Origin of the sequence: Rufibacter sediminis (genome assembly GCF_014269285.1) — a bacterium.
In the GTDB taxonomy this organism is placed as follows: Bacteria; Bacteroidota; Bacteroidia; order Cytophagales; family Hymenobacteraceae; genus Nibribacter; species Nibribacter sediminis.
Genome location: NZ_JACOAF010000014.1, coordinates 1 through 57,671, shown reverse-complemented (window position 1 = coordinate 57,671; position 57,671 = coordinate 1). Strand labels below are relative to the sequence as shown.

The 57,671-nt window shown below is 49.9% G+C and carries 32 protein-coding genes (1 of these 32 running past the window's edge); 31 read left to right on the top strand and 1 reads right to left on the bottom strand.

Annotated elements, in window-relative coordinates; all coding sequences use genetic code 11:
- The 13 genes from H7U12_RS05595 to H7U12_RS05535 all read left to right on the top strand — a co-directional run.
- A protein-coding gene (locus H7U12_RS05595) for a SusC/RagA family TonB-linked outer membrane protein (RefSeq protein ID WP_241749170.1) crosses the window boundary here: on the top strand, positions 1–1,600 show its 3' portion. Its footprint begins 1,460 nt before the window's first position; only the last 1,600 of its 3,060 coding nucleotides appear in the window; its start codon lies off the left edge, out of view; its stop codon occupies positions 1,598–1,600.
- A gap of 49 nt (positions 1,601–1,649) precedes the next feature.
- Positions 1,650–3,299 (top strand): RagB/SusD family nutrient uptake outer membrane protein, encoded by a 1,650-nt coding sequence (locus H7U12_RS05590; protein ID WP_241749168.1) that lies wholly within the window; start codon positions 1,650–1,652, stop codon positions 3,297–3,299.
- Positions 3,300–3,381: 82 nt separating this feature from the next.
- Entirely contained in the window at positions 3,382–4,995 is a 1,614-nt protein-coding gene (locus tag H7U12_RS05585) for a glycoside hydrolase (RefSeq protein WP_186634234.1), read from the top strand.
- 136 nt (positions 4,996–5,131) lie between these two features.
- Positions 5,132–7,609: a sugar-binding domain-containing protein gene (locus H7U12_RS05580; protein WP_186634231.1), complete on the top strand. Its 2,478-nt coding sequence runs from the start codon at positions 5,132–5,134 to the stop codon at positions 7,607–7,609.
- 116 nt (positions 7,610–7,725) lie between these two features.
- Positions 7,726–10,881 carry a glycoside hydrolase family 2 TIM barrel-domain containing protein gene (locus tag H7U12_RS05575; protein WP_186634228.1) on the top strand — a complete coding sequence of 1,052 codons (3,156 nt, stop codon included), beginning with the start codon at positions 7,726–7,728 and terminating at the stop codon, positions 10,879–10,881.
- A complete protein-coding gene (locus tag H7U12_RS05570; RefSeq protein WP_186634225.1) occupies positions 10,878–12,074 on the top strand; it encodes a glycoside hydrolase family 43 protein in 1,197 nt (398 codons plus the stop codon). Before H7U12_RS05575 ends, H7U12_RS05570 begins: the two co-directional genes overlap by 4 nt.
- 60 nt (positions 12,075–12,134) lie before the next feature.
- A complete protein-coding gene (locus tag H7U12_RS05565; RefSeq protein ID WP_186634222.1) occupies positions 12,135–13,496 on the top strand; it encodes a BNR repeat-containing protein in 1,362 nt (453 codons plus the stop codon).
- Positions 13,497–13,563: 67 nt separating this feature from the next.
- Positions 13,564–14,712, top strand: coding sequence for a glycoside hydrolase family 88/105 protein (locus H7U12_RS05560; RefSeq protein WP_186634218.1), 1,149 nt, complete (start codon positions 13,564–13,566; stop codon positions 14,710–14,712).
- A 155-nt stretch (positions 14,713–14,867) separates the two neighbouring features.
- Positions 14,868–16,910 (top strand): DUF2264 domain-containing protein, encoded by a 2,043-nt coding sequence (locus tag H7U12_RS05555; RefSeq protein WP_186634214.1) that lies wholly within the window; start codon positions 14,868–14,870, stop codon positions 16,908–16,910.
- A gap of 120 nt (positions 16,911–17,030) precedes the next feature.
- The gene (locus H7U12_RS05550) at positions 17,031–17,906 is read left to right on the top strand and encodes a glycoside hydrolase family 16 protein (protein WP_186634211.1); all 876 of its coding nucleotides are present in this window, start codon (positions 17,031–17,033) and stop codon (positions 17,904–17,906) included.
- Between the two features lie 63 nt (positions 17,907–17,969).
- Complete coding sequence (locus H7U12_RS05545; RefSeq protein WP_241749166.1) at positions 17,970–18,791, top strand: 3-keto-disaccharide hydrolase; 822 nt, start codon at positions 17,970–17,972, stop codon at positions 18,789–18,791.
- Positions 18,792–19,052: 261 nt separating this feature from the next.
- Positions 19,053–21,368 (top strand): beta-galactosidase, encoded by a 2,316-nt coding sequence (locus H7U12_RS05540; RefSeq protein WP_206683878.1) that lies wholly within the window; start codon positions 19,053–19,055, stop codon positions 21,366–21,368.
- Between the two features lie 187 nt (positions 21,369–21,555).
- Positions 21,556–23,775, top strand: a complete 2,220-nt coding sequence (locus H7U12_RS05535) for a family 43 glycosylhydrolase (protein WP_241749165.1) — start codon at positions 21,556–21,558, stop codon at positions 23,773–23,775.
- 376 nt (positions 23,776–24,151) lie between these two features.
- Here the strand turns inward: H7U12_RS05535 and H7U12_RS22965 are convergent, their stop codons facing one another.
- The gene (locus tag H7U12_RS22965; RefSeq protein WP_186634208.1) at positions 24,152–24,598 is read right to left on the bottom strand and encodes an IS1/IS1595 family N-terminal zinc-binding domain-containing protein; all 447 of its coding nucleotides are present in this window, start codon (positions 24,596–24,598) and stop codon (positions 24,152–24,154) included.
- 495 nt (positions 24,599–25,093) lie between these two features.
- Between H7U12_RS22965 and H7U12_RS05525 the strand changes: the two genes are divergently transcribed.
- The 18 genes from H7U12_RS05525 to H7U12_RS05440 all read left to right on the top strand — a co-directional run bounded on the left by H7U12_RS05525 (position 25,094) and on the right by H7U12_RS05440 (position 57,176).
- A complete protein-coding gene (locus H7U12_RS05525) occupies positions 25,094–27,289 on the top strand; it encodes a GDSL-type esterase/lipase family protein (protein ID WP_186634205.1) in 2,196 nt (731 codons plus the stop codon).
- Between the two features lie 142 nt (positions 27,290–27,431).
- Positions 27,432–27,770, top strand: coding sequence for an MFS transporter (locus tag H7U12_RS05520; protein WP_255896766.1), 339 nt, complete (start codon positions 27,432–27,434; stop codon positions 27,768–27,770).
- Between the two features lie 241 nt (positions 27,771–28,011).
- Positions 28,012–30,408, top strand: a complete 2,397-nt coding sequence (locus tag H7U12_RS05515; RefSeq protein WP_186634202.1) for a GH92 family glycosyl hydrolase — start codon at positions 28,012–28,014, stop codon at positions 30,406–30,408.
- Positions 30,409–31,958: 1,550 nt separating this feature from the next.
- Positions 31,959–32,657, top strand: coding sequence for an RNA polymerase sigma factor (locus tag H7U12_RS05510; RefSeq protein WP_186634198.1), 699 nt, complete (start codon positions 31,959–31,961; stop codon positions 32,655–32,657).
- A 244-nt stretch (positions 32,658–32,901) separates the two neighbouring features.
- Complete coding sequence (locus H7U12_RS05505; RefSeq protein WP_186634195.1) at positions 32,902–33,963, top strand: FecR family protein; 1,062 nt, start codon at positions 32,902–32,904, stop codon at positions 33,961–33,963.
- Positions 33,964–34,034: 71 nt separating this feature from the next.
- The gene (locus H7U12_RS05500; RefSeq protein WP_186634192.1) at positions 34,035–37,418 is read left to right on the top strand and encodes a SusC/RagA family TonB-linked outer membrane protein; all 3,384 of its coding nucleotides are present in this window, start codon (positions 34,035–34,037) and stop codon (positions 37,416–37,418) included.
- Between the two features lie 13 nt (positions 37,419–37,431).
- Positions 37,432–39,057, top strand: a complete 1,626-nt coding sequence (locus H7U12_RS05495; RefSeq protein ID WP_186634189.1) for a RagB/SusD family nutrient uptake outer membrane protein — start codon at positions 37,432–37,434, stop codon at positions 39,055–39,057.
- Positions 39,058–39,092: 35 nt separating this feature from the next.
- On the top strand, positions 39,093–40,232 hold the full coding sequence (locus H7U12_RS05490; RefSeq protein ID WP_186634186.1) for a SusE domain-containing protein: 1,140 nt from the start codon (positions 39,093–39,095) through the stop codon (positions 40,230–40,232).
- Between the two features lie 79 nt (positions 40,233–40,311).
- A complete protein-coding gene (locus H7U12_RS05485; RefSeq protein ID WP_186634183.1) occupies positions 40,312–41,472 on the top strand; it encodes a glycoside hydrolase family 76 protein in 1,161 nt (386 codons plus the stop codon).
- A gap of 96 nt (positions 41,473–41,568) precedes the next feature.
- Positions 41,569–42,984 carry a glycoside hydrolase family 125 protein gene (locus H7U12_RS05480; RefSeq protein WP_186634180.1) on the top strand — a complete coding sequence of 472 codons (1,416 nt, stop codon included), beginning with the start codon at positions 41,569–41,571 and terminating at the stop codon, positions 42,982–42,984.
- 249 nt (positions 42,985–43,233) lie between these two features.
- A complete protein-coding gene (locus H7U12_RS05475) occupies positions 43,234–45,426 on the top strand; it encodes a GH92 family glycosyl hydrolase (protein WP_186634177.1) in 2,193 nt (730 codons plus the stop codon).
- A 280-nt stretch (positions 45,427–45,706) separates the two neighbouring features.
- Positions 45,707–47,650 carry a glycoside hydrolase family 97 protein gene (locus H7U12_RS05470; RefSeq protein ID WP_186634174.1) on the top strand — a complete coding sequence of 648 codons (1,944 nt, stop codon included), beginning with the start codon at positions 45,707–45,709 and terminating at the stop codon, positions 47,648–47,650.
- Positions 47,651–47,715: 65 nt separating this feature from the next.
- Positions 47,716–48,624: an ROK family protein gene (locus H7U12_RS05465; RefSeq protein WP_186634171.1), complete on the top strand. Its 909-nt coding sequence runs from the start codon at positions 47,716–47,718 to the stop codon at positions 48,622–48,624.
- Positions 48,625–48,851: 227 nt separating this feature from the next.
- Entirely contained in the window at positions 48,852–51,344 is a 2,493-nt protein-coding gene (locus H7U12_RS05460; protein WP_186634168.1) for a glutaminase family protein, read from the top strand.
- A gap of 291 nt (positions 51,345–51,635) precedes the next feature.
- The gene (locus H7U12_RS05455; RefSeq protein WP_186634165.1) at positions 51,636–53,486 is read left to right on the top strand and encodes a family 16 glycoside hydrolase; all 1,851 of its coding nucleotides are present in this window, start codon (positions 51,636–51,638) and stop codon (positions 53,484–53,486) included.
- Between the two features lie 19 nt (positions 53,487–53,505).
- Positions 53,506–55,479, top strand: a complete 1,974-nt coding sequence (locus H7U12_RS05450) for a c-type cytochrome (RefSeq protein ID WP_377163575.1) — start codon at positions 53,506–53,508, stop codon at positions 55,477–55,479.
- Positions 55,480–55,703: 224 nt separating this feature from the next.
- Positions 55,704–56,468 carry a 3-keto-disaccharide hydrolase gene (locus H7U12_RS05445; protein WP_186634162.1) on the top strand — a complete coding sequence of 255 codons (765 nt, stop codon included), beginning with the start codon at positions 55,704–55,706 and terminating at the stop codon, positions 56,466–56,468.
- Between the two features lie 207 nt (positions 56,469–56,675).
- Positions 56,676–57,176 carry a cupin domain-containing protein gene (locus H7U12_RS05440; RefSeq protein ID WP_186634159.1) on the top strand — a complete coding sequence of 167 codons (501 nt, stop codon included), beginning with the start codon at positions 56,676–56,678 and terminating at the stop codon, positions 57,174–57,176.
- The last annotated feature ends 495 nt before the right edge of the window (positions 57,177–57,671 follow it).

Genomic DNA, 57,671 nt, shown 5'->3' with positions numbered 1-57,671 from the left:
TGTTACTGTAGGAGAACCCAAAGCTTCCCTGTCCCAGATCCAGGAGAATACTGGGCTGCTCACCGCCAACATCAAATTGAACTTTGAGCGTCATTTTGGTGACCACGGCATCAATGCCTTTGTGGGGTATGAGCAGAGTGAAAACAATCTGGAGCATCTGGAAGCCGGAAGAAGAAACTTTCCTACTATCCTGACACCGGAATTATCCCAAGGGGGTACCGGCCCTAATGACAGGAGCAACGCAGGCTGGAGCTGGATCTTCACCAGAAGAAGCTACCTGGGCCGGGTTGCCTACAATTACAAAGAAAAGTACCTGGCAGAGTTGCAGATGCGGGCCGATGGCTCCGCTAACTTCCCTAAAAACAGCCGTTGGGGATATTTTCCAGGTCTTTCCCTGGGCTGGAGAATCTCTGAAGAAGGTTGGTTCAAGAACAGCTTGCCGTTCATGAATGAATTGAAACTTCGGGCTTCTTACGGTGAGCTAGGCAACGATAACGTAGGCTCTAACCAGTTCATGAATAACTATACCTTTGGTAACCAGTATGTGATTGGCGGGGAAGTGTACCCGGGCCTGAACCTGGTGAAGCTAGCCAACCCGAACATTACTTGGGAGGTAGCCCAGAAAACAGATGTAGGGGTAAGCGGTATCTTCCTGAACAACTTCAATTTCGAGTTCATCTATTTCCAGCAGAAGCGGAAAGATATCCTGGCCAACAGAAACGCTTCAGTGCCCAACACAACCGGGATTGTCAATCCGCATGGATCTGATGCACTGGTGCCTTCTGAGAACATTGGCCGGGTAGATAACAATGGGATTGAGGCCACCCTGGGCTTTGACAAAAACGCGGGTGATTTTAGATACAACATCTCCGGGAACATCACTTATGCCAAAAACAAGATCGTATTCATAGACGAGGCACCTAGCATCCTTGACTATCAAAGACAGACCGGTGGCCCGATGAATACTTCCTTGCTGTACCGTTCCATTGGCATCTTCCGGACGCAGGAAGACCTGGACAGATACCCTCATCCATCCGGGGCCAAGCTGGGTGATCTGATCTACGAAGATTTCAACAAAGACGGCAAAATCACCGCCGATGACCAGGTAAGAACCGACTTAGGGAATATTCCGCAAATCATGTACGGGTTAAACCTTGGGGCTGAGTACAAAGGCTTTGATCTATCCATCCTTTTCCAAGGACAGGCGAAGGTGAGACAGTATGTGTTGCCAGATGTAGGATTAAGCGGAAATTACTTCAGCACCTGGGCCGACAACAGATGGAGTCCTTCCAACCCTAACGGATCTTACCCACGTGTAGACACCCGTACCGGATCTGCGGTGAGCGGGGGGCTATTCCCAAGTGACTTCTGGTTCTATAACACGGCTTTCTTAAGATTGAAGAACGTGGAGTTAGGCTACAACCTGCCGTCCCAGCTTTTGTCAAGAATCAAGATTGAGAATGTACGGGTGTTTGCCAATGCCTTTAACCTGGCCACTTTCACCAAGGTGAAAGATTTTGACCCGGAAACCAGTTCAGGAAACGCTCAATTCTACCCGCAGCAAAGAATCATCAACCTGGGGGTAAATGTCAAATTCTAATACCAAGCACATCATGAAACTGAAAATATTTACTGCATTTGCCCTAGGAATGGCAATGTGCATAAGCTCCTGTAAAGAAGATTTCCTAGAAGTGACGCCTACCGATAGGGTATCAGATGAAGCTATTGTGGGAGATTCAGTGCTCTTTGAGGCATTTGTAATCAACCGTTACCTTGGTGCCCGGCTTCAGGACAAAGAAGCAGACGGTGTGCCACCCGGGTTTGGGAGAGGCTGGGAATATGCCTTATGGTCTTCCCTGACCGATGAATCCATTTATAGAAGTGATGACAATACCTGGCTTATCCAGCGTGGGCAGCTGGCCCCGGAGAACACAGGCATTGCCGGGTCGCTGTGGGGAAGAAGCTACCGGAGCATCCGGGAGGTGAATTATGCCTTAACTAACAGTGAGAAGGTGGTGATGAGCCAGGCTCATAAGGATCTGCTGATGGCAGAACTGAAGTTTATCAGAGCTTTCCGGTACCATGACTTGATCCGGAACTACGGACGAGTAGTGTTGGTGGGAGACAGAGTAACCCAGTTGAATGAAGATTTAACAGATCCTGCCCTCTTTACCCGTGCCAGCATGCAGGAGAGCATTGCGTATGTCATTGCTCAATTGGATGAAGCCGTTGCCGGATTACCTACTGATAACAGCAACACTTGGCAAAAGGGGAGAGCTACCAAAGGAGCAGCCCTGGCGTTAAAGTCAAGGTTATTGCTGTATGCTGCCAGCCCGCTGTACAAACAGAACGGAAGTCAGGTTACCTGGCAAGACGCAGCTACTGCGGCTAAAGAGGTGATGGCGTTAAACAAGTATAGAATTGACCCGCAATACGCCAACATGTTTATTGCGGAGGAAGGCAATAGCCCCGAGATCATCTTTGCCCGGTACTACAACCTGAACTCCCGGCACACGGCCCTGGAGATTGCCAACGGACCTAACGGGTACGATGGCTGGGGAGGAAACGCCCCTTTGCAGAACATGGTAGATGCCTATGAAATGTCCAATGGCAAAATGATCTCAGATCAAACGTCAGGCTATAATCCGCAGAACCCTTATGCAGACAGAGATCCCCGTTTCTACGCCACCATCCTGTACAATGGTGCCCCGTACCGCGGAAGAGCGGTTGAAACGTTCACGCCCGGCGGGAAAGACAGCAAAGACGGTCCATCTAACTGGAACACTTCCCAGACGGGCTATTACCTGCGTAAGTTCATGGATGAAACCAACCCCATCCAGAACCCTTGGAACGTGGCCGGTCGCCAGCCCTGGATTTATTTCCGCTATGCTGAAATTCTGCTAAACTACGCAGAGGCGCAAAATGAGGCTGTGGGGCCAGATGCCACGGTGTACGAAGCCATCAATCTGATCAGACAACGTCCTGAGGTAAGTATGCCGGCATTGCCAGCCGGGCTCTCCCAGGCTGAGATGCGCGAGCGGATACGGCACGAACGTCAGGTGGAACTGGCTTATGAGGAGCACCGCTTCTACGATGTCCGTCGGTGGCTGATCGCGGAGCAAACTGAGAACGTGCCTGCTTATGGCATGGAGATCACCAAACAGGGCACCAACTTCGTGTTCAACCGCAAGGTAGCGCTGGAAGGACGTAGCTTCCAGAACAAGCATTACTGGCTACCCATTCCTAGAGCAGAGATACAGGCATCCGGAGGAAAGTTAGAGCAGAACCCAGGATACTAGTCTTTAAGTCATTGATCTCCCATGGTGTACAAAGCGCCATGGGAGTTTTTTCGCTCCTAGTCAAACCAACAGGAACTTACTTATGCTAAGACCAATTCTTCGGGGCAAAAATAAATTTTCCCTACCGCTTTCCCATTTCCTGGTGGTTCTCTTGGCACTCGTTGGGTGTTCTGAGGAGGGTTCCAGTGCGGTAAAGGGAGATGCCCCGTCTACCACGCCTGCCGTGAGAGTGACAGCCACCATTGACATCTCCCGGAAATTCCAGCGGATAGACAACTTTGCGGCCTCAGACGCCTGGTCATGCCAGTTTGTGGGAAATTGGCCTGAAAACAAGAAGAATGCCATCGCGGACCTGCTTTTTAGTACTCAGCTAGACGCCAATGGGCAACCCAAAGGCATCGGGTTGTCTTTGTGGCGGTTTAACATAGGGGCGGGAAGCAGCCAACAGGGAGAACAGAGCGGCATCAAAGATGAGTGGCGGCGGGCTGAGTCGTTCCTGGACAATGACGGGAGCTACAATTGGCAGCGGCAAGCCGGGCAGGTTTGGTTTCTGAAAGCCGCCCAGGCGCGGGGAGTCAGCAAGTTTCTGGCTTTTCCCAACAGCCCTACGGTGAATCTAACCCGCAACGGGAAAGCATTTGCCTCCAACGGAACTCCTAATCTGGCCCCAGCCAGGTACGAGGCTTTTTCTGATTACCTGGCTGATGTCATCCAGGGAGTAGAGAGAGTGCACGGGGTCACGTTCAACTACATCAGTCCGGTGAACGAGCCGCAGTGGGACTGGAGCGATGGCGGGCAGGAGGGAACCCCCTTCATGAATGCGGAGGTGGCCGGGATTGTACGGGCCCTCAATACCTCATTGGCCAGAAGAAACCTGACCACCAAAATAGACATCGCTGAGGCGGGCAAAATTGACTATCTCTACCAGGAAGCGGATAAACCCAACCGGGGAAACCAGATTGATGCTTTCTTCTCCAAAAACTCCCCCCATTACGTGGCAGATTTGCCCCATGTCAGCAAGGTGATCTCCGGGCACAGCTATTTCACCACGTCCCCTGCGGGCCAAGCCGTAGCCAGCCGGAAACAACTGGCCAGCAAAGTGGCCACGGTACCCGGTCTGGAGTTCTGGCAATCGGAGTACTGCATTTTGGGCGATAACGCCGGCGAAATAGACGGGAATAAGCGTGTCCTGGGCATTGATCCGGCCATTTACCTGGCCCGCGTTATCCATAACGACCTGGTGGTGGCCAATGCCACGGCCTGGCAATGGTGGCTAGCCATCTCGCCCTACAACTACAAAGACGGCCTCATTTACATCGACCAGAATAAGACCGATGGTAATTTCTATGAAAGCAAGATGCTCTGGGCCTTGGGGAACTACAGCCGCTTCATCCGTCCCGGGGCAGAGCGCGTGGATTTGCAGGTAGCAGGTGACCGCAAAGACGAAAATGACGCTTTGCTAGCCTCGGCTTACCTGGATACCCAGCAAAAGAAACTCATCATGGTGGCGGTTAACCCCAGCATTCTTCCTGTTCAGATGAACATGGAGGTGAAGGGAGCCACAATACGCAACATCATCCCCTATGTAACCTCAGACAAAGAGAATCTCACGCCGGGCAGTCCCCTGCAAGGAAATAAGGAAATAACAGTGGCTCCCCGTTCCGTAATCACCTTTGTGGCAGACCTTCAGCTTTAATGGAACAGAATCGTTTTAAAGGCCTTTTTTCAAAAATACCCTCAAAACGCTAACAGGAGATAAGTGAAACCGGCGAGGAGAAGAGAGAGAAACCAAAGAAGTAAATTCATTAGTTGAATCGCATAATTTGATCTGGATGAAAAATAGATTTTTACTTTTCTTACTGACAACCCTGTTGATCAGCTACGCGCAACCCGGCGTGGCGCAACAGGCCCGCACGAAGGCGCTTTTCAATGACAACTGGAAGTTCTACAAAGGCGACGCAGCCAATGCGGAGAAAGCCGATTTTGCGGATGCCAATTGGCGAAGCCTGGACTTGCCGCATGACTGGAGCATTGAAGGGCCTTTCAGCCAGGAATGGGCGAGTGCCACCGGGTACTTGCCGGGCGGTATTGGGTGGTACAGAAAGACGTTTACCGTAGCCCCGGAACAGCAGAACAAAAAACTCTTCTTGTATTTTGACGGCGTGTACAAAAACAGCGAGGTCTGGATCAATGGGCACCACTTGGGCAAAAGACCCAATGGCTTTACGCCTTTCCAGTACGAGATTACCAATTACCTGAATAAAACTGGGAAGAACGTTGTCTCGGTGAAAGTAGATCACCGGCAGTTTGCGGATTCTAGGTGGTATACGGGTTCTGGCATCAACCGGAATGTCTATCTGGTGGCGGTGCAGCCGGTGCATGTCAGTTTATGGGGAGTAGCGTTCACCACGCCAGAAGTGTCTGCGGCCAGCGCCTTGTCCCAGGTGACGGTTTCCGTGACCAATACGTCCCCCAAAGCGGTAGAGGTTCAGGTGAAAACCGAGCTCCTGGACAAGCAGGGCAAAGTAGTAAATCAGGCCCAGAAACAAGTAAACGTAGGGCAGGGAAAAGAAGCAGAGGCGGCCTTGTCCTTCCAGGTGAAAAACCCTAAACTCTGGTCAGTGGAGCAGCCCAACTTATATCAGTTGAGAGTTTCTTTGCTGGTGAATGGCAAGAAAACCGATGAGGTAACAGAATCCGTTGGTTTTAGAAGTTTTGCTTTCGATGCTAACAAAGGTTTCTCCTTAAACGGCAAAAGCATGAAGCTGAAAGGTGTCTGCATCCATGACGATGCCGGTGCCCTGGGAACAGCCGTGCCCGAGGAAGTGTGGGAAAGAAGACTGATCACGCTCAAAGAAGGTGGCGTTAATTCCCTGCGCATGAGCCACAACCCACACGCCGATTACATTTATGACCTTTGTGACAAACTGGGCTTCCTAGTGCAGGATGAGGCCTTTGACGAGTGGGAAACCGGTAAAAACAAATGGATTGCCGGCTGGAACGTAGGCACTCCCGGCAAAGACGGCTACCACGAGCACTTCAAAGAATGGGCTGACCGGGACCTAGCCGATATGATCCTGCGGAACCGCAACCGGCCCTCCATTTTCATGTGGAGCATCGGTAATGAGATTGATTACCCCAATGACCCGTACTCCCATGAGGTGCTGAATACCGGCAATAACCCGCAGATCTACGGCAAAGGCTACCAGCCCAACAACCCACCGGCCAGCCGTTTGAGTGAGTTGTCCAGGCACTTGGTGGAGGTCGCGAAGAAGTATGATACCTCGCGGCCCATCACCGCCGCTTTGGCCGGGGTAGTGATGTCTAACTTCACCGATTACCCCAAAGTACTGGACATTGTAGGCTACAATTACCAGGAGCACCGCTACCCCGAGGACCACGCCAAATACCCGGATAGAGTCATTTACGGCAGTGAAAACGGCATGCGCCTGAATGCCTGGGCCGCCGTGGATACCAACGCCTACATTTCGGCGCAGTACCTATGGACTGGCATTGACTACATGGGCGAGGCTGGTAAATGGCCCAGCCGCAGCAACGGCGCCGGTCTGCTGGACCTGGCCGGGTTCAAGAAACCCGAGTATTTCTTCCGGCAAAGCCTCTGGTCAGACAAACCGATGGTGTACATAGGCACTTCGGCCGTGCCCAAGACGGAAGACAAAGGCATCTGGAGCCACAGAAGGGCAGACCCCACCTGGAACTGGAAGGCGAATGACAGCGTGCGGGTGAGTTGTTTCACCAACGCCGACGAAGCAGAGCTTTTCCTGAACGGCAAATCGCTGGGCAGGAAGTCCCTGGCCCAAAGTGCCCAACGCGTGCTCTACTGGGACATGGTGTATGCGCCCGGCGAACTGATGGCCAAAGCCTATAAAAACGGAAAAGAGGTAAGCCGCCACGAGTTAATCACCGCCGGTGCGCCAGTTGCCATCAAAGCGAACCTGGACAAAAAAGCCCTGGCCCGGAAAGGAGTAGCCCATGTAGAAATCAACGTGGTAGACAAAAACGGCAACCTGGTGTACGGCGCTGACAATGAAATGACGGTCACCATAGAAGGGCCAGCCCAACTTCTAGGCATGGAAAACGGAAGCCATACCGCCCACGAGAACTACAAATCTGAGAAACGAAAAGTCTTGCACGGCAAACTGTTGGCCTACTTGCAGGCCACGCAGAAACCCGGCAAAGTCAAAGTGACCATCCAGTCGCCGGGGCTGACTCCCCAAATAGTGGAGCTTTCGGTAAAACAGGCCCAAAACGGAATGTCAGGCGGAGCCGGTTCGGCATCAGTTAAATGAAAAAGCCTCCGAAATAAAGCCCGGGGAAACTGTCCATTCGGCACTTACTGAGGCTCTATACAAAGGAGAAATCCTTAGATTGAAGTACCTTTTTATTATTTATTTATAAAGTTTACATGATACGCACGCGAAAGTTACTCACCCTATGTTGCTTCTTGCTGTCACAGTTGGTGGTGGCACGGCAAGGAGTCAATGAATGGGAAAACCCCAAGGTGTACGAGCGCAACAAAGAAAAGCCCCACGTGGATTTCATGCTCTACGCCAATGCGGCAGACGCTCGTAAAAACGACTATAACACCTCGCCTTATCACCAGTCCCTCAACGGAACCTGGAAATTCAGCCTGGTGAAATCAGTGGCTGAACGCCCCATGGATTTCTACAAACCGGGGTTCGATGACAGCAAATGGGCCAACATCCAGGTGCCCTCCAACTGGGAACTGCAGGGGTTTGACATTCCTATCTATACCAATGTGCGCTACCCTTTCCCGGCCAAGCCGCCTTACATTGACCAAAAGTACAATCCCGTAGGCACGTATCGCCGGAGCTTCACCGTGCCTGCCGCCTGGAACGGCCAGGAAGTGATGTTGAACTTCGGTTCCATCTCTGGGTATGGGCGGGTGTTTGTGAATGGCCAGGAAGTGGGCATGACCAAAGCCTCCAAATCACCGGCCGAGTTTAACGTGACCCGTTTCCTGAAAGCAGGCGAAAACCAGCTGGCGGTGCAGGTGTTCCGCTGGCACGATGGCAGCTACCTGGAAGACCAGGATTTCTGGCGTTTGAGCGGTTTGGAGCGCAACGTGTACCTGCAGGCGCTGCCCAAAGTAACCGTGTGGGATTTCTTCCTGAAGCCTGATCTGGACAATACCTACAAGAATGGGGTGTTCTCGGCTGAGGTAGATCTGCGTAAGTTCTCCGGCAAAACCATGGAGAAAGCTTCCGTGCTTTTGGAGTTGTTTGACAAAAACAACGCGAAAACGTTCTCCCAGGAAAAGAGCATCAGCACCAAAGGAACCGGTAAACTGCAGCTCAAATTCAACGGCACCATCAACAACGTACTCACCTGGAACGCCGAGCACCCCAACCTGTATGATGCCGTGATCACCTTAAAAGATGCCAACGGAAAACCCATTGGTGTGACTGGAAGCAAAGTAGGGTTCCGGAAAGTGGAGCTGAAAAACTCCCAGATGTTGGTGAACGGCGTGCCGATTCTGATCAAAGGCGTGAACCGCCATGAGCACGACGATGTGCACGGCCGCGCGGTAACCCGCGAATCCATGGTGAAAGACATTGAGCTGATGAAGCTCTACAACATCAACGCCGTGCGCACCAGCCATTACCCCAATGATCCGCTGTGGTACAAACTATGCGATGAGTACGGCCTGTACCTGGTAGACGAAGCCAACATCGAGACGCACGGCATGGGCGCGGAGTGGCAAGGAAGATTCGATAAAAGCAAGCACCCGGCTTATCTGCCGGAGTGGGCTCCCGCGCACCTAGATCGCATTGAGCGCCTATTGGAACGTGACAAAAACCACGCCTCGGTGATCATCTGGAGCATGGGCAATGAGTGCGGCAACGGGCCTGTTTTCCATGACGCCTACAAGTGGATCAAAGGTCGTGACGCCTCGCGCCTGGTGATGTTTGAGCAAGCCGGCGAAGACTGGAACACCGATATCGTGGGACCTATGTACCCGGGCATCAAAGACATGAAATCTTACGCCGCGGCCAAGAAAGAGCGTCCGTACATCATGTGCGAGTATTCGCACGCCATGGGCAACAGCAACGGGAACTTCCAGGAGTACTGGGACATCATCAACAGCAGCAAGCACATGCAGGGTGGTTTCATCTGGGACTGGGTAGACCAGGGCATCAAAACCAAGAACGACAAAGGAGAGGTGTTCTGGGCCTACGGCGGAGACCTGGGCAGCGATCATTTATACAACGATGAGAACTTCTGCGCCAACGGCGTGGTATCTGCCAACCGCACGCCTAAACCCGGTCTCAACGAGGTGAAGAAAGTGTACTCCGGCGTGCAGTTTAGCGCCAAAGACGCGCAGAAAGGCATCCTGAACGTAACAAACCAATACGGCTTTACTGATCTGAACCAAATCACTTTCAAGTGGCAGCTCATCAAAAATGGCGTGGTGCAGAAAGAAGGTGATTTCGCCGTGACGGCCGCTCCGCTGCAACAGAAAGAAGTGACCTTGCCATTGCCGGCGTTTACCGCCCAACCCGGCGAGGAATACTTCGTGAACGTATTTGCTTACACCAAAAACGCCAACGCGTTTGTGCCAGCCGGCCATGAAGTAGCCCGTGACCAGTTCGCGGTAAATCAGAATGGTTACTTCACCAAAGTATCATCGGAAGGAAAACTCAAAATCAAGACGAAGAAAGACAAGCTGAACTTCACTTCTGGCAGCATCTCCGGGGAGTTTGACCTGACCACCGGGAAATTGACCTCTTTTAGCAAAAACGGCCAGAAAGCGGTAGAGAAATTCCCGGAGCCTTACTTCTGGCGCGCCGCCACAGACAATGACTTCGGGAACAACATGCCGGAAAAACTAGGGGCCTGGCGCAATGCCCACCAGGAGATGAAACTGGTGAACGTGGAAGTTGGAAAGAAGTCGGCCACCGGCCAGCCCATCAAAGTGACCTATGAGCTGACTGACAAGAAGATCCCGTACACGGTTGATTACCTTATCCAGAACGACGGGGCCGTACAGGTGACCGCCTCTATGGACTTGACCGGGAAGGAAATGCCGGAGCTGCCGCGTTTCGGGATGCGGATGGAACTGGAGAAAAAGTACGACAACCTGCAGTACTACGGCCGTGGCCCATGGGAAAACTACAGTGACCGCAAAGCCTCTTCTCTGGTGGGTGTGTACTCAGACAAAGTGGAAAACCAGTACTACCAGCTGTACATCCGTCCGCAGGAAAGCGGAAACAAAACCGATGTGCGCTGGGTGGAACTCACCAACAACGCCGGCAACGGAATCATGGTGGAAGGAATCCAGCCCATCAACTTCACGGCCCTGAACTACCGCGCCGAGGACATTGATGAAGGTCCTAAGAAGATCAACCGCCACCCGGTAGATCTGAAAGAAAGCGATGTGGTGAACCTGCACATCGACCTGAAGCAGCGCGGGCTGGGCGGCGATGACAGCTGGGGCCGCTTGCCGCATGAACCGTACCGCCTGACCGAGAAAAAATACACCTACAGCTACCTGATCAGGCCCATCACCAAAGAAACCTCTAAACTGTCTAAGAAATGAGAAGGTTGGAAGGATTCCTTCTCCTTTTACTGCTGCTGGCGGGGTGTATTTCCCTGCCAGCGCAGCAAAAGGAGGGAAGCGCTGCCCTTATCAAGCCGGGTGAAATCTGGCCCGATACGGATGGCAAACACATCAATGCGCACGGCGGCGGAATCCTTTTCCACAAAGGCATTTACTACTGGTTCGGGGAACACAAGACCGCGGGCCGAGGGGGAAATAGTACCCTGTTTGGGGTAGGGGCCTACTCTTCCAAAGACCTCACTTCCTGGAAAAATGAAGACATTGTCTTGAAAGTAGAGGAAAACGACAGCACTTCTGAGATCATCAAAGGTTGCGTGATTGAACGGCCCAAAGTGGTCTACAACGCCAAGACCAAAAAGTTTGTGATGTGGTTTCACCTGGAGCTGAAAGGCAAAGGCTACGAAGCCGCCCGTACCGGCGTAGCCACCAGTGATAGCCCCACCGGACCTTTCACGTACCTTAAATCTTATCGGCCGAATGCCGGGGTGTGGCCTATCAATGTGCCGTCAAGTCTCCAAGCCAAGAAAGTAGACGAGACCAACCTGAAATGGTGGACCCCGGAATGGACCAAAGAAGTACAGGACGGCCTTTTTATCCGGCGCGATTTCCAGCAAGGGCAGATGGCCCGCGATATGACCGTGTTTGTGGACGATTACGGAAAAGCCTATCACATCCATTCCTCGGAGGAAAACCTGACGCTGCACATCTCAGAACTGTCAGACGATTACCTGTCTTTTACCGGAAAGTGGAGCGTGCTGGCACCAGCCGGGCACAATGAGGCCCCAGCTATCTGCAAGCGCAACGGCAAGTATTACATGATCACCTCGGGCTGCACCGGCTGGGACCCCAACGCGGCGCGGTCCTTCGTGGCAGAGTCCATCATGGGGCCTTGGAAATCCCTGGGAAATCCGTGCGTGGGCGAGGGAGCCGACCTGACGTTTGAATCGCAGAGTACCTACATTTTGCCGGTGCAAGGCAAGAAAAACGCCTTCATCTTCATGGCCGACCGTTGGCGACCCAAGAACCCCATTGACGGCCGCTACGTGTGGCTACCGCTTCTGTTTGAAGACGAGAAACCAATTTTAAGGTGGCAGGATGCGTGGGATTTGAGCGTGTTTGACAAACAGGGCAAAGAAACGAAAGCATCCACTAAAAAGACAAAGCAGCCTTGAGGTAGTTAACTGGCTTCCGCCCGGCCAATTATTTCTGATTTACAAGTTCATCAGCGTAACATGGTTTATCCCCCTTCAACCTTCAGCAAGCTCGCGTATGGCATACTCGCCTTCGCCTTGTCGCTGAGTTCCCTTTCCTGTAGCACTTCCAGAACCGGAGGTGCTTCTTCGGCTTCTGAACCCACCATCACCCACGTCGCAGATGGCTGGGCGAACAACTCGGTGAACGTGGTGGCCTTCCGGAAAAATTCGCTGGTGACGTTTAAAGGAACTCAATACACGGCCTGGTACGGGGCCGACCGTTCGGTGATGCTGGCCAAGCGCAAAAGCGGGGCCGCTACCTGGGAAATCCAGAAGACCAACTTCACTGGAAACGCCGCCGATGCCCACAATACCATCAGTCTCATGGTAGACGGCAACGGTTTCCTGCATCTTTCTTGGGATCACCACAATAACCCCTTGAACTACGCCCGCAGCGTGAGCCCCGGCTCCCTGCAGATGACGGAGAAAATGCCCATGACAGGCCAGCGCGAAAAAGTAATCTCGTACCCCGAGTTCTACCGGCTACCCAGCGGCAACCTCATGTTCTTCTACCGCGATGGCGGCTCGGGCCAGGGCAATCTGGTCATCAATTCCTATGACACCGGCACCCAGCAATGGACGCAACTGCACAGCAACCTCATCAACGGCGAAGGGAAACGCAACGCCTATTGGCAGGCTTACCTGGACAAGAACGGCACCCTGCACGTGTCCTGGGTGTGGCGCGAGAGCCCTGATGTAGCCAGTAACCATGACCTGGCTTACGCCCGATCTCTGGACGGCGGAAAGACCTGGGAGAAATCTACCGGCGAAAAGTACACCCTGCCTATCACCGAAGCCACCGCCGAGAAAGCCCTGGCCATTCCGCAGAACAGCGAGCTGATCAACCAGACCTCCATGGCCGCCGATGAGCAAGGGAATCCCTTTATTGCCACGTACTGGCGGGAGGCGGGCTCCACCATTCCGCAGTACCACCTGGTGTACCATGACGGCAAAACCTGGCAAAAGCTGGAGCTGGATTTCCGGAAGACGCCTTTCAGTCTGAGCGGGGTAGGCACCAAACGCATTCCCATCGCCCGGCCCCAGATCATGGTGAAAAATGCCGGTGCCAAGGCCTCGGTGCTGATGATCTTCCGGGATGAGGAAAGAGGCAGCAAAGCCTCGGCACTCATCATCAACAAACTGTCCGACCCCAAATGGACTATCCTGGATTTAACGCCTGGTTCGCTGGGTTCCTGGGAGCCCACCTATGACACCGAGCTTTGGAAGGAAAAGCAGATCCTGAACCTGTTTGTGCAGAAAGTGGAACAGGTTGACGGCGAAGGCCGGGCCACCATCCCGCCGCAGCCCATTCAGGTGATAGAATGGAAGCCGAAATTCTAATGAGCCGTTTTCGGCCTGTTTTCCGAAAAGAACCTATAAACTGGGGCCTCCCCGCATTGACGTAAACATGATTCAGAAGAAAGCCTATTGTACCTTCCTGCTGCTGCTCAGTTTCTGGGCAACAAGTGCCGTCGCCAAACCAAAACACCCGCTGTTGCCTAAATCTGAAAAGGAGGTGTTGGAACACCTGAACAAAGCAAACACCTACTGGCAAAACTCCAACCCCACGCTAGGTTGGGCCTTCTGGGATGTGGCCGCTTACCACACTGGCAACATGGAAGCCTACAAAGTCACTAAAAACGAAGCCTACCGCCAGTACTCAGAGGCCTGGGCCGAGAAAAACCAGTGGATGGGCGCTAAGTCCACGAACAAAGCCGACTGGAAATACAGCTACGGAGAGAAAGACGACTACGTGCTCTTCGGAGACTGGCAGATCTGCTTCCAGACCTATATTGACCTGTACTGCCTGGATGGCGCGAAGGACGACCGCAAAATCGCCCGGGCCCGCGAGGTCATGGAGTACCAGATGAGCACGCCCAGAAACGATTACTGGTGGTGGGCCGATGGCCTCTATATGGTGATGCCCGTCATGACCAAACTGTACCGTGTAACCGGCAACAAACAGTATCTGGAGAAGCTGCACGAGTACCTGACCTACGCCAACTCCATCATGTATGACGCCGAGGAAAAACTCTACTACCGCGATGCCAAGTACGTCTACCCCAAACACAAAAGCGCCAACGGCAAAAAAGATTTCTGGGCCCGCGGCGATGGCTGGGTGTTTGCCGGTTTAGCCAAGGTATTGCAGGATCTGCCCAAAAAAGACCCGCACCGCAAAGAATACGAGCAGCGCTTCAAAGACATGGCCACCGCCATCGCCCGCTCGCAGCAGCCCGAAGGCTACTGGACCAGAAGTATTTTAGACCCGGCGCACGCGCCCGGACCGGAGACCAGCGGTACTGCCTTCTTTACCTACGGCTTTCTGTGGGGCATCAACAACGGCCTGCTGGACAAAAAGGAATACCTGCCCGTGGCGGCCAAAGGTTACCATTATCTGACTAACACCGCGCTTCAGCCCAACGGAAAACTTGGCTACGTGCAGCCCATTGGGGAGAGAGCCATTCCGGGGCAGGTAGTGGACGTGAACTCCACCACCGGTTTCGGGGTAGGGGCGTTCCTGCTGGCCGCTTCTGAGATGTACCGTCTGCTGGATTAAGAACAACCTAAGAAGGCGGTTTTAGAAGCGTTTTTGCGAAATCGGCTTAAAACCAGTTTAGGGGCAGTTTTGCTATTTTAGTGCATAAACGGGAAAGGTGTTGCCGGAGCCTCCGGCGCGGTCTTCCCTCAATTTCTAACGTTTCTTTCGCTCCCATGAAGTATCGTGTACGTGTTCTTTTGCTGGTGGTGTTCTTGTTTTCCGGTTCCCTGTTGCGGGCCCAAACGCAGCCAAATGCCCCAGCAGAAACTGGCAAGAACGTCTTTCAGGTGGTCAACCCAGATTTCAAGGTGAGCCCCCACACGGGCATGACCCGCCAGCACTGGCTGGACGCGGCGCAGTATCTGTTGACGGGCGCTTTCCAGTACGTGAAGACGGTGGAAGACCCCATGGTGTTCCCCAAACAGCCGGGCAAAAGCTATCCGCGCGACGGCGTACACACGCCCACCGAAATGCTGGAAGGCCTCTGCCGCACCCTGTTTGTGGCCGTTCCGCTGCTCAAGGAAAACCCCAACCTGGAAATCAACGGCATCAAAGTCGCCGATTATTACCGCCGCCAGCTGGTGAAACTGACGGAACCCAGCAGCCCCACTTACGTGAAACCGCGCGCGAAGGACGGCGGCCCGAGCCAGATTCTGGTGGAGTTCGGCGGCTTGGCCGTGTCGCTTTTCTACGCGCCCGATGTGCTCTGGAAACCGCTGACCGCCCCGCAGAAAGAAGCGCTCTCCAAGACCATGCTCAGCTACGGCGATGGTCCCACCATTGGCTCTAACTGGCGCTTCTTCAACATTTTCGTGCTGAGTTTCTTCAAGGAGCAGGGCTATCAGGTGAACGAGAAGCTGATGCTGGAGTACCTGGACAAGTCGCTGGAGCAGTACCGGGGCCAGGGCTGGTACAATGACAGCCCCGCCTATGACTACTACAGCATGTGGGCCTTCCAGATGTATGGACCCCTGTGGTCAGAGTTCTTCGGGAAGAAGCATTACCCCGCGTACGCCGCCAAGTTCCAGGCCAACTTCAACGACCTCCGCGACAATTACCCGTACCTGTTCAGCCGCGACGGGCAGATGATCATGTGGGGCCGCAGCATCGCCTACCGCTTTGCCGCCGTGGTGCCGTTCCCGCTCATGGGCTTGGCCCAGAAACCAGATACCAACTACGGCTGGATGCGCCGGATCGCCTCCGGTGCCATGCTCCAGTTCCTGCAAAATCCAGATTTTATGGCTTCAGACCAAATCCCCACCCTGGGTTTTTACGGGGCCTTTGAACCAGCCGTGCAGATCTACAGCGCCCGCGCCAGCGTGTTCTGGATGGGCAAAGCGTTCCTGGGTTTGCTGGTGCCGGAGGGCAATCCGTTCTGGACCGCCGAAGAGAACGAAGGTGCCTGGGAGAAAGAATTGGCCAAAGGCAACGTGTACCACAAATTTCAGGAAGGCTCCAAGATTCTCATCACCGATTACCCCAACATTGGCGCCGCCGAGGTACGGGCCTGGTGTCATGAAACAGTCGCTAAAGACTGGCAACTGTTCCGGTCCACCGAGAACTACAATCGCCTTTCCTACAACAGCGCTTTCCCGTGGCAAGCTGATGGTCCTAACGGCGAGGTAGCCATGAACTACGTGATCAAAAACCAGAAAAACGAGTGGGAAGCCCTGCGGCTCTTCACCTTCAAGAAGTTTGAAAACGGCATCTACTACCGCGATGCGGTGCTGGAAACCAACGATCAAATCAAACTGAACCTCGCCGACATTCCGCTGCCTAACGGCATCCTGCGCCTTGACCTGAACACCAGCACGCAGGCCGCTCCGCTGCGGCTGGGCCATTACGCCTTGCCCCGGTTGAAATCTGCGATCAGAAAAGAAACCAAGAAAGTGAAAGGCCACCAAGTGCAGATCATTGACAACGGTGAGTACCAACTGGCCATGGTGACCCTCAGCGGCTGGGACGGGCTGGAGACCGTCAACGCCACCGGGCTGCACCCCGTGAGCAAGGAAAGCACCGTTATCAACGCCACTGATCAGTTCCGGCCAGAGCAGAAGAAAGAAGCGTACGCCACCCTCATGCTCTGGAAGAAATCTGGGGAGAAATGGACCGATGACGAGTTGGTGCCCGTGAAGAAAATAGCTTCGGCGGCTGACGGAAAGACGTTTACGGTCTCTTTTCGGAAAGGAGCCGCCAAAACGGTTCGCTTTGAGTAGGAAGAGGCAGTGTAAACAGAATAGTTTGGCAAGTGCGTTTTAGGGCCGAAATTCCCAAAACACCTTCAAAACAGGAAGAGGCTCAATCGGTCTTATCAGGAAATTAGAACTCGGGAGCAGATGAACAAATGGTGCGGACTTCTTTTAAGTATATTGGCGCTGGGGCAGTTTGCCTGCAGCCAGCGGCAATTTGCCTATCGGCCAGATGTTCAGCCGCCGGCTGGGATGCCCGGTTATACGCTGGTCTGGCACGATGAATTCAACGGGAAAGGCCAGCCGGACAGCACCAGTTGGGGCTATGAACTCGGGTTTGTGCGCAACCGGGAACTGCAGTGGTACCAGCCCCAGAATGCCACCTGTTCCAAAGGAGTGCTCGTGATAGAAGGAAGACGCGAGAAGCTGGCGAACCCCAGGTTTGAGGCGGGTCACCAGGACTGGCGGCACCACCGCGAATTCGCGGAATACACCTCGGCCAGTCTCCACACCTTGAACAAGAAATCGTTTCAGTACGGAGTTTTTGAAATCAGGGCCAAAATAGACACCGCTCTGGGCATGTGGCCCGCCATCTGGACCTTGGGCGTTTCCAGGAACTGGCCCGCCAATGGCGAGATTGACCTAATGGAATTTTACCGCGTGGATCATCAGCCCACCATTCTGGCCAATGCGGCCTGGTCCGATGCAAACCGGCGCGCCGTGTGGGACGGTGCCAAGGTTCCGTTTTCGCACTTTCTGGCCAAAGACCCGGAGTGGGCGCAGAAGTTCCACCTCTGGAAAATGGACTGGATCGAGGCTTCCATCAAACTCTACCTGGACGGTGAGTTGCTGAACGAAATCGACCTCACCAAAACCCTGAACCCAGACGGTTTCAACCCATTTCACCAGCCGCATTACCTTTTGTTGAACCTGGCCATTGGCGAGAACGGCGGAGACCCGGCCCGCACGGCTTTCCCCCGAAAATATGAGGTAGACTACGTGCGGGTGTACCAGAAAAAGTAAGAAGGCTCTAAAATTTGAAAGCTACCCGATTGGGGCTTTGATCGTGTTTTTAGTAAAATAGGCATGAACCAGACAAAAGAGGTACGAGTGATTTGCAAGGCCATGTTCGTGGCAATTTTGTTGCTGGCCGTGGTTTCCTGTTCACCCGCTTCCCAGCACAAAACAGGCAAGCAGGAAAGCGGCTGGAAACAACTCTTCAACGGCAAAGACCTCAAGGACTGGATCGTGAAAATTCACCACCATGAAGTGGGAGACAATTACGCCCAGACGTTCCGGGTGAAGGACGGCGTGTTGCAGGTGAACTATGATGATTATCAAACTTTTAATGAGCGCTATGGACACCTGTTTTACAAAACCCCGTTTTCCTCTTTCCACTTGAAATGGGAGTACCGCTTCACAAACCAGTGGCTGAAAGATGCGCCTTCCTACACCTACCGCAACAGCGGCATCATGTTCCATTCCCAGAGTCCGCAGTCCATCCTGAAAGAGCAGGATTGGCCTATCTCCGTGGAGTTTCAGTTGCTAGCCGATGCGGGAGACGGAAAACCCCGCCCCACCGGCAACATGTGCTCCCCGGGTACCGATGTGGTGTACGCGGGCAAAATAGATGACCGGCACTGCATCAACTCAACCTCGGCTACTTACCCGTGGGATCAGTGGGTGAAGGCCGAGCTGATTGTGCTGGGCGATTCCCTGGTGACTCACCTCATCAACGGCGACACGGTGCTGCAATACACCCGTCCGCAGATTGGCGGCGGAGTAGCCAACAACTATGACCCGGCCGTGAAGCAAGATGGCAAGCCCCTGACAGAGGGGTACATCGGGTTGCAGAGCGAGGGCCAGGGAATTGAGTTTAAAGACATTATGATCAAAAGATTAGACTAGCACTTTCCCGGAAGACGAGGCCCTCCCGTTTTAAGGGTGTTTTCCAGAAAAGAGACCTAAAACCGGCGAGACAAGTTGTGGGCTGTACCAGCAAAATGGACCCGAAGTAGCAGTGAAGTACCCCGGAAGTGCCTGCAGGATGCGCCAGACACTTCTGATAAAAGAACGAGCATTGACACCCGCATCAGAAGTTTACCCTTTACCCTAGTAGTTTACGTGAAAATGAAGCAACCCAGGCCCAGAATTTTATTTTTGATTTTTATGCTACTGCTCAGCTTAACCGGGCAAGCGCAGCAGCTCACCGGAAAGCCCGGCACCTTTACCGTTGGCAACAAGGAGTTCCTGCTCAACGGCAAACCCTTCGTGATCAGAGCCGCCGAGTTGCATTATCCCCGCATTCCGCGCGAGTACTGGGAGCACCGCATTAAGCTCAGCAAGGCCATGGGCATGAACACCATCTGCATCTACCTGTTCTGGAACCTGCACGAGCAGCAGCCGGGCCAGTATGATTTCAAAGGCCAGAACGATGTAGCCGAGTTTGTGAAACTGGCCCAGAAAAACGGCATGTACTGCATTGTGCGGCCCGGCCCCTACGTGTGTGCCGAGTGGGACATGGGCGGCCTGCCCTGGTGGCTCCTCAAGAAACAGGACGCCCAGGTACGCACCCTGCAAGACCCGTACTTCATGGACCGCACCAAACTGTTCCTGAAAGAGGCGGCCAAACAACTGGCCCCGCTGCAGATCCAGAACGGCGGCAATATCCTGATGGTGCAGGTAGAAAACGAGTACGCTACCTTCGGGGATGAGCAGGCCTACATGGAAGCCACCCGCGATGCCGTGCGCGAGGCCGGTTTTGACAAAGCGCAGCTTTTCCGGTGTGACTGGCCTTCCAACTTCAACAAATACAAACTGGACGGCGTGGCCACCACGCTCAACTTTGGGGCGGGTACCAACGTTGACGAGGCCTTCAAGAAATTCCAGGAACTGAACCCCACCGCGCCCTTGATGTGCAGCGAGTACTGGTCCGGTTGGTTTGACCATTGGGGCCGTCCGCACGAGACCCGCTCGGTGAGCAGCTTCATCGGGAGTTTGAAAGACATGATGGACCGCCGGATTTCCTTCAGTCTGTACATGGCCCACGGCGGCACCACCTTCGGGCAGTGGGGCGGGGCCAACGCGCCACCCTACTCGGCCATGGCTACTTCCTATGACTACAACGCGCCGGTAGGCGAGCAGGGCAACACCACCGAAAAGTTCTTTGCCGTGCGCGATCTGCTCAAAAACTACCTGCAGGAAGGCGAAACGCTGGGCGAGATCCCGGCCGCCAAGTCCATCATCGAAATCCCCGCGTTCAACCTGACCGAGAGTGCGGCTTTGTTCGCCAACCTGCCCGCGGCTAAAAAGACCGAGCGCATTCAGCCCATGGAGAACTTTGACCAGGGCTGGGGCCGCATCCTGTACCGCACCACATTGCCCGCCTCGGCCTCCGGCCGAAAACTACTGATCACCGAGGTGCATGACTGGGCCAACGTGTTCCTGAACGGCAAATCCATTGGCAAGCTGGACCGCCGCCGCGGCGATAACACCGTCACGCTGCCGGCCTTTAAAGGAAACGCGCAGCTGGATATTCTGATAGAAGCGACCGGCCGCGTGAATTACGGGAAAGCCATCATCGACCGCAAAGGCATCACCGAGAAAGTGGAGTTCACCGATGGCAAGCAGACCACCGAGCTCAAAAACTGGCTGGTCTACAATTTTCCGGTGGATTATGAATTCCAGAAGAAAGCGAAGTTCACGAAGGGAGACGCGAACGGCCCGGCCTGGTACCGCGGTTCGTTTGACCTGAAGGAAACCGGCGATTCGTTCCTGGATGTGAGCAAATGGGGCAAAGGCATGGTGTGGGTAAATGGGAAGAATCTGGGCCGTTTCTGGAAAATCGGGCCGCAACAGACCTTGTTCGTGCCGGGCGTCTGGCTCAAGAAAGGCCGCAACGAGGTGATTGTGCTGGACGTGGACAAACCCGAGGGCACCACCATTGCCGGGTTGAAGGAACCGATTCTGGACCAGCTTCGGGCCGATGAGTCGCTGCTGCACCGGGCCAAAGGGCAGGAGCTGAGCCTAACCGGGGAGAAGCCGGTAGCCACGGGATCGTTCCCGGCGGGCAGCGCCTGGCAGGAGGTGAAATTCGACAAAGCCGTGCAGGGCCGCTACCTCTGTTTTGAGGCGCTGAGCTCGCAGAAATCCGATGACCCGTACACCTCCATCGCGGAGCTGGAACTGGTGGATGAGAAAGGAAACCCGGTGTCGCGCCTCAAATGGAAAGCCATCTACGCCGACAGTGAAGAGGTGACCGCCTCCAACAACGCCGCCGACAAGGTGTACGACCAGCAGGAATCCACGTTCTGGCACACGCAGTACTCCGGAGACAAGCCCAAACATCCGCACCACCTGGTGCTTGACCTGGGCGAAAACGTGACCGTGAAAGGCCTGCGTTACCTGCCCCGCTCAGACAAGAACACCGGCGGCATGGTGAAAGAGTACCGCATTTACCTCAAGAGCAGCCCGTTCAAGCTGTAAGGCAGAATGAACAGTTCTCAAATCCCTGGAAAGGAGGCGTGTCAGTCTCCTTGCCAGGGATATAGCATAAAAAGCAAACTGTGCTGTTTTGGGAGTCTTTTCCTGAAAACGGCTTAAAAACCGCGCTGCCCCGGCAGAGGTACTTCTGACCCAACTGCGCCGCTACGTTAGATTTCAATCATCAGCTATGAACAAACCACTTTCCAGAAACCTGCCTATGAAATGCGCCGCTTTCTGCCTTGCCTTGGGACTGTTTTCCTCGGCCTGCTCCCCGCAGGTGGGCACCACTTCTGAATCGGGCCGAAAAAGCACCCGTACCGAGGAAAAAGCTCCTCAGGAGAAATTCAGCGCGTATCTTTTCACCTACTTCACCGGCAACAGCAAAGCCGAGGAGTCCATCCGGTTCGCCATCAGCCAGGACGGCTACAATTTCCGGGCGCTCAACGGGAACCAGCCTATCCTCAATTCGGCCCAGATCAGCTCCACCGGCGGCGTGCGCGATCCGCATATCCTGCGCGGTGCCGATGGCAAAACCTTCTACATGGTGGTGACGGACATGGTATCGGCGAACGGCTGGAGTTCCAACCGGGCCATGGTGCTGCTCAAATCCACGGACCTCATCAACTGGACTTCCAGCGTGGTGAACATCCAGAAAAGGTTCGCAGGGAACGAGAAACTGCTGCGCGTGTGGGCTCCGCAGACCATCTATGACCCCGAGGCCAAAAAGTACATGGTTTACTTTTCCATGAAGCACGGCGATGACCCGGATAAGATCTACTACGCCTACGCCAATCCGGATTTCACCGATCTGGAGTCTGAGCCCAAGCAACTGTACTTCAGCCCCACCAACGGGGCGGCCATTGACGGTGATATTGTGCTGAAAGACGGTAAGTACCACCTGTTCTTCAAAACCGAGGGCGAGGGTTCGGGCATCAAGATCGCCGTGTCTGATAAGCTGACTGGCGGCTACGTTTTGCAGGACCGCTACGTGCAGCAGACCAAAGACCCGGTAGAGGGAGCGGGCGTGTTCAAGCTGATAGACGAAGAAGGGTATATCCTGATGTACGACGTGTACACCAAAGGCAAGTACCAGTTCACCAAAACCACAGACCTGCAGAACTTCACGGTAGTGGACAACGACGTAACCATGAACTTCCATCCGCGCCACGGCACGGTCATTCCCATCACCGCCCAGGAATCTGAGGCCCTGGTGCGCCAGTGGTTGCCGGCCGGCGAGGTGTTGCTTTCGGCGCAGGCCAAGGAGTTGAAGAAAAATAACCTCTTCCTGGACTCCGCGAAAAGAACCCTGCATCTGCCGGTTAAACCGGGCACCGACCTCAGCGCTTTCGATCCGGGGTTTGTTTCTTTGCCGGGGGTAAAAGTCTCCCGTTCTGCGGCCGATTTCACCAAAGGGGCCGTAAACTACACCGTGGAGATCAAGGGGAAAGAGCCGCAGACGTTTGCGGTTACCGCGCGCGAAGACCATAACACCGTGCTGGAAGGCTATTACGCCGATCCGGACATCATTTATTCTGAGAAAAACGGCAAGTATTACCTGTACCCCACCAGCGATGGTTTCACCGGTTGGTCGGGCACGTATTTCAAGGCCTTTTCTTCTGAGGATTTGGTAAACTGGAAAGACGAAGGCGTGATTCTGGATCTGCCCAAGGACGTGAGCTGGGGAAAACGGAACGCCTGGGCCCCGGCCATCATCGAGAAAAAAATCAACGGTCAGTACAAGTACTTTTTCTACTTCACCGCCGCCCAGAAAGTTGGCGTAGCAGTTTCTGACAGTCCTACCGGTCCGTTCGTGGATTCCGGGAAACCGTTGGTGGATGCGTTGCCCAAAGGCGTGACCGGCGGCCAGCAGATTGACCCCGATGTGTTCACCGACCCGAAAACCGGCAAAAGTTACCTGTACTGGGGCAACGGCTACATGGCCGGTGCCGAACTAAACGCCGATATGGTGTCTCTCAAGCCCGGTACTACCAAAGTCATGACCCCGGACAAAACGTTCCGGGAAGGAACCCACGTGCTCTACCGCAACGGGACTTACTACTTCCTCTGGTCTGAAGACGATACCCGCAGCGAGAACTACCGCGTTCGGTACGGGACTTCTTCCTCGCCGCTGGGCAAGATCACCGTTCCGGCCAACAACCTGGTCATCGCCAAAGACCCGGCCTCGGGAATTTACGGCACGGGCCACAACTCCGTAATTCAGGTGCCCGGCAAAGACGAGTGGTACATTGTGTACCATCGGTTCAACTACCCCAAAGGCATCACCATGGGCGATGCCGCCGGCTTTAACCGTGAAGTCGCCATTGACCGTATGGAGTTCAACCCAGATGGCAGCATCAAACAGGTAACTCCCACCCATGAGGGAATAAAGGGACTCAACCGTAAATAAGAAGGCAAGCAGTGCTCCTTTTTGCAGGAGAGCCGCCCGTTTTGTGATAATAAACGCGTCAGGTACTTTACCCGGCTTTTTCAAAAAGGAAGCTTAAAACAGAAGTAAGACGATAGCACCTCGTTTCTGTTTTGAGCTTCCTTTTTACTTGTAGTACGGCGAAAGCGCTTTGGGCCTGTTTTTGGAAAAACAGGTCCAAAGCGCTTTTTATGCTAATCCATGGATGTGGTTCTACTCAAGCTATTGGTGGCATTTGAATGATTGGTAGTTGTTTAAAAAGTATGATGCTTGTCTTTCTGACTATTACGGTAGCAAAACATGATGTTTAAAGCAGCCAGATGGTTTTCTTTCATTTTGGAGAAGCAGGTGGTTTTTCTCACAAGCCTTCTGTTGCTGGCCCTGATACACGTATTGACACCCTCTCTGTTTTTAGTGCAGGCCCTTGCCGATGGTGTGCTTTTCCGGAGGCGGTACTTTCATAGGCCAGTATTTCGTCTGTTTCCGGGCTGTAGGCATAAGGCAACCAATATTTACCTTTCCTGCGTTTGCCGACAAAGCCCCATGCTTCGTCTATTTGGACAGCATTTGTAATGCTTGCAGGCCGGGTGAATACGGAGCCTGTTTCCCTGCCGGCACAGGTTGTACAGAATGCACTCCCTGCTTTCCCCGAGCAACTCCCCGATATCCCGGACACCACCGTTACGCTCCAGAAGCCGCAATGCCGGCACAGCAAGTTCTGATTTCCATTCTTTTCCTTTCCGTTCCTTGCTACCTTACTGCTCTGGCAGTGGGGGCAGTTTATCTTGGTGAGAATCTCGCACACCTCATCTCCTTAAACCCTTCGCTGCCAGCTTTTATCCCATCATACCTTTTAAACCACTGCCCAGCATTTATTTAGAATCTAACTTATAAGTCATAATTCTTTATAAATAATTAGAAATAATTTTCAGTGCATGGGGCACTTTGGCTTAATTTCTTCTTTACTCCCTTAAGGAGGATTCATTAGACGGTTTCATCTAAAAGACAGCCCTACGAGGTTGTGTGTTAGAGCCAAGATTCCGAAATGGAAAAGGTTTTCCTTATCATACGGCTCCGATGTAGTCTTTTAGATTCATTCAAATTTATGTTAACGCAAAGCTATTGAAATGTGAATCTGCAATTACTCTCTTTGCTGATGAAAATTCTAGGGTAACCTCAATGACTTACGCTAGATAAAGGTTTTGCTTTAGGGGCGAATAGTAGGGCAGATGTTCATTAAAACCTAGGATTTTAGAAATAGTAACAGTTAGTCTTAGATGTCTAAATCATATAAGAGCTTATGGGAAGAAAGCTACTCCTGGTGTTGTTGGTTATTCTATCAGGGTTAACCACTCACAGCCAAGCGCTTCGGCCTATGTTGGTTGACTTCAAACCCAGTGAGGTCAACAATGACAACATCACGCCAAGCCCAGATGTTATCGGTAATTACTGGAACAACGTGCTCAATTCCACCGCTGGGGAAGATATCTTTAACCTAACAGACAAACAAAATCAGCCCAGCGGCATTTATGGGAAAGTAGTATCTGGCTTTCTGACCAATGGCATTCAAAACGGAGGGCTGCTGGCCCCATCAAATGCGCTGTTGGAGGAGTATGCGATAGCCGCCGCTACCCAAGATTGTTTTTCCTTAGAAGGTGCTAACGGTTTAGGTCGGCTTAGGATGGGTGGTTTTGCCGCGAATAATCGCTATGCTTTCCATTCCTTCGGGAGCAGACAGGCAAAGGACAACCGCGTAACCCAAAACAAACTCTTGGGCAGAACGGTGAGCACAGTTTCACAGCAAACCATAGGCAGCGCCATAGGGAACAATAATTATAGCGGAAATAACAACTCAATAACCCCTTCAGATATCTTGCTGGCAGATGCCAACTGGATCAACAATCTGGAGATTTCCAAGACCACCTATATCAACGGGAGTCTGGTCTGGAGTAACGCTACCAGAGCCACGGTAGGTGAGGTTTTCTTAGATGGCTTGTCGCTGCAGTCGTATGAGCCCTTGAATGAACTGAAGATTGTGTATTTCGGTTCGTCTGTACCACACGGGACGGGAGCCACCAACAGGGTAGGTTACACAAGCCTATATACCAATATTTTGCGGGCCAGAAGTACTCAGCAACTGGGACTGGACTGGCAAACGACCAATATCTCGGTGCCCGGCGATAACACCGTGCGAGTAATGAACCGATGGCAATCTGATTTGCTGCCGCAGAAAGCCAAGTACGTCATATATGCGTTGGCCTTGGGAAATGAGGGAATACATGAATTCGGGCAGCCACGTTTTGACCAGTTCAGTACCAACCTGCAGCAATTGATTAGACAGGCCCGCGACAAGGGCATGGTTCCGGTTATCACCAACAACTACACCCGCAACGACTACAACGCCACAGACTACGCCTTTATCCAGCAGATGAACCTTCTTATTCATTCCTGGGATGTGCCTAGTGTGAACTTATTAGGAGCAGTAGACGACGGGGCTGGCCGTTGGGCCACCGGTTTCTGGGATGATGCACTGCACCCTAATGATGCGGGTCACGCAGAGATGGCCTATACATTAGTACCGTCGCTTTTTGATGCGCTGGCTGCAAACAAGCCCCAGCCAAAGAAAGTAGAAGGGTCTCACATAACGCTGGCTTCTAGTAAGGCGAAGGGCAGCAAATCCCTTGTATTTACGCCTGAAAACGTAGTGCACTCTTTTACTAGTACCGTGTCTTTTAAAGCCTCAAAAGCACAGGCCTTGATGAGAATAACAGAGGCAGGTGGTGGCGTTGGCGTTATCTCTACCGATGCTTCCGGAAAAGTTATGTATCGGTCTCCTAAAACCGGCAGAGTGACAAGCACAGGAAACGTGCATGATGGCAAGTGGCATAAAATCAGCCTTACCCATTATTATGCCCGCGGTGAGACCATCCTTTACATAGACAGCGTACAGGCCGGCTCTTTAAGCGAAAAACTCATCCCTACACAATTCAAGCTAAGCGGCAACAGTGAGCCAAAGCAAGCTAAGTTTAGGAACTGGACGTTTCACCGGGCTGGTATGACCCGGGAAGAAATATACCGCCTGGTAGCTGACAGCGTACTAAAGTCCAGCTTGGAAATTTACGCTCCCTTAGACGGCAAACGGGTGGGCGTGTCAGACTCACTGGTGAACTTAGCGCAAAGCCTCAACACGCTTCGTGTTACTTCAGAGCCTTTAGGTTTTAACATGAACCGTGTGAAAGCCTCGGGCTTTAGGTTGTTTCCCAACCTAACCGCCGGCGAGATTGACCTATCGTCAAGCAAAGAAGTGGAAGGTAGTCAGGTACTAGTTCCTAATCTGGTGGGCCGGCAAGTGTTTACTAGGCAAGTGCAAGGCAGTAAGATCAACATTTCGGACTTGGCTCCTGGTATGTATTCACTTGTGCCCCAGAAAACCGGTAAAGACCCGACGCACCCGGGTACCAGGCGAAAAGGGAAGGGGCAACAGCAAACCCACTAAAGCAGCAGAACTATAATCCTTTGATATTATAAGCAGAGAAACAAACAAAGAATAGAAATCTATGTGCTGGAAGAAGACAAATTAGGACGCAGGCCTCTCTATTTAGTTGGTTCAGTAGGTGCTACTTTAAGTCTGTTGTTTACTGGCCGGTAGTACTGGGTTCTTCCTCTTGCTATCCATTATCGTGTTTTGGGCCTGTTTCGCATTCTTCATAGTCCCTTTGAAATTTGTGATTGCGGCAGAAATCTTCCCCAATAAAATAAGGGGGAGAGCCATGGAGCTCAGTATCATGGCCATGTGGATAGCAGACACCATAGTAGGTCAGGTTACGCCCCTTCTTTTGGCATCATTAGGAGCTTCAGGTACCTTCTGGTTTTACGCATTTTTCTGTTTGGGCGCTTTCTGGGGAGTCCTGAAAATGGTGCCAGAAACGAAAGGGAAATCTTTAGAGGAAATACAGAGTATGAGGGCTGCTCAATAAGGATGTCCATAAGGCTACTGGCACCGCTTTGCTGTTTTAGGCACCTTTTTCATTTTCAACAGTGCCCCCCCTTTGGGGTATAGTATAATTTAAACCTGCATTTCGAAGTGCTGAAAACCTTCTATGCCAAACATCATAGTAGAGGTCGCTCTGCTAAACACAGCAGCGGTTGATTAGGACTGAATGCAAAGAGTTCAGGTGCTTCTTTTAAAATATAAGTAAATACCAATAATCCGTTCAAATGAAAATACGAAACCTCATTCTACAATCATCTCTGCTAATGTTATCTCTTGGGATAGGCTCCTGTGCTGTCACCAAGAATGAGAAAGATGAACTTAGTCAGAAAGATGTACTTAGGTACGTTGACCCTAACATAGGTACGGCCCACAGTCGCTGGTTTTTCTATACTCCGGCCGCAGTGCCGTATGGCATGGCCAAGTTAGCCCCTTCTACCAACGGGCATTACGGAAATAAAGATGGCTGGGAAGCCGTGGGCTATGACACCCGGCATACCTCCATTGAAGGTTTTGTGCATTTCCATGAGTGGCAGGTGGGCGGAATCAGCTTTATGCCCACGGCCGGAGAGCTAAAAGTAAAACCCGGTGAACTGGAAAACAGCGCTAGTGGCTACCGGTCGGAATTTGACAGAAAAAACGAGCTGGCGCAACCCGGCTACTACAAAGTTCTCTTAGATGAGCATAAGATTACCGCCGAGCTGACCGCTACCAAACGCGTTGGGTTTCACCGGTATACTTTTCCCCAAAACGAGCAATCAAGAATTATTTTTGATATAGGAAACGTGCAAGGCGAAAGCGGCTGGATTACAGATGCCTCCGTTAAAATGATTGACGATACACATTTTGAGGGCTTTGTAGAGACCTACCCTAAATATGTGAAAAAATATGACCCCGAAGGAAAAGTGTTTATGTATTTCTACGGAGAAGTCAGCAAGAAGCCTCTGCGGGTAGGTTCCTTCACAGAGAAAGGAATACAGGCTTCTTCCAACTCAGCGAAGGGCAAAGGAGCCGGACTTTTCCTGGAGTACAGCACCAAAGACCAGGAAGCCATTGAAATAAAGGTAGGGCTGTCTTATACGTCTACGCAGAATGCCAAATTAAACCTGGCCACCGAAGGCGAGAAGCTGTCTTTTGACAAAGCCAAGGAACAGGCCCAGAAAGCGTGGCGGGAAGAGTTAAACAAGCTGGATGTAGAAAGCGCTGATGAGAAAAGTAAAACCAAGTTCTATACCGGTTTATACCATGCGCTTTTAGGCCGGGGTGTGGCCAGCGACGTGAACGGTTCTTTCCCGCGGCACGACGGTGCCATTGGGCAATTACCCCGCGATGCAAAGGGGAGCTTCAGCTACAATTTCATGAACACAGATGCGATCTGGGGAGGCTACTGGAACCTGACACAATTATGGACTTTAGCATACCCGCAGCATTACAATGACTTTGTGCATACCCAATTACAAGTGTACAAAGAAAGAGGCTGGTTTGGTGACGGGATAGCCAATAGCAATTTCGTTTCTGGGGTAGGTACCAATATGGTAGGCCTGGCCGTAGCGGCCGCATACAATGCCGGTATCAGAGATTATGACACAGAGCTGGCCTACAAAGCAGTGTATGAGAATGAAATGGGCTATAAAAACAGGAAAGAAGGCTCTGGGAAAATGGATGTAAAGGCCTTTGTAGAGCGCGGCTACAGTCCCTTTATAGGCGGCGGTAACGTTTTCATCACAGATTCCACAGGGTCTACCTTTTCTGCTTCGCACACCATGGAATACGCCTATAGTGCCTACGCAGCGGCCCAAATGGCTAAGTCTATGGGCAAAACAGCAGATTACCAAAAGCTGATGAAGTACTCAGAAGGCTGGAAGAATCTGTTTAACCCGCAGTCTAAACTGATACAACCAAAAGACTTAAAGGGCAATTTTATCACACCGTTTGACCCCTATGAAGCCTGGAGAGGGTTCCAGGAAGGCAATGCCATCCAGTATACTTTCTTTGTTCCTCAGAACCCCGATGCTTTAATCACTGCCGTGGGTAAAGATGAGTTCAACACCAGGTTAAATAATATTTTCACTGAGTCTCAGAAGAACGCCTTTGGTGGCGGCAAAACCATAGATGCCTTTGCGGGTATCAACGCCATCTACAACCACGGAAACCAGCCCAACCTGCATATAAGCTGGCTCTTCAACTTTTCTGGCAAGCCTTGGCTCACCCAGAAATGGACCAGGGACATCTGCAATGAGTTTTATGGGACAGAAGGCGTGCATGGCTACGGTTATGGGCAAGATGAAGACCAGGGTCAGCTAGGGTCTTGGTACGTGATGGCCTCACTAGGTTTGTTTGATGTAAAAGGCTTCACCGATGCCCGTCCTATCATACAAATAGGTAGCCCCTTGTTTGACAAATCTACCATCACATTGGGCAACCAAAAGAAGCTGGTCATTGAAGCTAAAAACAACTCTGCCACCAACGTGTACATTCAATCTGCCACTTTTAATGGAAAGCCTTTGACCAATAGCTGGATGTATCTAGATGAGCTGATGGCAGGCGGTAAGCTGGAATTTGTAATGGGGAATCAGGCCAATGAAACTTGGGGTATTATGCCTCCTCCTAACGTTATTAAATAAAGATGTGGCATGTATGATGTCTATAAGCTCTTCTTAAAGTCTACGAAGAAGCAATGTATTCTATAAAAGAGCTCTTCTGTTATGAAACTGTTTTTGGCTTATTTTGCTGAATTCAGATCATAAACAGAAGAGCTTCTTATATGCTTTTAACATACTGTGACAAGCTTTTGATAGATATGATTTATCAAGTCCGTCACTTCCTTTTTCTCAGACATAATTTATAAGCGAGTTCAGAAAAGACGTCCTCCAACTGATGTTTCCCATAAAATAGTTGGAGGACGTCTGTATTTTGATTCAGAATCTAAAAAGGCTTAACTGTAGCTTAAGCTGGGAAGCTTTATGATCCGATGATTTCAGTTATAGGCCTATTTTAGAAACTAGTTCTATAACTGAAATCATCGGATCATATTCTTGCGTATGGGTAGACAGTACCCGATTAAAAAATGCTTCTATTTCAAAGTGTAGGTTTGAGAACAAGTATAACCTGTTACTCTTTCGGTCACTCACGGCATCTGATTCAAAGATGTTCTTGATTGTTTACAATTGTATTTTTCTAATGTGTTTTGAAAAATACGATCTATGGGCATCAGCTAACTGAAGATTTTACACCAAAGTTGGCCTAGCTGAAAACGGGTTTCAAGATCTAAAGTGGTATTGATCCTTTGGTGAATTATATCAGTGCTATCTTAAAAAAGTATAAGCCTTCTTTGAAGGTCTCTATTGAATCATAGATCTTAGTATCTACAATATTTTACGTGCTCTGAATAAATCAAGGTAGTGAAATTTAGAAATGCCCTTATTTCATCTATTGGATACCCGTGCTTGACCAGGCCTGTTGCAAACCACTTTTCAGTTGCACTGGTTGATTCTACTAGATTAGCAAATGCCACCAATGTGCACATCTGAGTAAGTGCACATCTCCTATATAGAGTTGAGGATGTTAGAGAGGAACGTTTAAGGCTTTTCTATTTGCTCGCGCTAATCAGGTTCTGCTGAAGATCTTAGCAAGCCTATATAATAACTTTACTTTAAATTATATTCATTCCAGCCAAAAGTTCTTTTTGAGCATTGATTTACTAGCAGCGGTTTACTTATGGCCAATTTGGAATTCGTTGTATTTTGCCTCTGTAAATTGAAAAATAACGATGAATCAGTAATGTGTTTCCATGTTTATACATAAGAACTTCTGTGTGTGCTTGATGTTTTGAGATAGTTGGCTCGTTGTAGATTAGATGAAGTTATGGATGATGACGTTTCTGATAAGTTTAGTAGAAGTGGTTCATGGCTAAATGAGTTGGCATGTCTTCAGTGCTTCGTCAAACAGATTGAAATTCTACCCTGTACTACGGGACTTATAGGTTTGTTAAAGCTGATCCTTTCAAGAGAATGATGGTTTCAAAGGCACTTGCACTACAGAATATTCCAGTGCTAAGCATCTGAAGTATCGCTAGGTACGTTTTATGTGATTAGAGTGCATAATAAAAATAAAGAAACAAAGCGTTTAAAATTTTGCAGATTTTCCATATAATTACAGGTAAAACGTTTAACCTATGGGAAAATCGCAATTAATAGAGGAAGAATCTGAGTTGTGGGATAGATTCAGGGTAGGGGATGAAGAAGCTTTTTCACAAATTTTTGCGGCCTTTTCTGATATCCTGTACAATTATGGATATCGGTTGCACCCTGACAAAGAGTTAGTGAAAGATTGCCTGCAAGATCTTTTCGTGACAATTTGGAATAGACGGCATATGTTAAGCCCCACAACATCTATAAAGTTTTACCTTTTTAGAGCTTTACGCAGAGAAATAGCTGTCAAAGTTAAAGAAGCAGCAAAGAATTCTATTTACAGAGAAACTGAGGGAGTGGCACAAGTGGAGAACCCTTCAGATGATAGATTGATAGAGGCTGAAGACGAAAAACATTTCCATGTACTTTTAGAGCGAGCAGTAGAACAGTTGTCAGAGCGGCAAAGGGAGGCTGTTTACCTCCGGTTCTATCAAAACATGGAATTTGCGGAGATAGCTACGTTATTAGAAATTACCCCCAGGGCAGTATACAAACTAATGTATAGGGCAATTGACATTCTTCAAGAAAGCTTTCGCAGTTCTTCTGCTACTACTATCACTTCCAGCTCCACCTTTGTCTTCCAGAGCAATAACCAACGTTTGAAATTCCGCAAACAAGAGCTACAGTTTGGCTCACTGCTTCCTGCCCTTTTTATTGGCGGAGCTGAGTTTTTTCTGTCCTAAGGCAGTAAGTAGTGCTCATGAGCACCGGATTCAACCTATTCACCCACTAGAAGAACTCCGTAAGGTTAACGCAATAACTTGCCACAATGGCAATAGGAGTTTGTTTTTTTAGACCTTTTCTATAAAAAAGGAATCGAGGATTAAGGCGTTTCTAAAAAAATAACAAAAATACATCTACTTCCATGGGTCACTTTGCCTTGAATGCTCCTTTCTTACTTTGAAGGACGATACCCAATAATTTTAGATGGAAGGCTACCTGACTTTACACGATTTTGTATTAGATCCACGCTTTTGTAATTGGGCTTTAGGTAAAGATGATAGTGATACACTCTATTGGGAGGCTTTCATAAAAGCAAACCCTGAAAAGGTTGAACAAATAGAGCAGGCTAAAGCTGTGGTGCGTGCCATGGTTTACCAGAACGAGAGAACATGGCTCCCTCTTGAGAAAGCGGAGGTTTGGAGTAAAATTCAACATAGGGTTGCTGTTTCGGAAAATTCTGGAACAGAAGCACTTGGTAGAAGGGCTTATCCTATTTGGAAAGAGGCATCGAGATTAGCTGCCAGCCTGATTGGTTTGATAATGGTTAGTGTTGCCCTTTATTACTTTGGGATAAGAGAGCAGAGAGAGACGGTACAATATGCCACAAGGCACGGCCAAGTAAAAAGGGTTGTCTTACCTGATGGATCAGAGGTGGTCTTGAACGCAAATTCTATTTTGAGCTTTGAAAAGCCGTGGAATTCAGAATCAACTAGGAAAGTGAGTTTAAAAGGGGAGGCCTTTTTCAAAGTGAGCCATCAAGAAAATGACCAGAAGTTTAAAGTGCTCTTACAAGATAATGTCAGCATTGAAGTATTAGGTACACAATTTACGGCTACGCAACGATCACATGTCTGTAGGGTAGTGTTAAGCGAAGGCAAAGTAAATTTTTCGGTAACTGATGATATTTTGTTGGGCCTCTATACTTCAACGATAAAGCAGGAAACCCTAAAACCAGGCGAGTTAGCGACATGGAACGGGCAAAATGATACGCAGGCACTAATAACAAAAGAGAAACCAGCGCATCTGGAGATTTATGAAGCGTTTCAGCACAATAAACTCATGTTTGAAGACGCCCCTCTAATAGAGGTTGCCCGCGTCTTGGAAGATGTTTACGGATTTGAAGTGACCTTTTCCAATAAGGAATTAGTGGACAGGCGGTTTACTGGTTCTGTTCCACATGATAACGTCGAGGTGCTTTTCATTGCACTGGAGAAGTTGTTTGATCTAAAAGTTATAAAGACAGGCCATAAACTGGAGTTTCGATAATCCCCCCTATAAAAGGCAATTTATAAGATGTATGATACAACCTTTACTAACTAAAATCTACTCATTTTAATATGGTAAAACCTTTTAGCAAATCAAATTTGCTTATACCTGTGCTGCTAATGCTAGGCTTGCAGGTATCTGCCCAACCAATGGCATCCCTCCGGAGGTCAGCCCCAAGCAACCTTGGTGTTAGTGAGCAAAGAATTGTTTCGCTTTCTAAAGTACTAAAGGAGTTAGGAGACTATTACAAGGTCAATTTCAATTATGACAGTGAGTTGTTTTCTAAAATAAAGGCAGAAGAGCGTTTACTGAAGCCTATAAGTGGCAACGTAATCCAGGATATAGAGCGCGTGCTGAAACCGTATAACCTGAAGGCAGAGAAGGTAGACAAGAACACGTATGTTGTCATCCCCATTGTGCCGCAAGCATCTGCTCCTACGTCGTTCCAATCAAAAAGAGACCAGACCCGGGTAGATATCACGGTAACCGGTGAAGTAAAGGATGCCAAAGGTGAGGGGTTGCCTGGCGTATCCGTTGTATTGAAAGGAGTAGCTGGCATTGGAGTTTCCACTGATGTAAATGGAAGATACTCCATAAATGTGCCAACTGGGCAGGAAAATGGGGTCCTGGTATTTTCTTACATCGGATTTAAACCACAGGAAGCGCCTATCAACAATAGGGCTACCATCAACATTACTTTACAAGAGGATGGTCAGGCCTTGGAGGAAGTGGTAGTGGTAGGGTATGGAACGCAGCGCCGTGTGAGCGTAGTGGGTGCTGTAGACCAGGTGTCCTCTGCTGTGATTGAGGGAAGACCAGCCATGAATACCACGCAAGCCTTACAGGGCGCCTCTCCTAACCTTATTATTCAGCAAACAAGCTATGAGCCGGGCCAATCCCCTAATATCAACATTAGAGGAATCAACACTATAAACGGCAATTCTCCGCTTGTAGTAATTGATGGAATTATAGGCGGAGATATCAATTTGCTGAATCCGCAGGATATTGAAAGTGTTTCGATATTAAAGGATGCCGGAAGTGCCGCTATCTATGGCTCAAGAGCCGCTAATGGTGTATTGTTGATTACCACCAAAGGAGGTAAAAAAAATACCCGTCCTACTTTGTCTTACAATGCCTTGGTAGGTATACAAGAGCCTAGGGTGTTATACAAGCCGGTAAAGGGGTACGAGAATGCTCTCCTTAGAAGCCAAGCCGCGGTGAATGCAGGATTGCCGCCTATTTATGGGCCTGATGATATTAGGAGAATTCAGGAAGAAGGAGATAATGAATGGTTTTTGAATTCTATTCTTAAAAACGCCTTACAGCAGAACCATAATCTTTCCATTTCCGGAGGGGGTGAGAACTCAACTTATTTGGTATCTGCTGGGGTGTCAGACCAAAGAAGTAATTTGGTTGGGCCTAATTATGGTCACACCCGTTACAATTACCGGGTAAATCTTGCAAATGAATATGGTAGGTTAAAATTAACCAGTAACCTAGCCTACACGCGTAGTGAAATTAAAGACCACTCTAATTCAACTCAATTCCTTATAGTGGATGCGGGAAGAGTACCTACCTATTATAGACTTAAAGATGATCAAGGGCGTTATTTGACCAATGATGTTCTTTCTGAATATAACCCATTGGGTGTATTGGAGCAAGGTGGGTTTAGAAAGTATGAAAATGACAACATACTCGGCAATATTAATGCAGAATTTAAAGTAACTGATTTCCTTAAAATAAGAGGGGTCTTTGGGGGAAGCGTTTTCTCAAATAACCAGTTTGCGAGAACCATGCAGGTAGATTATTTCCCGGGTGGTACGTACGGCGCAAACCGTAATACCAATGATGAAACCAGTAGGCATATTGCGCTTAACACGCAATTAATAACTGAGTTTAACAAAACCTTCAATCAAGACCATATCACTAATGTATTGGTAGGCGTTTCTAATGAAAATGAGACCAACCGGAGTGTTGGTTTATTTAGAACCTTAACTGATCCCGAATTAGGTACGCCCACAACGGAAACCGTGATAAGCACTGGTTCTTATAACTCACATGAAAGATTAGCAGAAACTAGCTTAAATTCTGTTTTTGGCCGGGCTTCTTACTCCTTTAGAGACAAATATTTTGGAGAATTCAATTTTAGATTTGATGGATCTTCAAAATTTCATAAAAGCAACCGATGGGGCTTTTTCCCGTCCATCTCAGCAGGTTACCGCATAAGTGAGGAAAACTTTTTTTCTGGGTATAGAGATAAAGTAGGAGACTTAAAAGTAAGAGGCTCTTATGGTATTTTAGGTAATCAGGCTATTGGAAATTACGAATACTTAAATACCTTATATACTTTTCAAAATGCTTATGGCTTCAATAACAGAGGGGTTGGAGGTACTGGATTTACCTTTGCTAACCGAGACGTTAGATGGGAATCTGGGGCAACCTTTAATGTGGGGATAGATGCAGGCTTCTTGAACAATGCACTAACAGTGTCTTTAGACTACTTTGACAGAGTTACCAGAGACATGTTAGTTCCGCCTGTTATTCCAGGGATTTTTGGTGCAAATATACCAAACTACAATGCCGGCAAATTCAAAAACCAAGGCTGGGAGATTAATGTTAATTACCGGCTCACCCACTCTATTTTTGAACATTCTTTCTCTTTTAATCTGGGAGATACTAAAAACAAAGTACTTTTCATTGAGGGAGGACAAGACTTATATCGTGCGGATGAGATGCAGAGAGTCCGTAGAAACGGATTACCTTATAATTCATATGTAGGCTTTCTGCGTGACGGTTATTTCCAGAACCTTGAAGAAATTGAAAGAGGACCTAGGCCGGCTGGGTTAAATCTGTCGCCAGGAGACAATAGATACGTTGATGCAAACGGCGACAATGTTATTGATGATAATGACTTGTTTGTGCTGGGCAATCCTTTCCCCCGTTACACTTTTGGGGCTACCTATAATTTACGGGTAAAAGGCTTTGACTTGAGTCTTTTCTTCCAAGGAGTCGGCAAGAGAAGTACCTTCATTAGAGGAGAATTAGTAGAACCGTTCCACTTTAATTATTCTCAGGTAATGTACCAGCATCAACTAGATTTCTGGACGCCCCAGAACCCTAATGCCAGATATCCAAGACTAGCAGCGGCAGGAAGCCAATCAATTGAAAACAACTTTAGAAGAGGTTCTGACATGTATCTTTATGATGCTTCTTATGCAAGATTGAAGAACGTGCAAATAGGGTATACGCTTCCACCTTCCCTGATTGGTAAAATAGGCATGAAGTCCATGAGAGCGTATTTCTCTGGTCAAAACTTATTTACGCTTTCTAAGCTAAAATTCATTGATCCGGAGGTCACAGAATTTAATAGTAACCTCCTCAACAGCGGAGCAAATAGCGGAAGGGCGTATCCTACCCCAGTGTATTACGGCTTTGGTCTTGATGTTACTTTCTAACTTGATGAAACGCATGAATAGATTTTCAAAATTAACCATTTACGTTGTAGGGTTTTTTCTAATTTCCTTTACAGCATGTAAAGATTTAGAATTATACCCAGAAAGTCGCTTTACGGATGCCAACTATTGGACTACTACAGAAAAGGCATTGAGTGTCCTCAACACTGCCTATTCTCAGATGTACCGTAGCGATTATTATTTCTACAATGAAGGCGCGACTGACAATGCCTATAGTGGAAGGGGAGACCAAAACGGAGTTGCTTCTCTGGCCGCAGGCACCTATGATGCATCACTTGGAAGAATAATTGATCAATGGAACTACCATTATGCGGGCATCAAGACTTGTCACATTTTTTTAGAAAATGTGGACAGGGTTGAAAACATGGACCCGGTTTTAAGAGAAAGAATGAAGGCCGAGGCTCGTTTTATCAGGGCATTTCATTATTTCAAATTGATGACCTGGTATGGGGCGGTGCCGCTTTTTGATCGTGACATAAGCATTGAGGAATCAAGATCTATTGCAAGAACTCCGCGTCCGCTAGTATTGGAGTTTGTGCTGAATGAGTTAACTCAAATTGCAGATGCTTTACCAGTAAACACGGCATATGCTGCCGCAGATAAGGGTAGAATTACCAAAGGCGCAGCTATTGCTTTAAAAGGCAGGACATTGTTATATGAAGGAAGATGGGAGGACGTGGTAACTACCTGTGAGTCTTTAATGAATGGTAGCAATGGTACTTATAGCCTTTTTCCGTCTTATCAAGGTTTATTTTTACCGCAAAACGAGAACAACAACGAGGTAATCCTAGACCTCCAGTTTGTGCCGCAATTCAGGGCGTATAGTCATTATTTTGACATGGCTCCAATAATAGCAGGTGCTAGATTAAATAATCTTGCCCCTACTCAGGAACTGGTGGACAGCTATCTCACGGAGAACGGTAAAATGATTAGGGAAGCCGGGTCTGGATTTGAGGAGACAAATCCTTATGCCAATCGCGATCCTCGGCTTGCGGCCACCATTGCTTACCACAATTCTACCTGGACTAAGCTTGATGGCTCTACAGTAACCGTTTATACCAGACCAGGAACGGATCCGTCTGATGCAAAACCAGATGAGTATAGGCCCGGAGGAGTTAGTTCACCTACCGGTTACTACTTCCGCAAGTACTATGACCCCACTTCTGGCCCCAACTTTCTGTCAGGTCTGAATTTGATCATGATCCGCTATGCTGATGTTCTGTTAATGTACGCAGAAGCCAAACATGAATTGGGGCAAATGAATGAAGGAGTATGGAACCAGACGATCAGGCCTATCCGGGAACGCGCGGGCTTTACAAATCCAGAGGCCTTGAACTATACGGCTTTGGGCTCAGATGCAATGAGAAGCCTCATTAGAAATGAGCGCCGCATAGAATTCGCCCTTGAAAATAACCGCATCTTCGATATCAGAAGATGGAGAATAGCAGAGCAAGTATTGAATGGCTGGGCACACGGAGCCAGGTTTGGCCCTGCTTCGGTGGATAATGGCTACATCAGAGTCAACCAAAGAACGTTTGATCCAAACAAACACTATCTCTGGCCTATCCCCCGGTCTGAGAGAGCTGTGAACCCAAATTTGACTCAAAACCCTAATTGGTAACACCTTATAAATTTAACCTTCTAGCATTTTTGAATATGAGAAATCTATATATCCTTCGCTTATGCACTTGGGTAGCCGCCTTGTTCTTTTTAGCAAGCTGCGACGATGACAAAGAACTCGATCACACCCAGGTGACTGAGGTAACCAACCTATTCACACCGGAGAACAATAAGTTTATTAAGCTGGAGCCAGCCTCCGGGAGCACCGTTTTCGAGTGGGCTCCTGCCATGGCGGAAGACAATGGGCTGGTTTTCTACGAAGTAGTTTTCGATAAAGAATCAGGCGATTTTTCCGATCCCGTCTATAGCGTCAAATCAGATGATAATGGAATGGGGAACTCCCTTACCATGAGCTATGGCACTTTGAATCAGATCGCTAAGATGGCTGGTATTGCCTCGCAGGAAATTGGGAAGATCAAATGGACGGTTTTTTCTTCTAAAGGTATCAATGTCAAAAAGCCTTCTATTTCGCACACGGTGGAGTTGGAACGCCCTGCTGGTTTTTCAGAGATTCCTTCCGCTTTGTACTTAACAGGTTCTGCCACAGAGGCAGGGGAGACCTTGGGCGATGCCATCCCCTTTAAACAAACCAAAGCCGGTGAATTTGAGATTTATACCGCTTTAAAAGCGGGGACCTACAAGTTTACTGGTGGTAACTCAGGCAATCCTCTCACTTTCTCCATTCAAGACGGGAAGATGGTGGAGGGTGGCACTACTACGGTGACAGGTGATCAGAAAATCTACCGGATACGGTTGAACCTGAATAGCGCCACCGCAGAATTTACTGAGATCAAGTCGGTAGGTTTATGGTTCTCTGCAGAGAACAAGATCTGGTATGAACTGCCTTATACAGGTAAAGGTACCTGGGAAATCAAAAATGCCCCGGTAGAGTTCTTTCAGGAAAGCTGGGGTAGAGATGAACGTTATAAATTCAGATTCACGGTGCTGGATCAGGCTGGGGTAGAAGCTATGGAATGGTTTGGAAGTCAAAACAGAGACAATAGCCGGCCAAGCAGCAGCACGCAGTCCTCCTATTGGTATATGGTTCCAGTAGACAACTCACGCTATGATTTCGCATTTAAGTTCAATGAGAACGCTGACCGCAAGAACGCTGATATCAAAGTGGATTTCAGTGCGGGGGCTACTCAATATACCCATTCTGTCACTGTGAAATAAATCTTGGTTCTTCCCCAATCCTGGTTCTGTAGTGCCGGAGAAGGGTTGGGGAAGTTCCTCACGTTTTAAGCCTCTTTTTATGAAAACGATGAATTTTCAACGCATACTGTGCATTGGCTTGATGGCCGTGTTAGGGGTTTTCAGCTCCTGTGAAGATGAGCCCTTCCCGCTGTATGACCGTGACTCTGAAGTGGTGGTGTACAATTGGGCGGCCACCGCAGATTCGCTGCAGGATAAAACCTACAGTACATTCCTCTCCGCCGATGCCAAGTATTTTGTTCAGAACAATACCGGCAATACCAATTTCAACTACTGGTGGAATGCCCACGCCCTGGATGCGCTGGTAGATGCTTACCTACGTACCGATGATGCGGTTTATGTTCAGCGTATGAAATCCCTGCTGAGCGGAATCAAAGACAAAAACAACGGAGGCTTGCCCAACGAGTTCTATGATGACATGGAGTGGCTTGCCCTCTCCAGCCTTCGGGCGTACGATGCCACCAAAGATCCCGCTTTTTTGGAGGCAACCACCTTACTGTGGCAAGACATTAAAACTGGTTTGAATGCGAACCAGGGCGGAGGTATTGCCTGGAAGAAAACCCAGTTGGATTACAAGAATACCCCCGCCAATGCCCCAGCCATTATTTTGGCCTCAAGGCTGTATCAACTGCAGAAGAAGCAGGAGGACCTTGACTTGGCCAAAACCCTCTACACTTGGCTGAAGTCAACCTTGGTTGATCCTGCAACCGGCATTGTTTGGGATGGAATCAATAGAACCGGTAATGGGGAGATTGATAAGAGCTGGATTTTTACCTATAACCAAGGAGTCTTTATTGGGGCGGGACAGGAACTGCACAAGGCTACCGGTGAGCAGTCATACCTGACTGATGCAGTACGCACGGCCAATACTGTCATCAATAGTACTGAGCTTTCGCCCGGAGGCATTCTCAGAAGTGAAAACCAAGGTGACGGCGGCCTTTTCAAAGGAATCCTGGTGAGATACATGGCTAATTTGATTGAACAACCTAATGTGCCGCAAGCAGAAAAAGCCAAATACATAAATTTTCTGAAGTACAACGGTGAGACCCTTTACTCCACAGGTATCCGTAGGCCCTCGCTTATGATAAGTCCTGATTGGAGGAATATGCCTGGAGAATCTACTGATTTTTCTACCCAATTATCTGGTGTAATGCTGATGGAGGCATTAGCAAGATTAGATGAATTGAACCTGTTAGATTAAATCAGAAGCCACAATGTTAGAAGTATCAGAAGGGCAGGACCTAAGCTCTTTTGATACTTCTCTTCCCTCAAGATTTTATTTAAGTTTTCAAACGAAATGAACAGAAGAACATTTATCAATAGTTCAGCCCTGTTAGGTGCCGGTATCCTTTTAAACCCCCAGTTGGTGTTTGCCTCAGCAGACTTCCCGGTAGTACGGGTACCGGCGGCAAAACGTAACTTCCAAAGTAAATCAGTGGAAAACGCCATTGCGGAGTTTTCCAAAAAGGTAAAGGATAAGGAGCTGAGCTGGATGTTTCAGAACTGTTTCCCCAGCACCCTTGACACAACAGTAACGCATAAAATAGTAGACGGCAAACCGGATACCTATGTCATCACCGGGGACATAGATGCCATGTGGCTGCGGGATAGCTCAGCCCAGGTGTGGCCTTATCTGCCATTCGCACCCAAAGATGAAAAGCTAAAGCAGCTAATTGCTGGAGTAATAAACCGGCAAACCCGTTGTGTTTTAAAAGACCCTTATGCCAATGCCTTTTACGGCGATGACAATAAGGTAGGAGAATGGAAATCTGATCATACTGCCATGAAGCCTGGGGTACATGAGCGTAAATGGGAGATTGATTCTTTGTGCTACCCTATCAGACTGGCCTATCAGTACTGGAAAACCACAGGCGATACTTCTCCATTTGGCAACGAGTGGCAGCAAGCCGTAAAACTGACGTTGGCAACCTTCAAGGAACAGCAACGCAAGCAGGACCTTGGTCCCTATAAATTTCAGCGCACCACCCAGTTTGCGACCGACACGCTGTCAATGGCCGGGTATGGTAATCCTGTTAACCCAGTGGGTTTGATATGCTCCTCCTTTAGGCCCAGTGATGATGCCACAGTATACTCCTTTCTGGTGCCATCTAACTTCTTTGCTGTGATAAGCTTAAGGCAAGGCGCTGAGATGATGGAAAAGATTGCCAAAGATCAGAACACTTCTGCGGCCATGCTCGCGTTGGCGGCAGAAGTAGAGGCAGCCCTCAAGGCCCATGCCATCATAGATCATCCCAAACATGGCAAGTTGTATGCTTTTGAGGTAGATGGATTTGGGAATCATTACTTAATGGATGACGCCAACGTACCTAGCCTCCTTTCCCTACCCTACTTAGGGGCCATGGCAACCTCCGATCCCATCTATCAGAATACCCGCAAATTTATCTTGTCTGAGAATAACCCTTTTTACTACAAAGGAACAGCCGGAGAGGGAGTGGGAGGGCCTCATGTTGGCAAAGACATGATATGGCCAATGGCCATCATTATGAGGGCGCTTACTAGCACAAGCAATGATGAAATCAAAACGTGTATCACAATGCTGAAAAATACGCACGGCGGCACTGGCTTCATGCATGAAACTTTCCACAAAGACGACCCCACTAAATTTACTCGCTCTTGGTTTGCTTGGGCCAATACGCTTTTTGGCGAGTTACTCTGGAAGACCTATCAGGAAACCCCTAAGCTTCTGGCATAGAAGTATACCTGACTGATTCTGTCAATGGTTTGCTCCTCCTTTCGTTTATTTTAATGATAGGAAATGGCTCTCTGCCCCTAAGGATATTAATTCCAATTTGGTAGGCGGAGAGCCAGAGGAGAAACCTTGCTGTGTTATTCCCTGAACCTGATAGGGATATAAGTCTTTTGAATGAAGTTTTCCAGCTAAAAATAAGGGGTGCTTGTTCCCAAATCATGTACACCGCACCTTGTTAATTAGAGTTATTTGATGAATACGTTACGATATGCGCTATCTCTGCTGATACTGCTGTTTGTTTTTTCTTGTGCTAAAACGATTAAACAATCAGAAACGCTAGTCAGCAAAAATGAAAACTCTACCTATACCCGGTATGTAAATACCTTTATTGGTACGGCTCCTTTGTTGGATCCAAAAATAATTGGCTATACCCCTCCCAAAGACTGGCGGGTGTGGGCTGGGCTGGTGTATCCGGGTAGTTCCCTTCCTAATGCCATGGTGCAGTTAAGCCCTATGACCGAATATGGGTCTGGGGCAGGGTATGAATATGAAGACACACTTATCTATTCCTTTACCCATACCAACAAAGGACATTGGAACCTTTGCAACATCCCCGTTCTGCCTGTCACTGGGCCTACCCAAGGCAAAGAGTCGTTTTACTCCCGCTACAGCCATGCCCAGGAAAGTGCCTCACCAGGCTATTACGGAGTACTGCTGCAAGATTATCAGGTGCAGGTAGACCTTACCTCGACCCTCAGAGCCGGATATCACCAGTACACCTATCCGTCCAGCAAAGAGCGCAGCATTGTGTTTGATCTGTCCAAAGCCAACAATCACGTAAGGCAATGGAGCATTCAGCAGGTAGGCAAGAATGCTGTGCAGGGGCACCAGGATGTAGGAGAAAAGATCTACTTCTACGCAACCCTTAGCACAGAGCTGAGCAGCTTGGAGAAGAGAGGTGAGAATACCCGAAAGGGCCTGGCTATTCTACACCTGAAAGATGGAGGGAAGTCAGTGGTGGACATGAAAATAGGCCTCTCTTTTGTGAGCGTAGAAAACGCGAAACAGAATCTTGAAAGCGAGATAGGAGATAAAACATTTCAAGCCATAAGAAAAGAAGCCGATGCCACCTGGGAGACCCTGCTCTCAAAAATACAGGTAAAAGGAGGCACAGATAAACAGAGAGAATTATTCTACACGTCCTTGTACCGGTCTTTTCTCTGGCCTGCCCTCCGCAGTGACACCAATGGAGAATATACGGATGCCAAAGGCAATAAAGCGAAAGCCGATTTCAAGTACTACACCGAGCCTTCCCTCTGGGACACGTACCGTAACAACCTCATTTTGTTAGGCATTGTTTCTCCTGAGGTAGCGGTAGATGTGATAAAGTCGCTCAAAGACGTGGGGGAGAGAACCGGTTTCATTCCTACCTTTTTCCACGGTGACCACGCCGCACCTTTTATTGCCGGATCCTATGCCCGCGGGTTAGACGGCTTTGATGTGAAAGCCACCTATAACCTGCTTCTGCGCAACGCCAACGTAAAAGGCGGTGCGAGGCCTTACATTGAAGAGTACATCCAGAAAGGGTTCATCTCTGATCCTGATATAGCCAACCCGCACGTAGAAACCAAGGGCAAAGCTGGGGTGTCCAAGACGCTGGAGTATGCCTACGACGATTATTCTCTAGCCCAACTGGCCAAGGCCCTGGGTGACACGGCCAACTACCGGGTGCTCATGAAGCGGTCGCAGAACTACCGGAACGTGTTCGACCCAAAGACCAGGTTCATGCGGGGCCGCTTGGCCAACGGGGACTGGATTCAGAATTTCAACCCGCAGTACCCGTATTACGAGTACATGTACCGCGAAGCCAATGCCTGGCAGCTCTCGTTTTTCGCCCTGCACGACATGCCCGGACTTATTTCTATGTATGGCGGAGCCAAACCGTTTGAGGCCAAGTTAGACTCCCTGTTTACCCTGCCCTGGAACCCTAATTACATTGCCCGGAACGTGGAAAGCATGATTGGGCAATACTGCCACGGAAACCAGCCCGACCATGAGGCCCCGTTCTCCTACTACTTCATCAACAAGCCTGAGAAATCCCAGCACATGCTTGACCGCATCATGGAGGAGCTGTACGGCATTGGGGAAAACGGTCTGGCCTTGTGTGGCATGGATGACTCCGGGGAGATGTCGTCTTGGTATGTCTTCAATGCGTTGGGGGTATATCCCTTTTCCCCTGCTGATGACCGATACCTGGTCACCGTGCCCATTTTTGATGAAGTGCGTTGGACCATGCCCAATGGCAAGCAGGTGCTGATTCAGAAAGCAGGGAAAGACAGAGCCCTAAAATCTATTCTGGTGAATGGCCAGGCACAGAAAGGGTATTTCGTATCCCATGATTTGTTCAGGAACGGCGGTGAGTTAAGGGTGGTGACAGGCAACTGAGGCAGCCTTTTCTTACCCATCTGCTAAGTACAATCTACCTCGGCATGACAAGGATACCTTAAAAGCATAACCTAATAACTACTTTCTGTTACAGGCCTGTTTTTGAAAAAAGGGTTCCGAAACAGAAAGAAGTTATTAGGTACCTGTTTAAAACAGCTTCAACTGGAAGGGGCAGGCACAAACGAACAAAGTACCAAATACTGTTTTTGAGGGGTTTTTGATGAAACAGGCTTGAAACCGTTTCAAAGAGATTCAACTGAATGGAAATGAACAATCTGATATGGTAAGGCAAAGCATTTTTGTGGTTCTTTTTCTCTGGACGGCCGTGGCGGTGCACGCCCAGCAGTATAGCCTTCTTTCACCAGACAAAAGGACAGAGGTCAAATTGACCCTGTCAGACAGCCTTTACTATACCATCATTGCCGACGGCAAACAACTGGTGAACCCTTCGGTCTTACATCTGGAAACTGATTTTGGGAAAGGGAAGAACTGGAAAGTTGCCAAAACCAGCAAGCGGTCGGTAGATCAGGTGCTACACCCGGTGGTGTGGCAAAAAGGGAAAGAGGTCCAAGATAACTTCAACGAACTGCGCCTTGTTTTTGCCCACGGCCTGTCACTGGAGTGGCGGGTATATAACAACGGGGCCGCCTGGCGTTGGGTCACCACAAGAAAAGGACCTTCTGAGATAACCGCTGAGGTAGCTTCCTTTAAACTGAACCAGGCGGAAAAGGCCTGGTACCCGCAGGAAGACGGGTTCTTTTCCCACAATGAACGCGCTTACCGCCAATTTTCACCAGACAGCATCAATGCCCAACACCTCGCCAGCTTACCTGCCCTGTTCAGCGTCCAGAACATGCGGCTATTGGTAACGGAGGCAGACCTGCTAGACTATGCGGGAATGTGGTTAAGAGGAGACGGAACGGGCGGCGTGAAAGGTGTCTTTCCCTATTACCCCAAAAAGACCCAGCTAGACGGAGACCGAAACATGCGGGTGGTGGAACGGGAGAACTACATTGCCACTGTGAGCAACCCGCAGCCGTTTCCCTGGCGCATCATCATGGTGGCCCGGAATGACGCGGAGCTGCTGGTGAACCAACTAGTGTACCAACTGGCCAGCCCCTCTACCGGAGATTTCAGTTGGGTAAAGCCGGGGAAGGTACAGTGGGACTGGTGGAACGACAACAACATCACCGGAGTAGACTTTAAAGCAGGCGTCAACAATGACACTTACAAGTACTACATAGACTTCGCTTCTAAATTCGGGCTGGAGTACGTGATACTGGATGAAGGCTGGAGCGACACCCGGGACCTACTCAAGCAGATGCCCGGCATTAACATAGCAGAGTTGTCTGCCTACGCCCAACAGAAAAAGGTGAGCCTGGTGCTGTGGGCAAACTGGCTCGCCCTGGACGGTGCAAAGCTGGAGCCCACCTTAGACCAATTTGCCAAGTGGGGCATCAAAGGCATAAAGGTAGATTTCATGCAGCGAGACGACCAGGAAATGGTCAGGTACTACACCCGAGTATCTGAGGCGGCCGCCAAAAGAAAGATGCTCGTTGACTTCCATGGTGCCTACAAGCCTACCGGACTTTACCGCACCTATCCCAACGTGATCTCCTATGAAGGGGTACTTGGCCTGGAGCAGAACAAAGGGAGCGACATTGTCAACCCAGAGCATAATGTCACCATTCCGTTTATCAGAATGGCCGCCGGCCCCATGGATTATACACCGGGGGCTATGCTGAACGCCCAGAAAAACATGTGGAAACCGGTTTGGTCCAAGCCCATGAGCATGGGCACCAGGGTGCACCAGCTGGCCATGTACGTGGTGTACGAGAGCCCCCTCCAAATGCTGGCCGATAATCCTACCCACTACTACAAGCAACCTGAGGCCATGGAGTTCCTGAGCAAGGTGCCTACCGAGTGGGAGCAGACGATTCCGCTGCAGGGCAAGGTAGGAGAGTACGTGCTGCTGACCAGGAAAGCGAAGAACGGCGACTGGTACATAGGCGGCATGACAGATTGGAGCCAACGGGACTTGAGCTTCCAGCTTTCTTTTCTGGGGGAAGGCGACTACACCATGCAGGTCTGGAAAGATGGGATAAACGCTGACCGCAACGCCGAGGATTTTAAAACAGAAAAAACAACGGTTACCAAAAATACCACCATCACGGCAAGCTTAGCCAAAGGTGGAGGCTGGGTAGCCCTTATAAGTAAAAAATAGAAGAGTGTGGGTAGAAGGGGCTGAACACAGGCCTATCGCTTTAACAAGTAACAAGCTTATCATTTATGGATCATTCAACTGTAGTGGGAATTGATGTAGGAGGCACGCATATCTCTGCCGCCCTAATCAATATAGAAACGAGCACCTTGGTTGCCGGAAGCTATCTGCGGAAAGAGATAGACACACAGAGTACCGTCACCGAGATCATCACTAACTGGTGCGAGGTAATTCAGCAAACCCGAAGGTTCAACGGGGCACACGCAAGCAAAATAGGCATTGCCATGCCCGGGCCCTTTGACTATACCAAGGGAGTATCCCTTATCAAAGACCAGAACAAGTATGACATCCTCTACAACCTAAATGTGAAAGAGTTGCTGGCAGAACAGCTTTCCATACCAACCGCCGATATCAGGTTCCTGAATGATGCCGCTTGCTTTCTGCTGGGCGAGGTATTCTGCGGGGCCGCCCAGGGCGAGGGGCGGGTACTGGGGCTTACGTTGGGGACAGGACTGGGATCGGCCTGGTGCCACCACGGCCAGGTGAAAGACGCAGACCTCTGGAATGCGCCCTTCAAATCCGGTATCGCTGAAGAGTATTTGTCTACGCGCTGGTTTGTGGGCCGCTACCAGGAACTAACGGGTCAGCGGGTAAAAGGCGTGAAGGAAATCGCTGACGTGGCTTCAAAGGATGCAGTGGCCCAACGGGTATTTGATGAGTTTGGGCAAAACCTGGGGCAGTTTATAGAAACGGCGGTGCACCCCCCAACTGCAGACGTGCTGGTGATTGGCGGTAACATCTCCAACGCTTACCCGCTTTTCTCTGGAGAGTTGATGCGGCACCTGCGGAAAGCAGCCTTGCCTATTCAAATTAGGGTGGCTGAATTAGGCGAGAAGTCTGCGCTCATTGGGGCCGCCAGCTCCTGGCAGGAAAGCCTGTTGGAAAAGGAGGAGGCCTTAAATGGCCAGGCAGAGTAAGGAGAAGCCCCTAAGGCTGCCCGGCTGAAGCCATTGATTCTCTTTTGGGTCTATTTTCAGGAAAGCGGGCCCAAAAGAGAATTAATGGCACCCCGAATCCTTTTTTAGCCGCCCCTCTGCAGGACCAATAGCAAGGAAGCAATGCCCCGCTTGATTGAACACAAGATCGAGGTGACCTCACCAAGCAACGAGCTTACTTACAACTCCATAACATCATCTATGCGTTTATGAAAAGAATCTGTTTGTTTTTGATTCTGGTATGGTTGCCTAAGGTGCTGCTCACCGCGCAAAACCTCAGAGCCCCCGCGTATCCGTTAATCACCCATAATACCTATTTCAGTGTCTGGTCCTTCGGGGACGAGTTAGCGAAATCGCCCACCACCCACTGGTCTGGTCAGAATGCTTCCTTGCTTGGCATGGTGAAGGTAGACGGGCAGGTGTATCAATTCTTGGGTAAAGAGCCGAAAGTATACCAGTCAGTGGTGGCTGCCGCCGATGAGTCCTCGTATTCGTTCACCTATACCGAAACCGAGCCCGGCGCCGGTTGGATGAACCCGCAGTTTAGCGCGGCCTCCTGGAAAAATGGGCCTGCCCCGTTCGGGGATGACAAGGCCCGCGCCAAAACCCTCTGGGAAAGCAGTAACCTTTGGGTGCGGAGAACCTTCTCCCTGAACGATTCAGGTACCGGGAACCTGTACCTGAAGCTGCGCCACGACGATGACGTGGAGGTGTACCTGAACGGCGAGGAAATCTACCGCCTGTCTGGCTGGGCCCACCAGTACCAGTACATTCCCATTTCGGCCGACATTGCTAAAAAGCTGAAGAAAGAGGGGAACGTATTGGCCATCCACGTCGCCAATACCGCCGGGGGGCGTTTGCTGGATGCCGGCTTGGTGCGGGAGGTAGCCTCCAACGCCTACGCCAAGGTTGCGCCTGCCGTGCAGAAGAGCGTAGAACTCAACGCCACCCAGACCATCTATCAATTCACCTGCGGCAAAGTAGACGTGACCGCCACCTTCACCTCGCCGCTCCTGCTGAACAACCTGGAGGTGCTGGCCCGGCCGGTGACCTACGTGAGCGTGAAAGCAGCATCAAATGACAAAGCAAGCCATGAGGTGCAGGTGTATTTAGGAGCCTCGTCAGACCTAGCGGTGAACACGCCGGAGCAGGAAGTCATGAGCCAGGAATACACCGCCGAGAAGCTGTCCATCCTTAAAACTGGCACCAAAGAACAACCCATGTTCCGGGAGAAGTGGGAGAAAGAGCGCATAGATTGGGGATATTTCTATGTAGCCGTGCCCACTGCCGCCAAAGCCATTCAATACATTTCGCCGGTCGGCAAAGAACTGACGCCGTTCCTTTCGGCCTCGTTGGGCAATCCTGAAAACACCCAACAAAGCAGAAACCTGGTACTGAGCACCATTCTGCCCTTCGGCAAAGTGGGGGCCAGCGCCAAAGAGCAGGTCTTCCTGCTGGGGTATGATGAAGTATACTCGGTGCAGTTTTTCGGACAGAACCTGAAGCCTTGGTGGAAAAACAACGCCTCGGCCACCATGGAGAAGCAGCTGGCCCAAGCTTCTACGGACTACAGCAAAATCATGCAGCAGTGCCAGGCTTTTGACAGGCAGATGTACCAGGCCGCCGAGAAAGCGGGCGGAAAAGAATACGCTGATTTATGTGAGTTGGCCTACAGACAAGCCATCGCCGCCCACACGTTGGTGAAAAGCCCCACTGGTGAAACGTTGTTCCTGTCTAAAGAGAATTACAGCGGTGGGTACATTAATACGGTGGACGTAACGTACCCTTCGGCACCTTTGTTTCTGCTCTATAACCCGGAGCTGTTGAAAGGCATGCTGAACGGCATCTTCTACTACAGTGAAAGCGGAAAATGGAAGAAACCCTACCCCGCGCATGACTTAGGAAACTACCCGTTTGCCAACGGCCAGACGTATGGCGAGGACATGCCCGTGGAGGAAGCCGGTAATATGCTTATTTTGACCGCAGCCATTGCCAAGGCAGAGGGCAACGCCGAGTACGCCAAAAAACACTGGGCTACCTTGACCACCTGGGCCGAATTCTTGAAAAAAAGCGGCTTTGACCCCGAGAACCAATTGTCAACCGACGATTTCGCTGGGCACCTGGCCCGCAACGCAAACTTGTCGGTCAAAGCCATTGAAGCCTTGGCTTCTTATGGCATGCTGGCGGGCATGCTGGGCAAACCAGACGTGGCCAAACAATACAAAGACGTAGCCCAGGAGATGGCGCAGAACTGGATGAAGCTGGCCCAGGACGGTGACCACTACACCCTGGCGTTTGAGAAGCCAGGCACCTGGAGCCAGAAGTACAACCTGGCTTGGGATACTATTTTGGATTTAAACATTTTCCCGAAAACTGTGCGGGAAACGGAGGTAAAATATTACCTCAAGAAGCAGGGCACCTACGGCCTCCCGCTGGACAGCCGCAAGACTTACACCAAGTCTGACTGGATTATCTGGACGGCCACCCTGGCAGATAACCCCGCTGATTTCAAAGCCATCATATCACCCGTCTGGAAATACGCAAACGAGACCTCATCCAGAGTTCCCCTCAGCGACTGGCATGAAACCACAGACGGCAAAAAAACAGGTTTCCAGGCACGCTCTGTGGTAGGTGGTTACTTCATGAAACTGCTGGCGGAAAAGCTCAGCGGAAAGCAGGCACAAAAAGCAAGTAAAAAGTAGCGCCCAGTAAGTATTCCTATGAACATCTTTCCTTTCCTTCTTTTAGGAATGCAGGAAAATCGCATCTGAGATTCCTCAGTTTCTGACTGAAATGTTTGACCATCAGAAGTTATGCGGAGAAGGCGTGGCATAAGTTATAAACGTGTTTTGGGACTGGTTTTAAAAAAACTGGTCCAAAACACAAAGCAGTAAAAACGCAACTGGCTAATAAACTGCTCGCCCTGCGTTGGGGAAACAATTATTTGAACAGCTAACTGTAGCATCATCATATTATAAAACAATTATTGGCTAATGTTACACCTATCCAAATTCCTTTTTACATGGAAAGCGCGAACTGTTGCGGTAATAACTTGCCTGGCTATTTCTGCCCTGGCCTATGGGCAAACCACTGCTATTCCGCTGCAAGACCTTTCATCTTTCCAGAACCCCGGCAAATCCTGGCAGATAGCGGGCAATGTGTCTGCTGATCTGGCTGAGGAAAATAAATTGACCCAAAGTAAAGGAGACGGGGTACTCGTGAACATGCCTACTAAGAAGAACAAGGGTCAGGACCTGTTCACCACCTTTGAGCACGGCAATGTAGACCTGGAATTGGATTTCATGATGGCCAAGGGTTCTAACTCAGGTATTTACCTGCAAGGCCGGTATGAGGTGCAGTTACTGGATGGCTGGGGCTCTACCAACCGCACGGCCGGTAGCTTGGGAGGAATTTACGAACGCTGGGACGAAAGCCGGCCGGAGGGTCAGAAAGGATTCCAGGGGTATGCGCCCCGCCAGAACGTAGGTCGCGCCCCCGGCCTTTGGCAGCATCTGAAAATCTCTTTTCAGGCCCCGCAGTTTGATGCCAGCGGTAAAAAGACTGCGAATGCCAAAATACTTCGCCTAGAGCTGAACGGCGTCACTATTCAAGAGAACGTGGAGTTGTTCGGCCCCACCAGAGGAAGCATCAGCAACGATGAAAAACCCACCGGGCCTATCCGGTTACAGGGCGACCACGGGGCCGTGGCCTTCCGGAATATGAAAGTGACCCACTACAGCAAAGCCCAACCAGAGCTGAAAAATCTTACGTACAAAATTTACCAGGGAAGGTATGAGCGGCAACCCGTGTATGATAGCATTCCGCCCGAGGCAGAAGGCCCACAGGGAACCTCCAATATCCTTACTTCCAACCTGAAAACCGGTACAAAACAATACCTGGTCAGGTATAATGGCACCTTAGAAGTAAAAGAACCAGGCGAGTATACGTTCAACCTCTTCGCCCGTGGCGGCTCAGGGTCAATCAGGGTAAACAATCAGGACGTAGTGCCTTTCAAAACCTGGGAGGGAAAAGGAACCGTAACCCTGCCGGCTGGTGAATTCCCTTTTGAGTTATTGTATTCTAAATACATGGATTGGGAGAAACCGGTTTTGGCGCTTCGGGTTAGCGGGCCTGGAGTACGGGAGTTTCTGATAAGCGAAAAAGAACTGGTGCCCGATGTGGATGCAGATCCTATCATCGTGTCTGCCCAGGAACGACCTGTTTTGCGGAGCTTCATGGACCTGCCCGGTCAGCACCGGGTCACCCACGCAGTATCAGTGGGGAGCGCAAATCAATTGCATTACACCTATGACTTAGACCATGGTGCCTTGGTGCAGCTGTGGCGCGGTGATTTCTTAGACGCTACCCCCATGTGGCATGAACGGGGCGATGGTTCTTCCAAAGCATTAGGTTCAATTAAACAGTTCGGGAAACCTACCCTTACCCTGGCCGCCTTAGCTACAGAACAGTCCGCTTGGGTTACTGATACCACTGGCAGCAATTTCATCCCCAAGGGGTACAGCCTGAACCAGAATGCGGAGCCCACCTTTCGGTATAGGGTGCACGGAACCACCGTGCAAGATGCCTTCCGGATCATTGAGAGCGGAAGAGGACTGCAGCGGGAACTGAACATTCAGAGTTCTGCCACCGGATTGTACGCCCGTGTAATAGATGGAGAAAAAATTGAAGACGCAGGCAAAGGCATGTACTTGGTAGATGACAAAGCCTATTATGTGCGCCTGGATGACCTGGCTGGGGCTAAACCAATCATCAGAACGGTAAACGGCCGTCAGGAACTCATCGTGCCCGTGCGCTCTAAACTGGTGTATACCCTTCTTTTTTGATTTCTAAAGCAATCAACTGATGAATAAAGCAGGAAAAAAATTGTTGCAGCACATGCTTTTAGCCGGTGTCTTGTCAGTGGGCTTAGGTAACGTGTCTGTCGCGCAGGAGTCACCCAAGGAAGAGGACTTCTTTAAGATCATGCGGGTTCCTTCACCTGAAGGTACGCTGTTGGAAGTAGGTGGTTTGACGGTATTGCCTAACGGCAGCTTGGGCATCTCTACCAGGCGGGGAGACGTCTTTGTGGTAGAAAACCCCACCAGTGCCAAGCCACACTTTATAAAATTTGCCTCCGGCCTGCACGAAGTGCTGGGGCTGGCCTACAAAGACGGTGCCCTTTACTGCGCCCAACGCGGCGAACTCACCAAATTAGTGGATACCAACAATGATGGCAAAGCAGATCTATATGAGACCATATATGCGTGGCCCATATCCGGCAATTACCATGAGTACAGCTTCGGGCCTAAGATAGCCCCAGATGGCTCCTTCTTTGTTACCACCAACATTGGATTCACCGAACCCTGGTGGGAAGGTAGAAGTATGGTGCCTTGGCGCGGCTGGACGCTACACATCACCGAAGATGGAAAGATGGAGCCCTGGGCCGCCGGCATGCGCTCACCGGCTGGCTTAGGCATGATAAACGGTGAAATGTTCTATACTGAAAACCAGGGAGACTGGGTAGGGTCAGGTGGTCTGTGGCACCTGAAAAAAGGAGCTTTTGCCGGGCACCCCGCTGGGTTAAAGTGGTCAGGGCAACCTAATTCACCGGTTAAGATCAATCAGTCACAAGTGTACGCCATCGTTGACCCACGTGATAAGAAAAACGAGAAAGGGGAATATGTTAAACCAGAGAATATCCAGAATGAACCAGTAGTTACCTTACATGACGTGCAAAAGAAGCTTCCGGGGCTGCAATTACCTGCCGTCTGGCTTCCACACGGAATTTTAGGGATCTCTAACACTGAGATTTTGGAAATACCAGTCGGCCACTTCGGGCCTTTTGAGGGGCAATATCTGGTGGGAGACCAGGGACAGAGCAAGATCATGCGGGTAGTACTGGAGAAGGTAAACGGCGAGTACCAGGGGGTGGCCTTTGACTTTAGAAGCGGCTTCCAGTCAGGCGTTTTACGCATGGCCTGGGCACATGATAAATCGCTGTTCGTAGGGGAAACCGCCCGGGGGTGGGGAGCCGCCGGCGAGGCAAGTGAAGGGTTGCAGCGCTTAGTCTGGAACAAAAGGGTTCCGTTTGAGATGACCACCGTTAAAGCCATGCCCGATGGGTTTGAGGTAGCCTTCACCACCCCGATAGATAAAAAATCAGCGGAAGATCTGGCCTCCTATGCAGTAGAAAGTTTCAGTTACAAATACCATCCGGTGTACGGTAGCCCCATCGTTAACAAAAAGAAACTGCCGGTAAAAGGTGTGAAAGTCTCAGAAGATGGTATGAACCTACGGCTGGTGGTGGGTGATCTGCGAGAAGGCTACATTCACCATCTTCAGCTGGAAGGCGTGCGGGCTAAAGAAAACGCCTATACCCTGGTGCATCCAGATGCCTACTACACGCTCAACCATATTCCGGCCGGCACAAAGCTTTCTTTGAACGAGACGAGCACAAGAAACTCTGCGGCGGCTCCTAAGCCAAAGGTGGCGAAAGCGAAAGCCCCGGCTGCGAAGGCCAAGGCTACCGGCACTGTACCTGCCAAAGCTTCTGCGCCAAAGGCCAAGCCAGCTGCCAATGTGGTGTTTACATTTAATGATGTAAAGCCCCTGTTAACTAAAAATACGTGTTTGGCTTGCCACAACACCGATAAGAAGCTGGTAGGTCCCTCCTTCAGAGACGTTGCCAAACGCAAGTACACGAATCAGCAGATAGTAGAACTTATTCATAACCCTAAACCTGAAAACTGGCCAGGATTTACACCTATGCCGCCTATGCCGCAGGTTACCAAAAGCGAAGCCCTTAAAATTGCGGCCTGGATTAACACACTGAAATAAAAAGCCTGTCTAGAGCTTTCTGATTTGCTTCTGATTTACATTCCAGCCCGATGAAGACAGGGTAAGTGCTTTCTGTTTCGGAGGGATTTTCTTCATGACAGCCTTAAAACAGAAAGCACTACCTCGCTTTTTCCTCCTGTAAGCCAGAAGTAGAAAACTCCATACAGGCTGTTAAAAAGCCTCATTCGCTGAATGCAGCTGCCAATTGAAACTTAGAGATCTTCATGAACAGGAAACAGACTTTTACCTGGGCGTTAGCAATTGTAGCTGCCGGGTTTCTAACCCAGGAGAATGCCTTTGCCCAAGAGGTGCCCAAGCCGCCTAAAATGACCCCAGAGATGACCGAATTCTGGGAACCGGAGCCTCGGGTAGTGACCCCGGGGTTGAATAATGCCGCCCCTTCAGACGCAATTGTACTGTTCAACGGCAAATATTTAGCTGAGTGGAAGGCAAAAGCAGACGGAGCTGAGGCGAAATGGGCAGTCAAAAACGGAGCCTTTACCGTGGGCAAAGGAGACATCACTACCAAAAAAGAATTTGGGGATTTTCAGCTGCACCTTGAATGGAGCGCGCCAGATGAGGTAAAAGGCAGCAGCCAGGGGCGAGGCAACAGCGGCATTTTCCTGCAGGACAGATACGAGGTGCAGATTCTGGATTCTTACCAAAACCGCACCTACTCTAACGGACAAGCCGCCAGTATTTACAAACAGCACCGCCCGCTGGTGAATGCCATGAGCAAACCTGCCGAGTGGAATGTCTATGACATTATTTACACCGCGCCTCGCTTCAAAGAAGACGGGTCTCTCTTTTCACCAGCCAGGGTCACGGTGTTGCACAATGGCGTGGTGGTACAGAACAACGTAGGAATAAAAGGTACTACCGAATACATAGGGTTGCCGCAGTACAATGCGCACGGCAAAGCCCCTATCAGTTTACAGGACCATGGCAACCCCGTCGCTTACCGCAACATCTGGATCAGGGAATTATAAAGCATCTTACAATAGCTTTTACAGAACTCTAGGTAGCCACTGGTACTGGATCACCTGCCCTTTTTGGCAGATACAACATGTTTCTGTTCTAAGCCTGTTTTTCTAAGAACAGACTTAAAACAGAAAATCGACTTAGTTTGGCTTTCCCCTCATTAAGGAAGTAGTAAAGAGCGATATACAATTTTAACCTAAAGAAAAACTAGTAAAATGGTTACTACAGAAAAGGAGAACCTTTTTCATCAGATTGAACAGACGTTACAGCAGCAAGGCTTTGATATTGCAAATAAAGACATGACCAGACCTTGGGGCGGTTTCTTTGTGATACGAGAAGACCAGGCCCAGCAATTTGCCAATGTCTACTTTGACGGCATAAACATTGATGATTTAAAGATATCAGGTAAGCTCAGCCCCAAGATATTGGTGGTAGCCCCCCAGAAAAGGCTATCGTGGCAGTACCATCACCGGCGGGCAGAAATCTGGAAAGTAGTGGAAGGAAAGGTAGGTGTGGTAGTAAGTGACACCGACGAGGAAGGGGAAGTAAAAGTGCTGGAGCCCGGTAGCATTATTACCTTAAAACAGGGAGAACGCCATAGGTTGGTGGGCTTAAGCGGCTGGGGCGTCTTATCAGAAATATGGCAGCACACAGACATTCGTTTGCCCTCAGACGAAGAAGATATTGTAAGGGTTCAAGATGATTATGGGCGGTAACTCTACCGCCATATTTCTTTCTTCTTACAATTTTGGAATAGTGTGATTCTATTTCTAACTGTCAACGCGTTTTCCCGTGATGCATGAATCAGGTGCCATAAGGCCTACTCTGGCGCAACCACTGTAAAAAAGTAATTCTTCTTACGGAGAAAGGATATTGGGCCAATTTTATTTTCGCGGCCTCTTTTCAGCGCTCTGGGGCTTTGCCATACCTTGGAAGATGTAAGAATCATTCATTCCCACAACGTGCTCCAGGTCTCCAAGGCTAATCTGAGTTAGTGCATTCTACTTTTTTTGCATGCTTCCAAAGGGAGTACGCATTATGTTAGGTTAACTACCAAAACATTCCTTTCACAAATCAATACAAACGAACCATGGCAGGTATACCCAGACAGACGCCGCCCCGGGCAAGAGTTACACGGGCGCTTTGATGGTGGTGACGATGCTCTTCTTCATGTGGGGCTTCATCACGTGCATGAACGACATCCTCATCCC

Excerpts from the sequence above, each read along its gene's own strand:
- H7U12_RS05590 (WP_241749168.1), top strand. The coding sequence starts at position 1,650 with ATGGCAATGTGCATAAGCTCCTGTAAAGAAGATTTCCTAGAAGTGACG.
- H7U12_RS05585 (WP_186634234.1), top strand. The coding sequence starts at position 3,382 with ATGCTAAGACCAATTCTTCGGGGCAAAAATAAATTTTCCCTACCGCTT.
- H7U12_RS05580 (WP_186634231.1), top strand. The coding sequence starts at position 5,132 with ATGAAAAATAGATTTTTACTTTTCTTACTGACAACCCTGTTGATCAGC.
- H7U12_RS05575 (WP_186634228.1), top strand. The coding sequence starts at position 7,726 with ATGATACGCACGCGAAAGTTACTCACCCTATGTTGCTTCTTGCTGTCA.
- H7U12_RS05570 (WP_186634225.1), top strand. The coding sequence starts at position 10,878 with ATGAGAAGGTTGGAAGGATTCCTTCTCCTTTTACTGCTGCTGGCGGGG.
- H7U12_RS05565 (WP_186634222.1), top strand. The coding sequence starts at position 12,135 with ATGGTTTATCCCCCTTCAACCTTCAGCAAGCTCGCGTATGGCATACTC.
- H7U12_RS05560 (WP_186634218.1), top strand. The coding sequence starts at position 13,564 with ATGATTCAGAAGAAAGCCTATTGTACCTTCCTGCTGCTGCTCAGTTTC.
- H7U12_RS05555 (WP_186634214.1), top strand. The coding sequence starts at position 14,868 with ATGAAGTATCGTGTACGTGTTCTTTTGCTGGTGGTGTTCTTGTTTTCC.
- H7U12_RS05550 (WP_186634211.1), top strand. The coding sequence starts at position 17,031 with ATGAACAAATGGTGCGGACTTCTTTTAAGTATATTGGCGCTGGGGCAG.
- H7U12_RS05545 (WP_241749166.1), top strand. The coding sequence starts at position 17,970 with ATGAACCAGACAAAAGAGGTACGAGTGATTTGCAAGGCCATGTTCGTG.
- H7U12_RS05540 (WP_206683878.1), top strand. The coding sequence starts at position 19,053 with ATGCTACTGCTCAGCTTAACCGGGCAAGCGCAGCAGCTCACCGGAAAG.
- H7U12_RS05535 (WP_241749165.1), top strand. The coding sequence starts at position 21,556 with ATGAACAAACCACTTTCCAGAAACCTGCCTATGAAATGCGCCGCTTTC.
- H7U12_RS05525 (WP_186634205.1), top strand. The coding sequence starts at position 25,094 with ATGGGAAGAAAGCTACTCCTGGTGTTGTTGGTTATTCTATCAGGGTTA.
- H7U12_RS05515 (WP_186634202.1), top strand. The coding sequence starts at position 28,012 with ATGAAAATACGAAACCTCATTCTACAATCATCTCTGCTAATGTTATCT.
- H7U12_RS05510 (WP_186634198.1), top strand. The coding sequence starts at position 31,959 with ATGGGAAAATCGCAATTAATAGAGGAAGAATCTGAGTTGTGGGATAGA.
- H7U12_RS05505 (WP_186634195.1), top strand. The coding sequence starts at position 32,902 with ATGGAAGGCTACCTGACTTTACACGATTTTGTATTAGATCCACGCTTT.
- H7U12_RS05500 (WP_186634192.1), top strand. The coding sequence starts at position 34,035 with ATGGTAAAACCTTTTAGCAAATCAAATTTGCTTATACCTGTGCTGCTA.
- H7U12_RS05495 (WP_186634189.1), top strand. The coding sequence starts at position 37,432 with ATGAATAGATTTTCAAAATTAACCATTTACGTTGTAGGGTTTTTTCTA.
- H7U12_RS05490 (WP_186634186.1), top strand. The coding sequence starts at position 39,093 with ATGAGAAATCTATATATCCTTCGCTTATGCACTTGGGTAGCCGCCTTG.
- H7U12_RS05485 (WP_186634183.1), top strand. The coding sequence starts at position 40,312 with ATGAAAACGATGAATTTTCAACGCATACTGTGCATTGGCTTGATGGCC.
- H7U12_RS05480 (WP_186634180.1), top strand. The coding sequence starts at position 41,569 with ATGAACAGAAGAACATTTATCAATAGTTCAGCCCTGTTAGGTGCCGGT.
- H7U12_RS05475 (WP_186634177.1), top strand. The coding sequence starts at position 43,234 with ATGAATACGTTACGATATGCGCTATCTCTGCTGATACTGCTGTTTGTT.
- H7U12_RS05470 (WP_186634174.1), top strand. The coding sequence starts at position 45,707 with ATGGTAAGGCAAAGCATTTTTGTGGTTCTTTTTCTCTGGACGGCCGTG.
- H7U12_RS05465 (WP_186634171.1), top strand. The coding sequence starts at position 47,716 with ATGGATCATTCAACTGTAGTGGGAATTGATGTAGGAGGCACGCATATC.
- H7U12_RS05460 (WP_186634168.1), top strand. The coding sequence starts at position 48,852 with ATGAAAAGAATCTGTTTGTTTTTGATTCTGGTATGGTTGCCTAAGGTG.
- H7U12_RS05455 (WP_186634165.1), top strand. The coding sequence starts at position 51,636 with ATGTTACACCTATCCAAATTCCTTTTTACATGGAAAGCGCGAACTGTT.
- H7U12_RS05450 (WP_377163575.1), top strand. The coding sequence starts at position 53,506 with ATGAATAAAGCAGGAAAAAAATTGTTGCAGCACATGCTTTTAGCCGGT.
- H7U12_RS05445 (WP_186634162.1), top strand. The coding sequence starts at position 55,704 with ATGAACAGGAAACAGACTTTTACCTGGGCGTTAGCAATTGTAGCTGCC.
- H7U12_RS05440 (WP_186634159.1), top strand. The coding sequence starts at position 56,676 with ATGGTTACTACAGAAAAGGAGAACCTTTTTCATCAGATTGAACAGACG.